Origin of the sequence: Pseudomonas sp. SK3(2021) (genome assembly GCF_016772375.1) — a bacterium.
GTDB classification, from domain to species: domain Bacteria; phylum Pseudomonadota; class Gammaproteobacteria; order Pseudomonadales; family Pseudomonadaceae; genus Aquipseudomonas; species Aquipseudomonas chlororaphis_I.
In genome coordinates this window covers 281,482-336,951 of the sequence record NZ_CP061943.1, presented here as the reverse complement: position 1 = coordinate 336,951, position 55,470 = coordinate 281,482, and the positions used below count along the sequence as shown (strand labels likewise).

The 55,470-nt window shown below is 63.2% G+C and carries 55 protein-coding genes (2 of these 55 cut by a window edge); 21 read left to right on the top strand and 34 right to left on the bottom strand.

Translation table 11 applies throughout. The features are described from left to right. Positions 1–221, top strand: the 3' portion of a protein-coding gene (locus IF690_RS01590) for an MlaD family protein (protein ID WP_202698577.1). The gene continues 718 nt to the left of window position 1, outside the view; only the last 221 of its 939 coding nucleotides appear in the window; the start codon falls outside the window, past its left edge; the stop codon is at positions 219–221. Further along, complete coding sequence (locus IF690_RS01585; protein ID WP_202698576.1) at positions 218–850, top strand: ABC-type transport auxiliary lipoprotein family protein; 633 nt, start codon at positions 218–220, stop codon at positions 848–850. The genes IF690_RS01590 and IF690_RS01585 overlap by 4 nt, the downstream gene beginning before the upstream one ends. A gap of 69 nt (positions 851–919) precedes the next feature. On the opposite strand, the gene IF690_RS01580 is transcribed toward IF690_RS01585, so the two are convergent. The 5 genes from IF690_RS01580 to IF690_RS01560 form a co-directional block, all read right to left on the bottom strand. Further along, complete coding sequence (locus IF690_RS01580; RefSeq protein WP_202698575.1) at positions 920–2,149, bottom strand: spore maturation protein; 1,230 nt, start codon at positions 2,147–2,149, stop codon at positions 920–922. Between the two features lie 206 nt (positions 2,150–2,355). Then, on the bottom strand, positions 2,356–3,687 hold the full coding sequence (gene gltP, locus IF690_RS01575) for a glutamate/aspartate:proton symporter GltP (RefSeq protein ID WP_023967611.1): 1,332 nt from the start codon (positions 3,685–3,687) through the stop codon (positions 2,356–2,358). A 676-nt stretch (positions 3,688–4,363) separates the two neighbouring features. Further along, complete coding sequence (locus IF690_RS01570; protein WP_202698574.1) at positions 4,364–4,828, bottom strand: inhibitor of vertebrate lysozyme family protein; 465 nt, start codon at positions 4,826–4,828, stop codon at positions 4,364–4,366. Positions 4,829–4,830: 2 nt separating this feature from the next. Then, on the bottom strand, positions 4,831–4,995 hold the full coding sequence (locus IF690_RS01565) for a DUF1328 domain-containing protein (protein ID WP_003177151.1): 165 nt from the start codon (positions 4,993–4,995) through the stop codon (positions 4,831–4,833). 71 nt (positions 4,996–5,066) lie between these two features. Next, positions 5,067–5,354, bottom strand: a complete 288-nt coding sequence (locus IF690_RS01560) for a hypothetical protein (protein ID WP_202698573.1) — start codon at positions 5,352–5,354, stop codon at positions 5,067–5,069. A gap of 449 nt (positions 5,355–5,803) precedes the next feature. On the opposite strand from IF690_RS01560, the gene algB reads away from it, so the two are divergent. Both algB and IF690_RS01550 read left to right on the top strand, forming a co-directional pair. Then, positions 5,804–7,150, top strand: coding sequence for a sigma-54-dependent response regulator transcription factor AlgB (gene algB / locus IF690_RS01555; protein WP_202698572.1), 1,347 nt, complete (start codon positions 5,804–5,806; stop codon positions 7,148–7,150). A gap of 10 nt (positions 7,151–7,160) precedes the next feature. Beyond that, positions 7,161–8,948 (top strand): KinB sensor domain-containing domain, encoded by a 1,788-nt coding sequence (locus tag IF690_RS01550; protein ID WP_202698571.1) that lies wholly within the window; start codon positions 7,161–7,163, stop codon positions 8,946–8,948. Between the two features lie 3 nt (positions 8,949–8,951). Here the strand turns inward: IF690_RS01550 and IF690_RS01545 are convergent, their stop codons facing one another. The 7 genes from IF690_RS01545 to IF690_RS01515 all read right to left on the bottom strand — a co-directional run bounded on the left by IF690_RS01545 (position 8,952) and on the right by IF690_RS01515 (position 16,328). Next, a complete protein-coding gene (locus IF690_RS01545) occupies positions 8,952–10,574 on the bottom strand; it encodes an EAL domain-containing protein (protein WP_202698570.1) in 1,623 nt (540 codons plus the stop codon). 72 nt (positions 10,575–10,646) lie between these two features. After that, a complete protein-coding gene (locus IF690_RS01540; RefSeq protein ID WP_202698569.1) occupies positions 10,647–11,426 on the bottom strand; it encodes an N-acetylmuramoyl-L-alanine amidase in 780 nt (259 codons plus the stop codon). A gap of 105 nt (positions 11,427–11,531) precedes the next feature. Then, positions 11,532–13,673: a GGDEF domain-containing protein gene (locus IF690_RS01535; protein WP_202698568.1), complete on the bottom strand. Its 2,142-nt coding sequence runs from the start codon at positions 13,671–13,673 to the stop codon at positions 11,532–11,534. Further along, positions 13,670–14,548 (bottom strand): endonuclease/exonuclease/phosphatase family protein, encoded by an 879-nt coding sequence (locus tag IF690_RS01530; RefSeq protein ID WP_202698567.1) that lies wholly within the window; start codon positions 14,546–14,548, stop codon positions 13,670–13,672. The genes IF690_RS01535 and IF690_RS01530 overlap by 4 nt, the downstream gene beginning before the upstream one ends. A 13-nt stretch (positions 14,549–14,561) precedes the next feature. After that, positions 14,562–15,191 carry a thiol:disulfide interchange protein DsbA/DsbL gene (locus tag IF690_RS01525; protein WP_009041530.1) on the bottom strand — a complete coding sequence of 210 codons (630 nt, stop codon included), beginning with the start codon at positions 15,189–15,191 and terminating at the stop codon, positions 14,562–14,564. 195 nt (positions 15,192–15,386) lie between these two features. Continuing rightward, positions 15,387–15,992, bottom strand: coding sequence for a c-type cytochrome (locus IF690_RS01520; protein WP_202698566.1), 606 nt, complete (start codon positions 15,990–15,992; stop codon positions 15,387–15,389). Between the two features lie 45 nt (positions 15,993–16,037). Continuing rightward, positions 16,038–16,328 carry a c-type cytochrome gene (locus tag IF690_RS01515; RefSeq protein WP_023967621.1) on the bottom strand — a complete coding sequence of 97 codons (291 nt, stop codon included), beginning with the start codon at positions 16,326–16,328 and terminating at the stop codon, positions 16,038–16,040. Between the two features lie 191 nt (positions 16,329–16,519). Between IF690_RS01515 and yihA the strand changes: the two genes are divergently transcribed. After that, positions 16,520–17,161 (top strand): ribosome biogenesis GTP-binding protein YihA/YsxC, encoded by a 642-nt coding sequence (gene yihA / locus IF690_RS01510; RefSeq protein ID WP_202698565.1) that lies wholly within the window; start codon positions 16,520–16,522, stop codon positions 17,159–17,161. A gap of 410 nt (positions 17,162–17,571) precedes the next feature. On the opposite strand, the gene polA is transcribed toward yihA, so the two are convergent. Then, a complete protein-coding gene (gene polA / locus IF690_RS01505) occupies positions 17,572–20,379 on the bottom strand; it encodes a DNA polymerase I (RefSeq protein ID WP_202698564.1) in 2,808 nt (935 codons plus the stop codon). Positions 20,380–20,453: 74 nt separating this feature from the next. Here polA and IF690_RS01500 point away from each other — a divergent pair, with 74 nt between their 5' ends. Together IF690_RS01500 and IF690_RS01495 are read left to right on the top strand one after the other, a co-directional pair. Further along, a complete protein-coding gene (locus IF690_RS01500) occupies positions 20,454–20,741 on the top strand; it encodes a DUF2782 domain-containing protein (protein ID WP_007924295.1) in 288 nt (95 codons plus the stop codon). 62 nt (positions 20,742–20,803) lie between these two features. Further along, entirely contained in the window at positions 20,804–21,754 is a 951-nt protein-coding gene (locus IF690_RS01495; RefSeq protein WP_202698563.1) for a homoserine kinase, read from the top strand. A 73-nt stretch (positions 21,755–21,827) separates the two neighbouring features. On the opposite strand, the gene IF690_RS01490 is transcribed toward IF690_RS01495, so the two are convergent. Next, positions 21,828–22,757, bottom strand: a complete 930-nt coding sequence (locus IF690_RS01490; RefSeq protein WP_202698562.1) for a zinc ABC transporter substrate-binding protein — start codon at positions 22,755–22,757, stop codon at positions 21,828–21,830. A 57-nt stretch (positions 22,758–22,814) separates the two neighbouring features. Here IF690_RS01490 and zur point away from each other — a divergent pair, with 57 nt between their 5' ends. From zur to IF690_RS01470, 4 genes are read left to right on the top strand one after another with little or no spacing between them, the layout of a single operon-like run. Further along, positions 22,815–23,297 carry a zinc uptake transcriptional repressor Zur gene (gene zur, locus IF690_RS01485; RefSeq protein ID WP_202698561.1) on the top strand — a complete coding sequence of 161 codons (483 nt, stop codon included), beginning with the start codon at positions 22,815–22,817 and terminating at the stop codon, positions 23,295–23,297. Further along, complete coding sequence (gene znuC / locus IF690_RS01480) at positions 23,297–24,082, top strand: zinc ABC transporter ATP-binding protein ZnuC (protein ID WP_009046275.1); 786 nt, start codon at positions 23,297–23,299, stop codon at positions 24,080–24,082. Before zur ends, znuC begins: the two co-directional genes overlap by 1 nt. Further along, positions 24,075–24,863, top strand: a complete 789-nt coding sequence (znuB, locus tag IF690_RS01475) for a zinc ABC transporter permease subunit ZnuB (RefSeq protein WP_023967627.1) — start codon at positions 24,075–24,077, stop codon at positions 24,861–24,863. Before znuC ends, znuB begins: the two co-directional genes overlap by 8 nt. Positions 24,864–24,900: 37 nt before the next feature. Then, positions 24,901–25,614 carry a PA5502 family lipoprotein gene (locus IF690_RS01470; RefSeq protein ID WP_202698560.1) on the top strand — a complete coding sequence of 238 codons (714 nt, stop codon included), beginning with the start codon at positions 24,901–24,903 and terminating at the stop codon, positions 25,612–25,614. Between the two features lie 126 nt (positions 25,615–25,740). Here IF690_RS01470 and katE read toward each other — a convergent pair whose 3' ends face one another. Further along, positions 25,741–27,933, bottom strand: a complete 2,193-nt coding sequence (gene katE, locus IF690_RS01465; protein ID WP_286673834.1) for a catalase HPII — start codon at positions 27,931–27,933, stop codon at positions 25,741–25,743. A 213-nt stretch (positions 27,934–28,146) separates the two neighbouring features. On the opposite strand from katE, the gene IF690_RS01460 reads away from it, so the two are divergent. Genes IF690_RS01460 through IF690_RS01450 form a run of 3 tightly spaced genes read left to right on the top strand, consistent with a single transcriptional unit; the run spans position 28,147 to position 30,657 of the window. Next, on the top strand, positions 28,147–29,154 hold the full coding sequence (locus IF690_RS01460; RefSeq protein ID WP_202698558.1) for a methionine ABC transporter ATP-binding protein: 1,008 nt from the start codon (positions 28,147–28,149) through the stop codon (positions 29,152–29,154). After that, a complete protein-coding gene (locus IF690_RS01455) occupies positions 29,154–29,828 on the top strand; it encodes a methionine ABC transporter permease (RefSeq protein WP_007924307.1) in 675 nt (224 codons plus the stop codon). Before IF690_RS01460 ends, IF690_RS01455 begins: the two co-directional genes overlap by 1 nt. A 55-nt stretch (positions 29,829–29,883) precedes the next feature. Further along, positions 29,884–30,657 (top strand): MetQ/NlpA family ABC transporter substrate-binding protein, encoded by a 774-nt coding sequence (locus tag IF690_RS01450; protein ID WP_202698557.1) that lies wholly within the window; start codon positions 29,884–29,886, stop codon positions 30,655–30,657. 192 nt (positions 30,658–30,849) lie between these two features. Here IF690_RS01450 and IF690_RS01445 read toward each other — a convergent pair whose 3' ends face one another. From IF690_RS01445 to IF690_RS01425, 5 genes are read right to left on the bottom strand one after another with little or no spacing between them, the layout of a single operon-like run. Beyond that, positions 30,850–31,485 (bottom strand): SCO family protein, encoded by a 636-nt coding sequence (locus IF690_RS01445; protein WP_202698556.1) that lies wholly within the window; start codon positions 31,483–31,485, stop codon positions 30,850–30,852. Next, entirely contained in the window at positions 31,482–32,381 is a 900-nt protein-coding gene (gene cyoE / locus IF690_RS01440; RefSeq protein ID WP_202698555.1) for a heme o synthase, read from the bottom strand. The genes IF690_RS01445 and cyoE overlap by 4 nt, the downstream gene beginning before the upstream one ends. Further along, positions 32,369–33,448, bottom strand: coding sequence for a COX15/CtaA family protein (locus tag IF690_RS01435; protein WP_202698554.1), 1,080 nt, complete (start codon positions 33,446–33,448; stop codon positions 32,369–32,371). The genes cyoE and IF690_RS01435 overlap by 13 nt, the downstream gene beginning before the upstream one ends. Before the next feature lie 10 nt (positions 33,449–33,458). Then, a complete protein-coding gene (locus IF690_RS01430; RefSeq protein ID WP_202698553.1) occupies positions 33,459–34,052 on the bottom strand; it encodes a PA_0111/PP_0108 family redox-active disulfide protein in 594 nt (197 codons plus the stop codon). Beyond that, positions 34,018–34,758 (bottom strand): SURF1 family protein, encoded by a 741-nt coding sequence (locus IF690_RS01425; protein WP_202698552.1) that lies wholly within the window; start codon positions 34,756–34,758, stop codon positions 34,018–34,020. The genes IF690_RS01430 and IF690_RS01425 overlap by 35 nt, the downstream gene beginning before the upstream one ends. Before the next feature lie 69 nt (positions 34,759–34,827). Here IF690_RS01425 and IF690_RS01420 point away from each other — a divergent pair, with 69 nt between their 5' ends. Continuing rightward, the gene (locus IF690_RS01420; RefSeq protein WP_016703917.1) at positions 34,828–35,031 is read left to right on the top strand and encodes a twin transmembrane helix small protein; all 204 of its coding nucleotides are present in this window, start codon (positions 34,828–34,830) and stop codon (positions 35,029–35,031) included. An 8-nt stretch (positions 35,032–35,039) separates the two neighbouring features. Here IF690_RS01420 and IF690_RS01415 read toward each other — a convergent pair whose 3' ends face one another. The 4 genes from IF690_RS01415 to coxB form a co-directional block, all read right to left on the bottom strand. Next, the gene (locus tag IF690_RS01415; RefSeq protein ID WP_202698551.1) at positions 35,040–35,927 is read right to left on the bottom strand and encodes a cytochrome c oxidase subunit 3; all 888 of its coding nucleotides are present in this window, start codon (positions 35,925–35,927) and stop codon (positions 35,040–35,042) included. A gap of 34 nt (positions 35,928–35,961) precedes the next feature. After that, complete coding sequence (locus tag IF690_RS01410; protein WP_202698550.1) at positions 35,962–36,516, bottom strand: cytochrome c oxidase assembly protein; 555 nt, start codon at positions 36,514–36,516, stop codon at positions 35,962–35,964. Between the two features lie 144 nt (positions 36,517–36,660). After that, entirely contained in the window at positions 36,661–38,262 is a 1,602-nt protein-coding gene (gene ctaD, locus IF690_RS01405) for a cytochrome c oxidase subunit I (protein ID WP_202698549.1), read from the bottom strand. Positions 38,263–38,344: 82 nt separating this feature from the next. Continuing rightward, entirely contained in the window at positions 38,345–39,472 is a 1,128-nt protein-coding gene (gene coxB, locus IF690_RS01400) for a cytochrome c oxidase subunit II (RefSeq protein WP_023967640.1), read from the bottom strand. Positions 39,473–39,844: 372 nt separating this feature from the next. Between coxB and IF690_RS01395 the strand changes: the two genes are divergently transcribed. After that, positions 39,845–40,495, top strand: a complete 651-nt coding sequence (locus IF690_RS01395) for a hypothetical protein (RefSeq protein WP_202698548.1) — start codon at positions 39,845–39,847, stop codon at positions 40,493–40,495. A 132-nt stretch (positions 40,496–40,627) separates the two neighbouring features. Here IF690_RS01395 and IF690_RS01390 read toward each other — a convergent pair whose 3' ends face one another. From IF690_RS01390 to IF690_RS01365, 6 genes are all read right to left on the bottom strand, one after another. Further along, positions 40,628–42,196 carry a SulP family inorganic anion transporter gene (locus IF690_RS01390; RefSeq protein WP_202698547.1) on the bottom strand — a complete coding sequence of 523 codons (1,569 nt, stop codon included), beginning with the start codon at positions 42,194–42,196 and terminating at the stop codon, positions 40,628–40,630. 90 nt (positions 42,197–42,286) lie between these two features. After that, on the bottom strand, positions 42,287–43,021 hold the full coding sequence (locus tag IF690_RS01385) for a carbonic anhydrase (protein ID WP_202698546.1): 735 nt from the start codon (positions 43,019–43,021) through the stop codon (positions 42,287–42,289). 244 nt (positions 43,022–43,265) lie between these two features. Further along, entirely contained in the window at positions 43,266–44,324 is a 1,059-nt protein-coding gene (locus tag IF690_RS01380; protein ID WP_202698545.1) for a PA0069 family radical SAM protein, read from the bottom strand. Between the two features lie 159 nt (positions 44,325–44,483). Then, a complete protein-coding gene (locus IF690_RS01375; RefSeq protein ID WP_202698544.1) occupies positions 44,484–45,809 on the bottom strand; it encodes a c-type cytochrome in 1,326 nt (441 codons plus the stop codon). Positions 45,810–45,821: 12 nt separating this feature from the next. Then, a complete protein-coding gene (locus tag IF690_RS01370; protein ID WP_202698543.1) occupies positions 45,822–47,606 on the bottom strand; it encodes a GMC family oxidoreductase in 1,785 nt (594 codons plus the stop codon). 2 nt (positions 47,607–47,608) lie between these two features. Then, complete coding sequence (locus IF690_RS01365) at positions 47,609–48,367, bottom strand: gluconate 2-dehydrogenase subunit 3 family protein (protein WP_202698542.1); 759 nt, start codon at positions 48,365–48,367, stop codon at positions 47,609–47,611. A gap of 302 nt (positions 48,368–48,669) precedes the next feature. Between IF690_RS01365 and IF690_RS01360 the strand changes: the two genes are divergently transcribed. Further along, a complete protein-coding gene (locus IF690_RS01360) occupies positions 48,670–49,326 on the top strand; it encodes a phosphatase domain-containing protein (RefSeq protein WP_202698541.1) in 657 nt (218 codons plus the stop codon). Positions 49,327–49,461: 135 nt separating this feature from the next. Here IF690_RS01360 and IF690_RS01355 read toward each other — a convergent pair whose 3' ends face one another. Further along, positions 49,462–49,749, bottom strand: a complete 288-nt coding sequence (locus IF690_RS01355; protein WP_023967647.1) for a YheV family putative zinc ribbon protein — start codon at positions 49,747–49,749, stop codon at positions 49,462–49,464. Continuing rightward, a complete protein-coding gene (gene prlC, locus IF690_RS01350) occupies positions 49,746–51,797 on the bottom strand; it encodes an oligopeptidase A (RefSeq protein WP_202698540.1) in 2,052 nt (683 codons plus the stop codon). The genes IF690_RS01355 and prlC overlap by 4 nt, the downstream gene beginning before the upstream one ends. Before the next feature lie 102 nt (positions 51,798–51,899). Here prlC and IF690_RS01345 point away from each other — a divergent pair, with 102 nt between their 5' ends. Further along, complete coding sequence (locus tag IF690_RS01345; protein WP_025806838.1) at positions 51,900–52,445, top strand: gamma carbonic anhydrase family protein; 546 nt, start codon at positions 51,900–51,902, stop codon at positions 52,443–52,445. Between the two features lie 28 nt (positions 52,446–52,473). Next, positions 52,474–53,124, top strand: coding sequence for an HAD family hydrolase (locus IF690_RS01340; protein WP_202698539.1), 651 nt, complete (start codon positions 52,474–52,476; stop codon positions 53,122–53,124). Between the two features lie 97 nt (positions 53,125–53,221). On the opposite strand, the gene IF690_RS01335 is transcribed toward IF690_RS01340, so the two are convergent. After that, positions 53,222–54,301: an aminopeptidase gene (locus IF690_RS01335; protein WP_202698538.1), complete on the bottom strand. Its 1,080-nt coding sequence runs from the start codon at positions 54,299–54,301 to the stop codon at positions 53,222–53,224. Positions 54,302–54,360: 59 nt separating this feature from the next. Between IF690_RS01335 and IF690_RS01330 the strand changes: the two genes are divergently transcribed. Together IF690_RS01330 and IF690_RS01325 are read left to right on the top strand one after the other, a co-directional pair. After that, positions 54,361–54,774 (top strand): PA0061/PA0062 family lipoprotein, encoded by a 414-nt coding sequence (locus IF690_RS01330; protein WP_202698537.1) that lies wholly within the window; start codon positions 54,361–54,363, stop codon positions 54,772–54,774. A 42-nt stretch (positions 54,775–54,816) separates the two neighbouring features. Continuing rightward, complete coding sequence (locus tag IF690_RS01325) at positions 54,817–55,236, top strand: PA0061/PA0062 family lipoprotein (RefSeq protein WP_202698536.1); 420 nt, start codon at positions 54,817–54,819, stop codon at positions 55,234–55,236. A 4-nt stretch (positions 55,237–55,240) separates the two neighbouring features. Here IF690_RS01325 and IF690_RS01320 read toward each other — a convergent pair whose 3' ends face one another. Further along, positions 55,241–55,470: the 3' portion of a DUF1161 domain-containing protein gene (locus IF690_RS01320; RefSeq protein ID WP_009041501.1), read on the bottom strand. The gene runs 10 nt beyond the window's last position; only the last 230 of its 240 coding nucleotides appear in the window; the start codon falls outside the window, past its right edge; it ends in the stop codon at positions 55,241–55,243.

Below are 55,470 nucleotides of genomic sequence, written 5' to 3'. Positions count from 1 at the left end.
CCATGCAATCGCTGGAACAGAGCAGCGCCACCATCAACAAACTGCTGACCGACAACCAGGACTCGCTGAACAACGGCATCCAGGGCCTCAATGGCCTGGCGCCGGCGGTGCGCGAGTTGCGCGACACCCTGAGCTCGTTGCGGGCCATTTCGCGTCGCCTGGAAGCCAACCCCAGCGGCTACCTGCTGGGCAGTGACAAGAACAAGGAGTTCACGCCATGAAGCGTGCCTATCGCCCATTCGGCCGGCTGGCCCTGGCCGCCGGCTTCGCCTTGAGCGGCGCCTGCTCGATCCTGCCCCAGGCCGACCCGGTGGATATCTATCGCCTGCCCACGGCCCAGGGCGCCACGGCCCAGCCTCAGGGCCACGCACAGCCCTGGTCCCTGCGCCTGACCAAACCCCAGGCGAGCGACGCCTTGAACAGCGCGAGAATCGCGGTGATCCCCCAGGGCGATGTGATCAGCAGCTACAAGGACGCGCGCTGGAGCGATCCGGCGCCGGTGCTGCTGCGCAATCGGCTGCTGGACGGATTCCTCGCCGACGGTCGGGTGCAACTGCTGGGCACCGACGACAGCGATGTACAGACCGACCTTGAACTGGGCGGCAACCTGCAGGCATTCCAGAGCGAATACCAGGGCAAGGCCGTGGCGGTGGTGATCCGCCTGGATGCGCGCCTGGTGCGCGGCTACGACCAGAAGATCCTGGCCAGCCGGCGCTTCGAAGTGCGCCAGCCGCTAAACGATACCAAGGTGCCGGCGGTGGTCGCCGGATTTGGCCAGGCGGGGGATGCCTTGAACCGGCAGGTGGTGGAGTGGACGGTGAAGCAGGGCAGCCAGCTGGTCAGGCGCTGACCGCCTCATCGCAGGCCAGCTCGCTCCTACGGAACGTTTATTGTTTTGTAGGAGCAAGCTGGCTCGCGATCAGCCGAAGAACCAGTAGCACACCGCAATCGCCGCCACTACGCCGGCCAGCTCGGCCAACAGGGCGCAACCGACGGCATGACGCGCCCGCTGGATGCCGACCGAACCGAAGTACACCGCCAGCACGTAGAAGGTGGTCTCGGTACTGCCCTGGATAGTCGCCGCGGCCAACGCCGGGAAACTGTCCACACCCTGAGTCTGCATGGTTTCGATCAGCATGGCCCGCGCGGCGCTGCCGGAGAGGGGTTTGACCAGGGCCGTCGGCAGGGCATCGACGAAACGCGTGTCCCAGCCGGCCCACTCCACCAGATGCCGAATGCCGTCCAGGCCGAAGTCCAGGGCGCCGGAGGCACGCAGCACGCCCACCGCGCAGAGCATGGCCACCAGATACGGCAGCAGGTTCTTGGCGACGTCGAAACCTTCCTTGGCGCCCTCGATGAAGGCCTCGTAGACCTTGACCTTGCGTAACGCGCCAATCACCAGGAACAGCATGATCAGGCCGAACAGGGTCAGGTTGCCCAGGATCGAGGACAGCGACGCCAGCGCGGTGGCCGACAGGGTCGCCAGCAGGGCCATGAAGCCGCCCAGGACCAGGGCGCCGGGGACCAGGTAGGCCAGCACCACCGGGTCCCACAGGCGCAGGCGCTGCACCAGCGCGACCGACAGCAGGCCAACCAGGGTCGAGGCACTGGTGGCCAGCAGGATAGGCAGGAACACCAGAGTCGGATCGGGGGCACCTTGCTGGGCGCGGTACATGAAGATGGTCACCGGCAGCAGGGTCAGGGACGAGGCATTCAGCACCAGGAACAGGATCTGCGCGTTGCTCGCCACGGTCCCGCTGGGATTGAGGTCCTGCAGGGCGCGCATGGCCTTGAGGCCGATCGGCGTGGCGGCGTTGTCCAGCCCCAGGCCGTTGGCCGCGAAGTTCAGGGTGATCAGGCCGATGGCCGGGTGCCCCGGCGGCACTTCCGGCATCAGGCGGGCGAACAGCGGGCCCAGGGCCTTGGCCAGCCAGTCGACGATCCCGGCCTTCTCGGCGATCCGCAAGAAGCCCAGCCACAGGGTCAGGGTGCCGAACAGCAGCACCATCACTTCCACCGACAGCTTGGCCATGGCGAAGATGCTTTCCACCATCGCCGAGAAGATCCCGGCGTTACCGCCGACCAGCCACTGCGCCAGCGCTGAAACGGCCGCCACGATGAAGAAGCCAAGCCACAGGCCATTGAGCATCAGTTATTCCCCCAGAAGATGCGGCGAATGATAGCGGGGCAGACAGAAACGACAAACCCCGGATTGACCGGGGTTTGTCGATGATGACAGAGCAGAACATTGCTAGCCGCTGCCACAAGCTGCGCCCGCCTGCGCAGGAGGCGCCGCGGTCCGGATCGCGAAGTTCCTGCGGAACTTATCGCAGCCTTCGGCAGCGGCTACAGGTATCAGCCTTTGGTGACTTCACCGGCCGGCAGCGGCTCCTTGCTGCGCCAGTGCGGCAGGGAGTTCCAGTAGCGCTGGCCCTTGGCGTCGTCGTACATGCCTTCCCAACGAGCGATGACCAGTACCGCCAGGGCGTTGCCGATCACGTTCAGGGCAGTACGGGCCATGTCCATGACGCGGTCGACACCGGCGATGAAGGCCAGGCCTTCCAGCGGAATGCCCACGCTGCCCAGGGTCGCCAGCAGGACCACGAAGGACACGCCCGGTACGCCAGCGATGCCTTTGGAGGTGACCATCAGGGTCAGCACCAGCAACAGTTGCTGGCTGATCGACAGGTCGATGCCGTACAGCTGGGCGATGAAGATCGCCGCGATGCTCTGGTACAGGGTCGAGCCATCGAGGTTGAACGAGTAACCGGTCGGCACCACGAAGCTGCAGATGGCTTTCGGCGCACCGTAGGCTTCCATCTTCTCGATTACCCGCGGCAGCACGGTTTCCGAGCTTGCGGTGGAGTAGGCCAGCACCAGCTCATCCTTGAAGATGCGCATCAGCTTGATCACCGAGAAGCCGAACAGGCGAGCGATCAGGCCCAGGACCACGAAGGCGAAGAAGGCGATGGCCACGTAAACCAGGATCACCAGCTTGGCCAGCGGCAGCAGGGAGGCGAAACCGAAGTTGGCCACGGTCACCGCGATCAGGGCGAATACGCCGATCGGGGCGTAGTTCATGATCATGTGGGTGACTTTGAACATGCTTTCCGAAACGCCCTGGAACATCTTCACCAGCGGCTCGCGCAGATCGGCCTGCAGGCTCGACAGACCGAGGCCGAACAGCACCGAGAAGAAGATGATCGGCAGCATCTCGCCGCGGGCCATGGCCGCGAAGATGTTCGATGGGATCAGGTTGAGGATGGTTTCGATGAACGCGTGTTCATGCTGTACCTCGGCGGCGGTCGCCTGGTACTTGGAAATATCCACGGTACCCAGGGTGCTCATGTCGATGCCGGCGCCCGGGTGGAACACGTTGGCCAGCACCAGGCCGACCAGGATCGCGATGGTGGTGACGATTTCGAAGTAGATGATGGTCTTCAGGCCGATACGCCCGAGTTTCTTCGCGTCGCCCACGCCGGCGATACCGACGATCAGCGAGGAGATCACGATCGGGATCACGATCATCTTGATCAAGCGGATAAAGATATCGCCCGCAGGTTGCAGGACGTTGCTGATCCACCAGGCTTTTTCGGCACTGAAATGGTTGAGCAGCGCACCAATTGCAATCCCCAGCACCAGACCGATGAGGATCTGCCAGGCGAGGCTTAGTTTTGCCTTCTTCATATCATTACCCTTACTTCAGTTGGACTCGGGCTGATGCGCGAACTGGAACGCTCAATGGCGGAAAAGTCTGTGCATCGGCCCCCGTATAAGGTCACCCCGAGCGAGCATTTACGGCTCTCTGCAGGCGAAAAAAGGCGCAACTATTCCGACGCAAGGGGGGCGCGTCTAATGCCGTAAACGCCTACCCTATGCCGAATCGGCATGAGTTTTTCTAAACGAAACGGGCGTCCCAACCGGTTCGAATGCGACATTTCGGCCCGTCCATCTACCGTGAAACGGCCATTTCAGGGGGCATTCAGCACTTTTGTGGGGGGTTCGGAATGACCTTCGAAAGAAGGGAAAGTTCTTACGATAGAACCAGAAATCTCATCTGGAAAAGCCAAAAGTTTCTCGATGTACGGTCACAAGGAAACACCGTGAAACGGTTAGGCCGGACATCTGGGAATGGTTGCCGCGAACACCCGCCTGAAAAAGCAGGCCACCGCTCTGCCACAACGGTTTGTGGCATTCAAACACGGCGCAAGTCGTCATGCCCGGGCGGCTTGCGAACTTGCGCCGCAGTTTTCCCTGACCCAGCCCTCGCGGAAGCACTCCCTGTATCCCGATCCGGTTTCGACCTGAACGTCCCGGCCCGCTGGGCGCTCGCGCTCCATGATCGACCCTTCGAACAGCCAACTCAGTACCAGTTCGGGTCTTTTTTCAGCTGCTCCTTGAGCAAACCCTGCATGCCCGCGTCCGGCTTGCCGAGAAAGCGGTATTCGGCATGACGGGTCGGCGACTTGTCCGCGGGCAGGCCCGCCGGCACTTCGACCAACATGGCGTAGGCGTCTTTCTTGTCAAAACTGAACGCCACGATCAGGCGCTGGCTGCGACAGGTATCGCGGGTTTCGCAAAGCGGACCGACCAGGTACTTGTCGCCGTCTTCTTCCAGCGCATTCATCTGCTGCGCATCACCGGACAGGTTCATCACCCATTCCGGCAGGCGCTCTTCCTTTTCGACGACTTCCTGCCAGGTTTCACGGTATTGCGGGTCACTGTTCAACAACTCGTTGACCCGGGTCTGACCGTCATTGGCCGCCATCGCCGTGGCCGCGCTGCCCAGCAACAGGGCGGCGGCCAATGTTTTCAAGGAAACGCTCATGTTCAACCTCGACCACGACGGCCAAAGAAGAAGGAAGCAATGAACATCACCAGGAAAACGACAAAGAGAATCTTGGCGATACCCGTGGCGGTGCCCGCGATACCACCGAAGCCCAATACCGCGGCGATGATGGCAATGATCAGGAATGTGATTGCCCAGCTCAACATGGTCATTCTCCTTACGCTTCTATTTAGAGGTACTGCCAGGCCGGCCCGCAGTTGCGTACCGGCTGTCCTGCCTAGAACACCCAGCGCTCCTGATAAGCCGTGTCGACGGCAGGCCGGGCCTGGTCGACGTCCATCAGAAGCAGCGGGGCGGAATCCGCAAACCGAGTGCTGACTGCACTGAAGTGGGTTTGAGTGGTGCGAGAAACCGGCAACCGCACAGCCTCTTGCTGCTGGCTCTGCTCCCAACGCGAAAACTGCTGACCGCCAATCAAGGTCACCAGCAATGCCAGGCTGGCGAGCAGCCCTTGCTGCAGATGCAGGGGCGAAACAGACAATGGGGCGAGACGTTGGCGTTTCATCCGGAAGCTCCTCCCATGCGGGTCATTGTTCTCAAGCGCCGGTTGCTGCGCCTGCGGCTTGTTCAGCCGAGCCTGATCAGGTTGTTGCAGCCTGCATGCCAGCTTTCATGATTGAAATAAATTCAATAAAAACAATGAGTTGATATCAATCAGGGTGGTATTCCATACGCCATCCTGCACGATGCCGCCCTGGATACCGTGCGAATTGCACGATTGGCCCGGTACTTTAGGGAGAAAACGCAGCTGAAAATGCATGGAATACCGTGGCGAAATCGGAAAAGGCCTGCGCGCAAAACCTAAAACCAATAAAAACCTATTATTTTCAATGAATTAGCAATACACCCCGGAGGTAGCTAATCTGCACGCTTGGGGATCGATCAGAATTAACCATGCAACTTGCCCGATTTTTCCGGGACTAAATAAGATCACTCACTTCAGGAGCCTCGGACATGGAATCAGCACCGGAAAATCAAGGCCGCATTCTTCTGGTAGATGATGAGTCCGCGATCCTTCGTACCTTCCGTTACTGCCTGGAAGACGAGGGCTACACCGTCGCCACGGCCAATAGCGCCGCTCAGGCCGAGGCCTTGCTGCAACGCCAGGTGTTCGACCTGTGCTTCCTCGACCTGCGCCTGGGCGAGGACAACGGCCTGGACGTACTGGCCCAGATGCGCATCCAGGCTCCCTGGATGCGGGTGGTGATAGTCACCGCCCATTCGGCCGTCGATACCGCGGTAGACGCGATCCAGGCCGGCGCCGCCGACTATCTGGTCAAGCCCTGCAGCCCCGACCAATTGCGCCTGGCGACCGCCAAGCAACTGGAAGTCCGCCAGCTCTCGGCGCGCCTGGAGGCCCTCGAGGGCGAAGTGCGCAAACCCAAGGACGGCCTGGACTCCCACAGCCCGGCGATGAAAGTGGTGCTGGAAACCGCCCGCCAGGTCGCCGGCACCGACGCCAACATCCTGATCCTCGGCGAATCCGGCACCGGCAAGGGCGAACTGGCCCGGGCCATTCACGGCTGGAGCAAGCGCGCCAGGAAATCCTGCGTCACCATCAACTGCCCGTCGCTGAACGCCGAGCTGATGGAGAGCGAATTGTTCGGTCACAGCCGTGGAGCCTTCACCGGCGCCAGCGAAAGCACCCTTGGCCGGGTCAACCAGGCCGATGGCGGCACGCTGTTCCTCGACGAAATCGGCGACTTCCCGCTGACCCTGCAACCCAAGTTGCTGCGGTTCATCCAGGACAAGGAATACGAACGGGTCGGCGACCCGGTGACCCGCCGCGCCGACGTGCGCATCCTCGCCGCGACCAACCTCAACCTCGAGGACATGGTGCGCGACGGGCGCTTCCGTGAAGACCTGCTGTACCGCCTGAACGTGATCACCCTGCACCTGCCGCCGCTGCGCGAACGCAGTGAAGACATCCTGACCCTGGCCGACCGCTTCCTCGCACGCTTCGTCAAGGAGTACGCCCGCCCCGCCCGTGGCTTCAGCGACGAGGCCCGCGAAGCGCTGCTCAACTACCGCTGGCCGGGCAATATCCGCGAACTGCGCAACGTGGTGGAACGCGCCAGCATCATCTGCCCCCAGGAGAAGGTGGAGATCAGCCACCTGGGCATGGCCGAGCAACCCACCAACAACACCCCGCGCATCGGCGCCGCCTTGAGCCTGGACGAGCTGGAGAAAGCCCATATCGGCGCCGTGCTGGCCACCAGCGATACCCTCGACCAGGCCGCCAAGACGCTCGGCATCGACGCCTCGACGCTGTACCGCAAACGCAAGCAGTACAACCTGTGAGCCGCGCCTCATGAAGCTAGCGATGAAACTGCGCACGAGACTGTTTCTGAGCATCTCGGCGCTGATCACCGTGGCGCTGCTCGGCCTGCTGCTCGGGCTGGTCAGCGTGATGCAGATGGCCAAGACCCAGGAAGCGCTGATCCGCAACAACTTCATTACCCTGGACCTGGGGCTCAAGCTGCGACAGACCCTGGGCGACCAGTTGATCATCATGCTCAACCACAACCCTGACCGGGCGGCGCTGGATGACTCCAGGCAGGAATACCTGGCTCTGCTCGACCAGGGCATCGAGCATGAACGGCAAAACAATGTGCGCAACGGCTTCACCCAGGCACGCGACGACTACCAGAGCTTCTTCGAAGCCTTCGAGCGCGCCGACGGGACCTCGGCAGGGGTCAATGGCAATACGGAACTGACCCAGCGCTTCAATGCCCTGCGCAATGGCTTGATCAGCGAGCACAAGCAGGCCCTGGACAACATCAATGAAATTGAACATCAGGCCCGCAATCGCGCCTTGATGATCGCTGGCCTGCTCGGCCTGGTCGGACTGGCCGTATTAGTCATCGGCTTCATCACCGCCCACGGCATCGCCCAGCGCTTTGGCGGCCCCATCGAAGCCCTGGCCAAGGCCGCCGACAATATCGGCCAGGGCAACTTCGACGTGACCCTGCCCCTGTCTTCGGCTGCCGAGATGAACTTGCTGACCCGGCGCTTCGGGATCATGGCCCAAGCCCTGCGCGAGCATCAGGCCACCAATGTCGACGAACTGCTCGCCGGCCAGCAGCGCCTGCAATCGGTGCTCGACAGCATCGACGACGGCTTGCTGATGATCGACCGCCAGGGCCACCTGGAACACCTCAACCCGGTGGCGCAACGTCAGCTGGGCTGGGACGAGGAACGCCTCGGACAAGGGTTGGGCAGCGCCTTGCAGCGACCGGAACTGGACGAACAGCTGCAACTGGTGCTGCGCGGCGGCACTCTGGAACGAGCACCGGAAGACCTCAGCATCGAGGTCGATGGCGAATCGCGCCTGCTGACGTACAGCCTGACGCCGGTCAGCCATCCCCAGGGGCATATCCTCGGCGCGGTGATGGTGCTGCACGATGTCACCGAGCAGCGGGCCTTCGAGCGCGTGCGCAGCGAGTTCGTATTGCGGGCCTCCCATGAATTGCGCACCCCGGTCACCGGCATGCACATGGCGTTCGGCCTGTTGCAGGAGCGCCTGCGCTTCCCTGAGGAATCCCGCGAAGCCGACCTGCTGAGCACCGTCAACGAAGAAATGCAGCGGCTGATGCAGCTGATCAACGACTTGCTGAACTTCTCGCGCTATCAGAACGGCCTGCAGAAACTCACCCTGGCGCCCTGCCCCCTGGAAGAACTGCTGGAGCAGGCGCGCAACCGCTTCGTCGGCGCGGCGACGGCACAGGGCATCGAGCTGCTGGTGGAAATCCAGGCGCCGCTGCCACGGTTGCACGCCGACCGCATGCAACTGGAGCGGGTGCTGGACAACCTGATCGACAATGCCCTGCGGCATACCGCCAAGGGCGGCTTGATCCGCTTGCAGGCGCGCCGGCATGGCGAGCGGGTAATCATCAGCGTCGAAGACAACGGTGAAGGCATCGCCTACGGCCAGCAGGGGCGGATTTTCGAGCCCTTTGTCCAGGTCGGACGCAAGAAAGGCGGGGCCGGCCTGGGCCTGGCACTGTGCAAGGAAATCGTGCAACTGCATGGCGGGCGCATGGGCGTCTATTCGCGCCCCGGGCAGGGAACCCAGTTCTATCTGGCCTTGCCTCTTTAGGGGCTAGACCTCGTCATCCAGGCGCCGTGGCCCCTGGCGGCGCCCGCGGGTAATCAGGTCGATGAACTGCACCGCGCTCAACGCATGGGCGAACAGCCAGCCCTGGCCAAAACGCACACCCTCGCTGCTCAGCAGCAACGCCTGATCCTCGAACTCGATGCCCTCGGCAATCACCTTGAGCTGCAGGGCATGGGCCATGCGAATGATGTGCGGGGCGACGCCGCTGCTGGCTGCGTCATGCCCCAGCGCATCGATGAATGCCTTGTCGATCTTCAGGTAATCCACCGGCAGGGTCTGCAGGTAGGCCAGGCTGCAATAACCCGTGCCGAAGTCGTCGATCAGCACCTGATGGCCGACGTCCCGCAAGGCTTGCAGGTTATGCCGGGCAACCACCACGTCGATCAGCCCGCGCTCGGTGACTTCGAAGGCGATCTGCCGCGCCGCCACCCGATGCAGCGCCAGCAGGCGCGCCATCACCTTGCCGATCCGCGGCACCATGACATCGCAGGCCGCCAGGTTGACCGAGATGTACAGCTGCGGGTTGGCCCGCAGCAGATGCCCCAACTGTTCGAGCAGGCGTTGCAGGACAAAATCGGTGATGGGGCGGATCTGCCCGGTGTTCTCCGCCATGGGAATGAACAGCTCCGGGCTGGTCAGGGTGCCGTCCGGATGGCGCCAGCGCAGCAGGGCCTCGGCACCGACACACTGGCGCGTTCGTAGATCGAAGATGGGTTGATACAACACCTGTAGCTCGCCACGGCGCAGCGCCCCTTGCAATTCGGCGCCCAGGGATTGGCGCTGCCCGGCCAGCTGGAAGGCCAGGCCGCCGATGAAGAGCGCCAGCACCAGGCTGCTGGGCAGCAGCCACCACCACCCCTCGAATATTTCGAGCTGCATGTTGGTACGGGGGGTGACGAGTACCAACTGATACTCCGGATTGCTGGTGGGCATCCGGTAGATCAACTGGCCCTGGGTCATCAGCAACGGGCTGCGCCCCGTGGGCGGCCACGGTTCGATCGGCGGCCAGTCCAGCGCTGGCCCCAGCACCGGGATGGCCCGCGAGCCATGGTCGAGAACCACCATCAGGCTGCTGTTGGCGGGCAGATCGACCATATCGGTCAGGTGCCCGCGAGACGTCGCCACCCGGAAGTTGCCGCGCCCGAGCATCAGCGCCGCGCGGTTTTCATTGGGTTCGGCGGAAGTGTTCAGCCAGTAGCTGTAGGTCGGACCACGGATATCCGGCGGCCGGACCACGGCCAGGTTGTCCTGGCGTGGCCAGTTGGTGCAGGCCTGGGCAGCATCGATGTAGGCCGCTGCATAAATGAAGCGATAACTGAAGCTGATCTGCTGCAGGGTCGCGACCATCTCGGGGCTGCATTCGCGCAGGGGCTGCGCCTCGAGTACGTCCAGGCCTTCGCGCAACTGGCCGAACAGTTGCTCCAGACGTTCGAGAAAGCGCTGGCCCTGGGCATTCATCTGCGCGCTTTCGCGCAGTTGCGCCTCGTGCATCGCAATGCCCAGGCTCGCCGCCAGCAGCAAGGCCGCACTCAACACAGCCGCACACGTCGCCAACAGCCAGGGGCGATAGAACCAACTGCGCAGAGGGTCGCGAGCGGCCGGCATCATTGGATATCCGAGGGTTACCAATGAGTTATAGCTACTGATTGAGAAAAAGCCCTGACCGTCGGGCGGGCGTCATTATTTTGTCTGGTTGAGAACCTGCAGGATCGCAGCGCTTTGCGCATCCGGCTGGCCGTCGAAACGCGACGGCCGGTAATGCATCTGGAACGCGGCCAGCACGTGACGGGTCGCCACATCCAGCTCGCCGGTCTGCGGCGTCTCATAACCAAGGCGCGCCAGGCCTTGCTGGAACCAGGCGATGCTCGGCAACTGTGCGGCAAAGAACGCCTGCTGTCGCGCCACCGCCTGGGCGTTCGGCCACCGGCCCAACCCGGCATCGGCCAGACGCTTCCAGGGGAACAGCGGGCCCGGGTCGAGCTTGCGCAGGGGGGCGATATCGCTGTGGCCGATGATGTGCTGTGGCGCGATGTTGTTGCGCTTGCTGATGTCCTTGAGCAGCACGATCAGGCTCTGGATCTGCGCTTCGCTGTAGGGATACCAGACACGCCCGGTGGGCAGGTCGCGAAAGCCCGGGTTGACGATCTCGATCCCGATGGAGCTGGAGTTCAGCCAGGTACGGCCTTGCCACTGGCTCTCGCCGGCGTGCCAGGCACGGTATTGCTCGTCCACCAGTTTGTAGATGGTCGCCGCCTTGTCGTCGCCGATCAGGTAGTGGCTGCTGACCTGGCCATGGGTCAGCAGTTGCAGGGAACGCTCCATCGAGGCCGAGGTGTAATGCACCACTACGAATTGCACCCGCTCATCGAAGTTGACCGAAGGGTGGCTGGTATCGAAACGCGGACCGCTGGCGCAACCGGCCAGCAACAGAAGGGACAAAGCGAGGACAAGAACTTTCATGGTGGAAGGCAGTACGCTGGAGAAAATAATGCAACAGTGTAACGTACTGCCTTTGCGGAAAACCGGCAAAAACACCGGTTTATACAAAATGGAACAAATTATGCGTCAACCCAGTTCCACCCGGTTGCGCCCCGCCTCCTTGGCCCGATAGAGCGCCTGATCGGCTCTTTTGAGCACCAGATCGCTGCGTTCTCCCGGCTTGAAGGCACTCATGCCGATGGACATGGTGATGGTCACGCGCTCGCCCTTGAAGTGGAACGGGCAGGCTTCGATGGCCGCCCGCAAGGTTTCCGCCAGGCGCGCCCCGACCGGCCATGTGGTATCGGGTATCAGCAGGACGAACTCTTCGCCGCCGAAACGGGCAATGAAATCGTTGCCGCGCAGGCGCTTGCGCAGCACGCCGGCGATGATCTTCAGCACCTTGTCGCCGGCCAGGTGACCGTAGTTGTCGTTGATGCGCTTGAAGTGGTCGAGGTCAAGCATCGCCAGCAACAAGGTGTTGCCGTGCTGCTGCCACTGCGCCACTTCATGCTCCAGGCGCTCGCTCCAGGCCGCCCGATTGGGCAGGCCGGTGAGGGGGTCGATCAACGCTTTCTGCCGCTGTTCTTCCAGGTGCTCGCGGTAGCCCTGGGCTTCCTGCTCCATGCTCGACACCCGCTCGGCCAGGCTCTGCAGGCGCGCAGCCACTTCCTTCTCGCGTTCGTCACGCTGCTTCTGGTGATGGTCCATGGTGCCAAGCAAGCCTTCCAGGTGGCTTTCCAGGACCTGCTTGAGATCGTCCAGATCCGCCGCTTCCTGAACGCTGCTTTGCAGGCCATCGACCTGCTCGCGAATCTGCGTGTCCATCTCCCGCGCCGCCGAGCTACTGTCAGCGTGGCCTTCGCTGGCGGCCTGCAGGTTGCTCTGGAAGGATTCCAGGCGCTCGTTGAGTCGCTTGAGATACGCCTCGAATTCATGTTGGCCGCTGTCGGTGATCGCCAGCATCAATACCGCCAGATCGTCGAGGATCGGCAGCAACTCGTACCAGTTCAGGCCATGCTGCAGGCGATCGCGCATGGACTCGGCTTGTGGCCGGTGGCGCTCGGGCAGGCTCAAGTCGTCCAGCAGGCCAAGCAGGGTATGTTCGATGTGCTTGGCCACCGAACTGTAGGAGGGCTCCGGTGAGTCGGGCAGGGCGTACAGCATATCCTGCTGCGGATCGACCGTCGCCAGCGCCTCGGCCATGGCCGCCGGCAACGGCAAGCGGTCAAGCAGCACAGGCGCCGTGGCCGCCTCGGCGGGTGTGACAACGATCAATTCGTCCGGGTTGGAAGGGCTGGCTTCGACAGCCAGAGGCTGCGCGGACGACGGCGCTCCGACGGGGCCAGACGCGACTGGCAGCTGTAACTCCTGCGAATCCGGCATCGGCGGTGACGGTTCGACGGCGGCGGTTTTCTCCGACTCCAGCACCGGCGGCACAAAGGCCTCGACCTGGACAGCCGTGGTTACCTCGGGCAGCGCTTGCGGCTGCGGTTCGGGCGGCGGGCTGACAGCAGCGACCTTCTCGACCACAGGCGGGGACACCGGCGCCAAGGCTTCGGTCGGCCGCGCGGGAGCGACCTCGACACGAGGCGGGGGCGCTTCAACCGCAGCTCTTTCAGCCGTTGCCAATGGCTGTACCGCAATCGGGCTCGCCACCACCGCTGGCGTCTCAGCCGCGGACAGTGCAGGCGCTTCATCAGCGTCACGACCACCAAACAGACGCTGCAGCAAACCTGGGCGGCTCGGTTCCGCGGGGCCCTCCAGCTGGCTCAGCGCCTTGCCTTGCAGGCCGCTCAGTTCGCCCAGCAACAGTGGAATTTCCCGGGCTTGCCCGACGCGACCATCCAGTTGCTTGGCGAAGTTTTTCAGCGGACGACTCACCTCGCGAGGCAACGGCAGCTTCTGCAACTGGTTGACCAGCGAAGTCAGCGCCGTGCTCATTTGCTCGATGCGGGTCTCGCGGCGCTGCTCGGAGTCCAGCACGGCTTTTTCCAGGCGCGGCAACAGGGCCGCCAAGGCCGCGTCCATATCGTCGGTGCGCACCACCTCGCGCATTTCCTTCATGCACTGGTCGACGGCGCGATCAGTCCCTTCGGCCGCCAGCGTGCTGCGCACCAAGCCACGGCGAAGCAGGTCGAGGCGGGCATTCCAGCGTCGCTCGAGTTTTTCCTGTTGTTCGATACTTTTGAGGTACTTCTCTTTCCAGCGCTGGGCGTCGTCGCTCATTCATGGGTTCCGCGAGGGGCAGGACTCAGCGCGGGCAATGCATCGGCCGTGAGCGAACCCGGCAGACGAATCTCTACCGCGACCGGCAGGTGATCGGAAATCGGTTGGGCCAGGACTTCGACCCGCTCCAGCGCCAGGCTGGGGCTGAGCAAAATATGATCAAGACAGCGTTGCGGGCGCCAGCTGGGGAACGTCGCTTCCAATTGCGGCGCCAGTAGACCGAGGTCGCGCAATGGCGAATGTTCCAGCAGATCGCTGGCATGGGTGTTCATGTCGCCCATCAGCACCTGGTGCTTGTAGCCGCCGATCATCTCGCGGATATAGGCCAGTTGCCGGGTGCGCGCACGGGCGCCCAGGGCCAGATGCATCATCACCACCACCAACGCCTCGGGACCATCGCCGAAGCGCAAGAGGATCGCACCACGCCCCTTGGGGCCTGGCAGCGGATGATCTTCGATCGCCCAGGGGCGCAGGCGGCTGAGCACGCCATTGCTGTGCTGGGCCAGGCGACCGAGGTTGCGATTGAGCTGTTGGTACCAGTAGGGGAAGGCGCCGAGCTGGGCCAGGTGCTCGACCTGATTGACGTAGCCCGAGCGCAGGCTGCCGCCATCGGCTTCCTGCAAGGCGACCAGATCGAAGTCGCCCAGCAGATCGCCGATCCGTTGCAGGTTGTCGGCGCGCCCGTTGTGCGGCAGCAGGTGCTGCCAGCCACGGGTCAGGTAATGCCGATAACGTTCGGTACTGATACCGACCTGGATATTGAAACTGAGCAGCCGCAGACGGCTGTCTGCCGGCAGGCCGGAGGACGCCACATGGTGCTCGTTGACCCGCGGATCATGCAGGCCAACGATGCGTTCCGTACCCCAACGTCGCATGGCCGGGGCTCGCTTACTTGGCCGCCCGCTCTTTGGCGATCAGCTGGTCGGCGACGCTCAGGGCACCTTCAGGCCCCCCCGCAGTACCCAGGTCGAAGCGGTACTTGCCGTTGACGACCATGGTCGGTACGCCGGAGATCTGATAGGCCTGGGCCTTCTTCTTCGCGTCCTCGACCTTGCCTTTGACGGCGAACGAGTTGTAGGTGCTCAGGAATTTGTCCTTGTCGACGCCCTCGCCGGCCAGGAACTCGGCCATTTCCTCTGGGGAAGCGAGTTTCTTGCCGCCATGGATGGCTTCGAATACGGCTTTGTGGACCTTGTGCTCGACACCCATGGCCTCCAGGGTGATGAACAGTTGGCCGTGAACGTTCCAGATGCCGCCGAACATCGCCGGGATGCGCACGAAGTTGACATCGGCCGGCAGTTTTTCAGCCCATGGGTTGATGGTCGGCTCGAAGGCGTAGCAGTGTGGGCAGCCATACCAGAACAGCTCGACCACTTCGATCTTGCCAGGCACCGCAACCGGAACGGCGCTGCTCAGCTCTACGTATTGTTTACCGGCTTCAAGGGGTTCGGCGGCTTGAGCGGTCATGCCAAACAGGCTGGCAGTGACGAGAGCGGCGCTGAGAATCAGATTACGCATGCTTTACTCCTGAACAAGTAAGGTCGCCTCGCGCGGCCTGTTCGCAGACAGGTCATGGCGAGGCTTGAGTTCGCTAGTGTAGCGGCAGACGCCATAAAAAAGGGTGGCCTGAGCCACCCTTTATGCTTTCACCGACAGATTAATCGATCATTAACGTTGCGCAAGATAGACCCTTTCGCAACATGATCGCCAGCCTCAGTGCAGGCCCTGGATGTAGCTGGATACGGCTTCGATGTCCTTGTTGCTCAGCTTGGCGGCGATGCTGCGCATGATCATGGTGTCGCCGTCGTTGGTGCGGTTGCCTTCGCGGAAGTCGGTCAACTGCTTGGCTACGTACTGAGCGTGCTGGCCACTCAGGTGTGGGAAGCCGGCAGCGGCGTTACCCGTGCCATTTGGCGAGTGGCAACCGGTGCAGGAAGGCATGCCTTGATCCAGCTTGCCACCACGGAACAACTCTTCACCGCGAGCCACGACTTTCGGGTCTGCCGCGCCGACGCTGCCTTTCTGGCTAGCGAAGTAGGCGGAGAGGTCGGCCAGGTCCTGGTCGCTCAGGTTGGTCAGCAGGCCGGTCATTTCCAGCACCTGGCGCTTGCCGGACTTGATGTCGTGCAACTGCTTGTTCAGGTAACGCTCACCCTGACCCGCCAGCTTTGGAAAGTTAGGCGCCATGCTGTTCCCATCCGGACCATGGCAAGCACCACATACGGCGGCTTTCGCCTGACCGGCAGCAGCGTCGCCTGCAGCATGGGCGACACCTGTGATGCCCAAGGTCAACAGCAGACTCACGAGTAATTTGTTCATCAGCTAATCCAACTACGGCTAAGGGTTAAGAGTTATGGACCGGGATCACTCGCTCATCCAAAGGATGATGGCTCGGTAATCCTCGGCACTGCAGTCCATGCACAAACCACGCGGCGGCATCGCCTTGAAACCCTGGGTCACGTGTTGCACCAGCGTCTCCATACCTTGCGCCAGCCTCGGCGCCCAAGCTTCCTGGTCCCCCTTGCGGGGAGCCGTCGGTAGTTGGCCGGAATGACAAGCCCCACAAACACGGTCGTACACAGCTTCCGGATCCTGTGTAGCCTGAGCGCTGTAAAGCGGTATCAGGACACCGGCAGCTAGCAGCCATTTCGTCATAAAACGACCTTTTCAGGGTTGAGAGCGTGCTGCGTTCTAATGCGCAATCAAGGTCTATCGCTCTCGTGAACTTCATCCTACGCTGGGACAAAGCGCACACAAAATCTGCGGCATTATATACTGGCGCTACTGAAACGGAAACGACACCGCTCGCCGCGTCCATTCTCGGCACCGCCCCTATCGGAAATCCCATGCAACTGAAAAATCCCATTCTTGGTCTGTGCCAACAGTCCACTTTCATGCTCAGCGCCGCCAAAGTCGATCAATGCCCCGACGACGAAGGCTTCGAAGTGGCCTTCGCCGGGCGTTCCAACGCCGGCAAATCCAGCGCCCTGAATACCCTGACCCATGCCAGCCTGGCACGCACCTCGAAAACCCCGGGTCGCACGCAGCTGTTGAACTTCTTCAAGCTAGACGACGATCGCCGTCTGGTCGACCTGCCGGGTTACGGTTACGCGAAAGTGCCGATCCCACTCAAGCAACACTGGCAGCGTCACCTGGAAGCCTACCTGGGCAGCCGCGAGAGCCTGAAAGGGTTGATTCTGATGATGGACATCCGCCATCCGATGACCGACTTCGACCTGCTGATGCTCGACTGGACCGTCGCCAGCGGCATGCCGATGCACATCCTGCTGACCAAGGCCGACAAACTGACCTACGGCGCGGCCAAGAACACCCTGCTCAAGGTGCAGTCGCAAATCCGTAAAGGCTGGGGCGATAACGTCACCATCCAACTGTTCTCGGCGCCAAAACGCATGGGCCTGGAAGAGGCCTACACTGTACTGGCGGGCTGGATGGAACTGGCGGACAAAGGCGCCGAAATCGAAGCCTGAAAGACATACGTAAAACTGCCTGTGGTGTGATCAGGCAAGGCAAAAACCGGCGGGAAAGCGGAGTTTAGGGGCCTAAATGAGCATTTCCCGCCAGTTTTTAACGCAGCATGATCGCGCCACAGGCAGTTTTAGGGCAAAAAAAACCCCGGACTTCGTATGGGGAGGGGAAGTTCGGGGTCCAAGTTCCGGACCGCTAGGGCGGGGTCCAGATATCTGCCAACACTTAACACAACATAGGAGCATCGAAGGGCTTCACCAGCCATTCAGTTACTCTGAGTGGGCTTTCACTGATTAAGTTCCGGGAGGTTTCAAAAACTATTGGCAATAGTCGATGAAATTTTCCGCACTAATAGCTCTTCGCCAGCCTTCACCGCGGCACTGTGCCGCGGCCAAAGTACTGCCTTCTCGCCTCAGTGCGCCTCATCCCAGTTGCTGCCCACTCCGACTTCGACCAGCAGCGGCACATCCAGGGTCGCGGCCTTGCTCATGTAGCCGCGAATCTCCTCGCTCACCTGGCCCACCAGGTCTTCGCGCACTTCCAGCACCAGTTCGTCGTGCACCTGCAGGATGACTTTGGCATCCAGGCCCGAGGCCATCAGCCAGTTATCCACCGCCACCATAGCCTTCTTGATGATGTCGGCCGCCGTGCCCTGCATCGGCGCGTTGATCGCCGTACGTTCGGCGCCGGCGCGTTCCTGCGGCTTGTTGGAGTTGATCTCCGGCAGGTACAGGCGACGGCCGAACAGGGTTTCCACATAACCCTGTTCCGCGGCCTGGGCGCGGGTGCGGTCCATGTATTCGCGCACGCCGGGGTAGCGGGCGAAGTAGGTGTCGATATAGGCCTTGGCGGTCTTGGTATCGACGCCGATGTCCTTGCCGAGTTTCTGCGCGCCCATGCCATAGATCAGGCCGAAGTTGATCGCCTTGGCACTGCGGCGCTGATCGGAACTGACGCCCCCGAGCTCGACCTTGAACACTTCGGCCGCGGTGGCCGTGTGCACGTCGAGGTTATTGCGGAAGGCATTCATCAACCCTTCGTCGCGGGACAGGTGCGCCATGATCCGCAGTTCAATCTGCGAATAGTCCGCCGCCAGCAGCTTGTAGCCAGGCGGCGCGATGAAGGCCTGGCGGATGCGCCGGCCTTCGGCGGTACGCACCGGGATGTTCTGCAGGTTCGGATCACTGGAAGACAAACGCCCGGTAGACGCGACCGCCTGATGGTAGGAGGTGTGGATCCGCCCGGTACGCGGGTTGATCTGCTCCGGCAGGCGGTCGGTGTAGGTGCTCTTGAGCTTGCTCATGGAGCGGTACTGCATCAGCACCTTGGGCAGCGGGTAGTCGTCCTCGGCCAGCTTGGCCAACACTTCTTCAGCAGTGGACGGCTGGCCTTTGGCGGTTTTCTTCAACACCGGCAGGCCGAGCTTGTCGTAGAGGATCACCCCCAGCTGCTTGGGCGAGCCGAGGTTGAATTCTTCGCCGGCGATCTCGAAGGCTTCCCGTTCCAGCGCCACCATCTTGTCGCCGAGTTCGATGCTCTGCACACGCAGCAGGTCGGCATCCACCAGCGCCCCCTGGCGCTCGATCCGCGCCAGCACCGGCACCACGGGCATTTCGATATCGCTGAGCACGCTGGCCAGGCTCGGGATCGCGGCCAGTTTTTCATGCAGGACCTGATGCAGGCGCAGGGTCACATCGGCGTCTTCCGCCGCATAAGGCCCGGCCTGCTCGAGGGCGATCTGATCGAACGTCAGCTGCTTGGCGCCCTTGCCGGCGATGTCCTGGAAACTCACGGTGGTATGGCCCAGGTATTTCTCCGCCAGGCTGTCCATGTCGTGCCGGGTGGCGGTGGAATTGAGCACATAGGACTCGAGCATGGTGTCGAAGGCGACCCCGCGCACCGTGATGCCGTTGGCCTGATCGCCGCCGATGGCGCAGTTGGCCAGGATGTTCATGTCGAACTTGGCGTGCTGGCCGACCTTGAGTTTGTTCGGGTCTTCAAGAATCGGCTTCAGGGCCCGCAGGACGGTGTCGCGGTCCAGCTGCTCCGGCACGCCGATATAGGAGTGGGTCAGCGGGATATAAGCCGCCTCATTGGCCTGCACGGCGAAGGACAGCCCCACCAGCTGCGCCTGCTGGGCGTCGATGCCGGTGGTTTCGGTATCGAAGGCGAACAGCTTGGCGTTCTTCAACTTCTCCAGCCAGACATCGAAACGTGCCTGATCGAGAATGGTTTCGTACTGCGCTTCAACGGCCACCGGCGCTTCGGCCTCAGTCTCGGCCTGGGTCAACAGGTCGGCCACTGGCTCGGGCGCCTCGGCGGCACTCAGTTCAAGGCGCTTGGTATCACGCTGCAGTTCGTCGAGCCAGCTCTTGAACTCCAGCAGGCTGTACAGCTCGAGCAGCTTGTCGCGATCCGGCTCACCCAAGTGCAGGTCGTCCAGGCCGATATCCAGCGGCACATCGACCTTGATGGTCGCCAACTGATAGGAGAGGAAAGCCATCTCCTTGTGCTCTGCGAGCTTGGCCGGCAGGGTCTTGGCCCCGCGAATCGGCAGGCTCGGGACGATATCGAGCTGGGCATACAGCTCGTTCAGGCCACCGTTGACCCCCACCAACAGGCCGGAAGCGGTCTTCGGGCCGATGCCCGGCACACCCGGAATGTTGTCGGAGGAGTCGCCCATCAGTGCCAGGTAGTCGATGATCTGCTCGGGAGCGACGCCGAATTTCTCCTTCACGCCCTCCACGTCCATGCTGCTACCGGACATGGTGTTGACCAGCGTAATGTGCCCGTCCACCAGCTGCGCCATGTCCTTGTCGCCAGTGGAGATCACCACCGGCCGGTCGGCCGCCGCGCTGCTGCGGGCCAGGGTGCCGATCACGTCGTCCGCCTCGACGCCCTCGACGCACAGCAGCGGAAAGCCCAGGGCGATCACGCTGGCGTGCAGCGGCTCGATCTGCACCCGCATGTCGTCGGGCATGCTCGGGCGATTGGCCTTGTACTGGGCGTACATGTCATCGCGGAAGGTCCCGCCCTTGGCGTCGAACACCACGGCGAACGGGCTGTCCGGGTACTGCTTGCGCAGACTCTTGAGCATGTTCAGCACGCCCTTGACCGCACCGGTCGGCATGCCTTTGGAAGTGGTCAGCGGGGGCAGCGCGTGGAAGGCGCGGTACAGGTAGGACGAACCGTCCACCAGGACGAGGGGGGCTTGGCTCATGAGCAGGATCAACCTTTTCGGCGGGTCCGGCGCTAGAATAGCGGGACCGTTGACGACAAAGGGACAAGGTTATCATGCGCACACTAAATCGCTTGCTGCTGGCCAGCCTGATTGCAATCGCGCCGATGGCCGTGATTGCGGCGGAGGATGCGCCATCGGCGGATCCGGAAGTGACCATTCGCACGGAAGGCGACAAGACCATCCAGGAGTACCGCCAGAACGGTTTCCTGTACGCCATCAAGGTCACACCGAAGGTTGGCAAACCCTACTTTCTGGTGCGCGCCGACGGTTCCGATGGCAACTTCATTCGTTCGGACCAGCCGGATATGCTGATTCCGGCGTGGAAAATTTTCGAGTGGTAAACCACTCCTAACTTCAACCGGCGCTGGCTCGACAGCGGCGCCCGTACTGGCAGTTTTTAACCATGTCTGTGTTTACTCCCCTGGCTCGGCCCGAGCTGGAAACCTTTCTCGCCCCTTACGGGCTCGGCCGCCTGCTTGACTTCCAGGGGATTGCCGCCGGTAGCGAAAACACCAACTTCTTCATCAGCCTGGAACAGGGCGAGTTCGTCCTGACCCTGGTCGAGCGCGGCCCGGTCCAGGAAATGCCGTTCTTCATCGAACTGCTGGACGTGCTGCACGACGCCGACCTGCCGGTGCCTTACGCCCTGCGCACCACCGACGGCGTGGCCCTGCGCGAGCTGGCCGGCAAGCCGGCGTTGCTGCAGCCGCGCCTGGCCGGCAAGCACATCAAGCAAGCCAATGCCCAGCATTGCGCCCAGGTCGGCGAGCTGCTCGCTCACCTGCACCTGGCGACCAAGGACAACATGATCAAGCGCAAGACCGATCGTGGCCTGGACTGGATGCAGGAAGAAGGCTCGCAGATGCTCTCGCATCTCGATCCGCAGGCCCGGGATCTGCTGCAGCGAGCGCTGGATGAAATCGCCGAGCAGAAGGTGAAGATCCTCGCGCTGCCTCGGGCCAATATCCACGCCGACCTGTTCCGCGACAACGCGATGTTCGAAGGCACGCACTTGACCGGGCTGATCGACTTCTACAACGCCTGCTCCGGGCCGATGCTGTATGACGTGGCGATTGCCCTGAACGACTGGTGTTCCGACGCCGACGGCCTGCTCGACGGCTCGCGCGCCCGGGCCCTGCTGGGCGCCTACGCGGCCCTGCGTCCGTTCACCACCGCCGAGGCCGAGCTGTGGCCAACCCTGTTGCGGGTGGCCTGCGTGCGCTTCTGGCTGTCGCGCCTGATCGCCGCCGAGTCCTTCGCCGGACAGGACGTGCTGATTCACGACCCGATGGAGTTCCAGCTGCGCCTGGCCCAGCGCCAGCAGGTCAATGCGCCATTGCCGTTCGCCATTTGAAAGCATCGCGGGCAAGACTGCCCCTACGATTTCTTGTAGGAGCGCGGCTTGCCCGCGATAGCGCCAGCAGTCTTTACAGCGATTCCAGGCAGCCCGCCAGATCGTTGCCCAGCTTCTCCAGCATCTGCTCGTACCCCTGCGCGGTGGCCGGCGTGTAGCCGCCCAATGCATCGAGCTCCGCCAGCTTCACCGGCAAGCCCGCCACCAGGGTTTCGGCCAGGCGTGGGCGCAATGGCGGCTCGCTGAAGACACAGGTCTTGCCGACTTCCTGCAAGCGCGTGCGCATCGCCGCCACGTGCTGCGCGCCCGGCTGCACCTCGGCCGCGACGCTGAACACGCCCGCATGCTTGAGGCCATAAGCGTCTTCGAAATAATCGAAAGCTTCATGGAAGACGAAATAAGGCTTGCCGGCGATCGGCGCCAGGCGGGCTTTCAAACGGGCATCCAGGGCATCCAGGCGTGCGTCGAAAGCCTTGGCGTTGCTCTGGTAACGCGCGGCGTTGGCCGGGTCCGCGGCGCTCAGGTCGGCCGCCATGCGGTCGGCGATGACCCGCGCGTTGACCGGTGACAGCCACAAGTGCGCATCGAGGCTGCCCGGACGGTGATCGTGATCATGTTCGTCGGCTTCTTCAACGTGCGAGTGATTATCTTCGGCGAAATGACGGAGTTTCAGGCCTGGCAGGTCCTGCACCGCCAGCGATGGCAACGTGCGCCCCTTGAGGACCCGCGGCAGGAAGCTTTCCATGTCCGGGCCGATCCAGTACAGCAACTCCACCGACTGCACCTTGCGCACGTCGGAGGGGCGCAGCGCATAGTTGTGCGGCGAGGCACCCGGCGGCAGCAGAACCTCGGGCACGGCGATGCCATCCTGGACGGCAGCGGCGATCAATTGCAGGGGTTTGATGCTGGCCAGGACCCGGACTTCGGCCTGGGCCGGGCTGATCACGAACAAACTGGCGATAAAAGCGACAAAAAGGGTAAAAAGTCGGGACACGATGACCACTCGAAGAGGCGAGAACGGGTAACATAATAACGTCTCTCACAATTATCGTCGCCGCTCATGCCTAAAACCCCCCTCGCCAGTCGCCCCCACGACCACTCTCACTGCGTGCACAGCGCGCTGTCCGAGGCCGATGCCCTGTGCGCGCGCCAGGGCCTGCGCCTGACCGCCCTGCGTCGGCGGGTGCTGGAACTGGTCTGGCAAAGCCACAAGCCGCTGGGTGCCTACGACATCCTCGCCGTGCTCAGCGAACAGGACGGTCGTCGCGCCGCGCCGCCAACCGTGTACCGCGCCCTGGATTTCCTCCTGGAAAACGGCCTGGTGCATCGCATCGCCTCGCTCAACGCCTTCGTCGGCTGCAACCACCCGGAACACGCGCACCAGGGTCAGTTCCTGATCTGCCGCGTCTGCCACGCCGCCATCGAGCTTGAACAGAAATCCATCAGCGACGCGATCATCAGCAGCGCCCACGATGTCGGCTTCGTCGTCGAAAGCCAGACCGTCGAAGTGGTCGGCCTCTGCTCGGGTTGCCAGGGGGCTTGATGAGCACTGCCTTGATCCGCCTCGATCAAGTCGCGGTGACCTTTGCCGGGCAGAGCGTGCTGGACAACATCCAGCTCAGTGTCGAGCCAGGGCAGATCGTCACCCTGATCGGCCCCAACGGCGCCGGCAAAACCACCCTGGTGCGCGCCGTGCTCGGCCTGCTCAAGCCCGACAGCGGTAGCGTCTGGCGCAAGCCGAAGCTGCGGGTCGGCTATATGCCGCAGAAGCTGCACGTCGATCCGACATTGCCGCTGTCGGTGCTGCGTTTCCTGCGCCTGGTGCCCGGCGTGGACCGCGCGACAGCCTTGGCCGCGCTGAACGAAGTCGGCGCCGAACAGGTGATCGACAGCCCGGTGCAGAGCATTTCCGGCGGCGAAATGCAGCGTGTGCTGCTGGCCCGCGCCCTGCTGCGCGAGCCGGAACTGCTGGTACTGGACGAGCCGGTACAAGGCGTGGACGTCGCCGGCCAGGCCGAGCTGTACAGCCTGATCACCCGTTTGCGCGATCGCCATGGCTGCGGCGTGCTGATGGTCTCCCACGATCTGCACCTGGTGATGAGCACCACCGACCAGGTGGTCTGCCTCAATCGCCACGTGTGCTGCTCCGGCCACCCGGAACAGGTCAGCGGCGACCCGGCCTTCGTCGAGCTGTTCGGCCAGAACGCGCCGAGCCTGGCGATCTACCACCACCATCACGACCACGCCCACGACCTGCACGGCTCGGTCGTCACCGGGGCCGCAGCCGGCCACGTTCATGTTCATGGAGATAGCTGCAAGCATGGCTGATTTTCTGTTCTACGCCCTGCTCGCAGGCCTGGCGCTGGCGCTGGTGGCAGGTCCCCTGGGATCGTTCGTGGTCTGGCGGCGCATGGCCTATTTCGGCGACACCCTGTCCCACGCCGCCTTGCTCGGCGTGGCCCTGGGCTTTCTGCTGGATGTCAGCCCGGCGGTAGCGGTGACCGTCGGCTGCCTGCTGCTGGCGGTGCTGCTGGTCACCCTGCAACAGCGCCAGCCGCTGGCTTCCGACACGCTGCTGGGGATTCTCGCCCCCAGTACGCTCTCGCTCGGGCTGGTGGTACTAAGCTTCATGCATGACGTGCGGATCGACCTGATGGCCTATCTGTTCGGCGATCTGCTGGCGATCAGCCCCGGCGACCTGGCGTGGATTCTCGGCGGCAGCGCCGCGGTCCTGCTGCTGTTGGTGGCCCTGTGGCGGCCGTTGCTGGCGATCACCGTGCACGAGGAGCTGGCCAGGGTCGAAGGCTTGCCGGTGGCGTCGTTGCGCCTGGCGCTGATGCTGTTGATCGCGGTGGTGATCGCGGTGGCGATGAAGATCGTCGGGGTGTTGCTGATCACTTCGCTGCTGATCATCCCGGCGGCTGCGGCTCAACGTCACGCCCGCTCCCCGGAGCAGATGGCGCTGGGCGCAAGCCTGCTGGGCATACTCGCGGTCTGTGGCGGGCTGGCGTTGTCCTGGTTCAAGGACACCCCCGCGGGGCCGTCGATTGTGGTCATGGCGGCCGCATTGTTTCTGCTGAGTTTTGTCCTGCCCCGCCGAGGGGTGTAGACTTGCTCGCTTTTTGCGCAATTAGAGAGTCGCAGGAATGAAGCCGTTCGCCTCCCGTTATCTGCTCCTTGTCGCATTTTCCCTGCTGCTGGGCGCCTGCCAGAGCACGCCGCCGGCTGAAGTGCCCGACGCCCGCGCCACGGCCATCGCACAGTTGCAGCAAAGTATCGCCAGTAGCGAACTGGCCACCGCCGAAGACCAGTTGAGCGCCTTGCAGGCCCAGTCGCCCAACGACCCGCAGCTCGAGCAACACCAGCGCCAGCTGGCCGAGGCCTACCTGCAGCGCAGCCAGATCGTGCTGCAAAAGGGTGATGTCAACGCCGCCGCCACGGCCCTGAGCCGCGCCCGCGCGCTGATGCCCAAGGCACCAGCCCTGACCGGTGGCGTCGATGGCGCCATCACCCAGGCCCGTAAAGCCGAGCTGGAAAAAGCCGAAGCCGCGCTCAAGGCCGCTGAAGCCCGGCCGCCAGCCAAACTGATCGACCCGGCCGCCGAGAGCACCACCATTGCGCTGAACCTCAGCGATATCAAGCAATTGCGTCGGCAACTCGATGGGATCGCCGCCGATGTGGTGAATTACCAGTGCGCCGTGAGCATCCAGGCGCCACGCACCGAAGATTACCCCTGGCTGAAGACCCTGCTGAGCAAGCGGGTGAAGAAGCTCGACAGCGAGTTCGACCTGCAGATCGAGCGGCAGATCCTGCGCCACGTCCCAGCACAGATGGTACTGAGCCCGCGCAAGCCCCAATAAGCCCGTCGCCCGCAAGCCCGCGTCTGTAGGAGCGGGCGGGCGATCCGACTTGCCCGCGATGAATGCCGACGCGGTGTCAGCCAGACTCTTTCGCACGCAAGCTGTACTACAGAAGCGTTAAAAGCCTCAGGCCGGGATCGCCTTGGCCTTCGGCTCCCGCTCCCAGACCCGGTGATGGGCAATCGCGCTAAAGAACGCCTTCAATGCCTTGGCATCTCCGCCGACGATCAACCCCGCATCCGCTTCCAGCTTGAGCACCTCCAGCAACTGCTGCGCCTCGCCCTGCAAGGCAATCGCCTTGAGGTGCTTGTAGGCTTCGAGCAGGTAATGCAAGGCCACGCCATCGCCGCTCAAGGCCTGTACCGACTTGGCGCCGCCCGGCACGAACACCGCGTCGAACGCCACTGACGGCAGCCCTTCCATGGATGCGTCCACCGGTAGGGTCTTGCCATCCGCGGTGGTCACGGGCGCCGAGGTCGGCCCCAGCAACTTGGCGTGGGCGCCTTCGGCTTGCAGGGCCTTTTTCAAGGAATCGATCGCCTTGCCGTCGACCCCGTTCGCCGCCAGGATCGCCACTTTTCGGGTCTTGATATCCCCCGACAGCAGGTTGGTCTGGCTCAGGGCCGGCGAGTGATCGGGGGTCAGTTCAGGCACCTCGACAGTGCCCGCCTTGGGCACCGGCAGCCCGAGGTTCTGCGCGACCCGCTTGGCCAGTTCGAGATCGATATTGGCCAGGATCTCGTTGACCTGGCGCGCACGGATCCACTCACGCTCGACCTTGCCCAGCTCGAAGCTGTAGGCGGCGATGATGTGCTCCTGCTCATGCGTGCTCATGCTCTTGAAGAACAGTCGCGCCTGGGAGAAGTGGTCGCTGAAGGACGGGCTGCGCTGGCGGATCTTGTGCGCGTCGATGCGCTCGTTGTAGCTCTCGAAACCACCGTCCTCGGCCGCGGGTGGCGTCTCTTTCGGCCAGCCGCCATCGATGGAGTTGGGCTCGTAGGACGCCCGGCCCTTGTCGATGGTGGTGCGATGCATGGCGTCGCGCTGGCCGTTGTGGAAGGGCGCCAGCGGGCGGTTGATCGGCAGCTCATGGAAGTTCGGCCCGCCGAGGCGGCTGATCTGCGTATCGGTGTAGGAAAACAGCCGGCCCTGCAGCAGCGGGTCATTGGAGAAGTCGATACCCGGCACGATATGCCCCGGGCAGAAGGCGACCTGCTCGGTCTCGGCGAAGAAGTTGTCCGGGTTGCGGTTGAGCACCATCTTGCCCAGGGGCGTGATCGGCACCAGTTCCTCGGGGATCAACTTGGTCGGGTCGAGGATGTCGAAATCGAACTTGTGCTCGTTTTCCTCGACTATCACCTGCACGCCCAGCTCCCATTCCGGGTAATCGCCGCTCTCGATCGACTCCCACAGGTCGCGGCGATGGAAATCGGTGTCCTTGCCCGCGAGCTTCTGCGCCTCGTCCCAGACCAGGGAACAGGTGCCCACTGTCGGCCGCCAGTGGAACTTGACGAAGCTGGAGGTGCCTTCGGCATTGATGAAGCGAAAGGTGTGCACGCCAAAGCCCTGCATGCTGCGCAGGCTTTTCGGAATCGCCCGGTCGGACATGGCCCAGATCACCATGTGCGCCGATTCCGGCTGCAACGACACGAAGTCCCAGAAGGTGTCGTGGGCCGAGCCGCCGGTGGGGATCTCGTTGTGCGGCTCGGGTTTGACCGCATGGACGAAGTCGGGAAACTTGATCGCGTCCTGGATGAAGAACACCGGCATGTTGTTGCCCACCAGATCGAAGTTGCCTTCGTCGGTGAAGAACTTCACGGCAAAACCACGCACGTCGCGCACCGTGTCGCCGGACCCGCGCGGCCCCTGCACCGTGGAGAAACGCACGAACACCGGGGTTTTCTTCCCCGGATCACGCAGGAAACCAGCCTTGGTCAGGGCCGAATGATTCTCGTAGGCCTGGAAGTAGCCATGGGCGCCCACGCCACGGGCATGGACGATACGCTCCGGGATCCGCTCATGGTCGAAGTGCGTGATCTTCTCCCGCATGATGAAGTCTTCCAGCAGCGAGGGCCCGCGGGCGCCGGCCTTCAGGGTGTTTTGGTTATCGGCGACCTTGACCCCCTGGTTGGTGCGCAGCGCCTGTTCCGTGGCGTCGGAGCGGAAGGTCTCCAGGCTGTGCAGCTTGCTGTTGGTATTGCCGCGATCCAGGGTATCGGTCCCGGCCAGCTGGCTTTTCGATGCGCTTGGCTTCTTGCTACTCATCAGGCAAAACTCCTCGTTGGCGAAGCCCCGGCGGGACGGGGCTCCATCGGTCAAAATCGCCAGGCACGGCACCTGGTTTTTTTCGAGTGGCTTAATCAGTGACTGATGAGGTTTGGCGCCGTTCCTTTTTTATGACCTTTGATCGCGTTATTGCCAAATCGAAGGATGAATACAAAATAAATGCTAAGAACCTCTATACGGACAGGCTAAAATGCGCGCCCGGCTAACCGCTGATCCTTTTCTAACGCGCCCCACAAGGTTCGCTACGTGATCGAGTTTCAAAACGTCCATAAAACCTACCGGGTCGCCGGTAAGGATATTCCCGCCCTGCATCCGACCAGCCTGAAGGTCGAGAATGGCCAGGTATTTGGCCTGATCGGCCATTCCGGCGCGGGTAAAAGTACCCTGCTGCGCCTGATCAACCGCCTGGAAAACCCCAGCGGCGGCAAGATCATCGTCGACGACGAGGAAGTCACCGCCCTGGACGCCAACGGCCTGCGCCGCTTCCGCCAGCAGGTCGGGATGATCTTCCAGCACTTCAACCTGCTGGCTTCCAAGACCGTGGCCGACAACGTCGCGCTGCCGCTGACCCTGGCCGGCGAGCTGTCGCGCAGCGCGATCGACCAGCGCGTGGCCGAGCTGCTGGCCCGCGTCGGTCTGTCCGATCACGCCAAGAAGTACCCTGCCCAGCTGTCCGGCGGGCAGAAGCAGCGCGTCGGCATCGCCCGCGCCCTGGCGACCAAGCCGAAGATCCTGCTGTGCGACGAGGCCACCAGCGCCCTGGACCCGCAGACCACTGCGTCGGTCCTGCAACTGCTGGCCGAGATCAACCGCGAACTGAACCTGACCATCGTGCTGATCACCCATGAGATGGACGTGATTCGTCGCGTCTGCGACCAGGTGGCGGTGATGGATGCCGGGGTGATCGTCGAGCAGGGTTCGGTGGCCCAGGTGTTCCTGCACCCCAAGCACCCGACCACCAAGCGCTTTGTCCAGGAAGACGAGCAGATCGACGAAAGCGAACAGCGCGACGACTTCGCCCACGTGCCGGGCCGCATCGTGCGCCTGACCTTCCAGGGCGACGCCACCTACGCGCCGCTGCTGGGCACCGTGGCCCGCGAAACCGGGGTGGACTACAGCATCCTCGCCGGCCGCATCGACCGCATCAAAGACGTCCCTTACGGGCAACTGACCCTGGCTATCACCGGCGGTGACATGGAGGCGGCCTTCGCCCACTTCACCGCGGCGGACGTCCACATGGAGGTGCTGCGCTAATGGAACTGCTGACAAGTTTCTTCGCCAATATCGACTGGTACGAAATCTGGCTGGCCACCGGCGACACCCTGCTGATGCTCGGTGGTTCGCTGCTGTTCACCGTGCTGCTGGGCCTGCCCCTGGGCGTGCTGCTGTTCCTCTGCAGCCCACGCCAGCTGCTGGAGCAGAAGAGCCTCTACGCCCTGCTGTCGCTGCTGGTGAACATCCTGCGCTCGCTGCCGTTCATCATCCTGCTGATCGTGATGATCCCGTTCACCGTGCTGATTACCGGCACCTCGCTGGGTGTGGCCGGGGCGATTCCGCCCCTGGTGGTCGGAGCCACGCCGTTCTTCGCCCGCCTGGTGGAAACCGCCCTGCGCGAAGTGGACCGCGGCATCATCGAGGCCACCCAGTCGATGGGCGCGACCACCCGGCAGATCATCACCAACGCCCTGCTGCCGGAAGCCCGTCCGGGTATTTTCGCGGCAATTACCGTGACAGCGATTACCCTTGTTTCCTACACCGCCATGGCGGGCGTGGTAGGCGCGGGCGGTCTCGGCGACCTGGCGATCCGCTTCGGTTACCAGCGCTTCCAGACCGATGTGATGGTGGTCACCGTGGTGCTGTTGCTGGTGCTGGTTCAAGTTCTGCAAACCGTCGGCGACAAGCTGGTGGTGCACTTTTCCCGAAAATAAGTCGGCCCTGGCCGGCAGGCGTCCGGCACCGGGCGCCTCACAAGGAGCTAGCTGGATGAAAAAACTACTTGTCGCTTTCGCCGCCGTTGCCGCGTTCTCCGCGCACGCCGCTGACACCCTGACCGTGGCCGCCACCCCGGTGCCCCACGCCGAGATCCTCGAATTCGTGAAGCCGGCGCTGGCCAAGGAAGGCGTGGACCTGAAGGTCAAGGTCTTCACCGACTACATCCAGCCGAACGTACAGGTCGCCGAAAAGCGCCTGGACGCCAACTTCTTCCAGCACCAGCCGTACCTGGATGAGTTCAACAAGGCCAAGGGCACCCACCTGGTAAGCGTCGCCGGCGTGCACCTGGAGCCGCTGGGCGCTTACTCCAACAAGTTCAAGAAGCTCGAAGAACTGCCAGGCGGCGCCAACGTGGTGATCCCCAACGACGCCACCAACGGCGGTCGTGCCTTGCTGCTGCTGGCCAAGGCTGGCCTGATCAAGCTCAAGGACTCCAACAACATCCTGTCCACGGTCAAGGACATCACCGAGAACAGCAAGGACCTGAAATTCCGTGAGCTGGAAGCCGCGACCATCCCGCGCGTGCTGACCCAGGTCGACCTGGCGCTGATCAACACCAACTACGCCCTGGAAGCCAAGCTGGACCCGTCCAAGGACGCCCTGGTGATCGAAGGCAAGGACTCGCCTTACGTGAACATCCTGGTGGCCCGTCCTGACGACAAGGATTCGGAGGCCATGAAGAAACTGGTTGCCGCCCTGCACAGCCCGCAGGTGAAGCAATTCATTCTCGAGAAGTACAAAGGCGCCGTGGTTCCGGCGTTCTGATCGGTTGCAGAAACACAAACGGGGCGCCTCAAGGCGCCCCGTTTCGTTTCTGCCGTTGCCTGCCGCGCGCTCTGTAGCCGCTGCCGCAGGCTGCGATCGGCTCCGCAGGAGACGTGCTCTTGAAGGCCTCGGAAGGCGCTCCGCGCCTTTTCGCAGCCTGCGGCAGCGGCTACAGGTTCCAGGTGTTACGGGTTACTTGCGCTGCACCATCACCGGCAACTGGGCCACCAGCTTCTGGTTGTTCAGCGGCGCGCGGATGAAGCCACGCTGGGTACCGTCCGGGCCGATCACCGCGAGGTTGCCGCTGTGGTCGACGGTGTAGTTGGGCTTGCTGGTGTCCGCTGGAATGAAGGGGATGCTCACCGCATTGGCGAGCTTCTGCACGTCCGCCACTGAGGTCGCGGTCAGGCCCTTGAAGTCCTTGTCGAAGTAGCCCAGGTACTGTTTCAGCTGCTGCGGCGTATCACGGTTCGGGTCGACACTGACCAGCACCACCTGCAGGTTGTCCACCGCCTCCTTGGGCAGCTCGCTCTTGATCTGGCGCAGTTGGGCGAGGGTGGTCGGGCAGATGTCCGGGCAGAAGGTGTAGCCGAAGAACAGCAGGCTCCACTTGCCCTTGAGCTCATTGAGCAGCACCGGCTGGCCTTCCTGGTCGGTCATTTTCACGTCCGGCAGGTTGCGACTCTGGGGCAGCAGGATGATCCCGGCGTCGATCAGCGCGGTCGGGTCCCCCTGGTTCTTGCCGGTCAGCACTTTGTTGACGGTGAGCCCCAGCACCAGGGCCACCAGCGCCACGAGAATAAAGACGGTTTTCTGAGTTCGAGTCATAGGTTCAACAATAGGTAGTGGTCTACGAGCAGCGCGATAAACAGCAGGAACAAGTAATAAATAGAGTACTTGAAGGTGTTGATCGCCGCGTGCGGCCGACTGCCACGGTACAGCACCCAGGCCCATTGCAGAAAGCGCGCGCCCAGGCCCAGGGCACAAATCAGGTAGAGCAGGCCGCTCATGTGGATCGCATAGGGCAGCAGGCTGACCGCCAGCAGGGCAAAGGTGTAGAGCAGGATATGCACCTTGGTGTAGTGCTCGCCGTGGGTCACCGGCAGCATCGGGATGTCGGCCTTGGCGTATTCCTCCTTGCGGTGAATGGCCAGGGCCCAGAAGTGCGGCGGGGTCCAGGCGAAGATGATCAGCACCAACAGCAGCGGTTCGGCCGTCACATGCCCGGTGGCCGCGACCCAGCCCAACAGCGGCGGCGCAGCCCCGGCCAGGCCGCCGATCACGATGTTCTGCGGAGTCGCCCGCTTGAGGAAACCGGTGTAGATCACCGCATAACCGAGCAACGATGCCAGGGTCAGCCAGGCGGTCAGGGGGTTGGTGAACGCCAGCAGCAAGGCTTGCCCGGCGATGGCCAGCAGCAGGGCGAAACCCAGTGCCGCCAGCGGCGATACCCGGCCTTCGGCCAGCGGCCGTTTATGGGTGCGCGCCATGATCGCGTCGATCCGCCGGTCCACCACATGGTTCACTGCCGCCGCCGCGCCGGCGCACAGGGCGATGCCCAGGTTGCCGAACACCAGCACCGTCCACGGCACCCCGGCGCGGGTAGCGAGGAACATGCCCACCAGCGAGGTAATGAGCATCAGCACCACCACCTTGGGCTTGGTCAGCTCCAGGTAGTCACGCCAGATCGCCTGGCTGTGACGCTCGCCGATCAGAGTCGCCATGGCATTTCTCCTTTAATGGTTATGGGCCCGGCGGCGTGTTTGCGCGGGCTCAGGCGCCAACCCAGCGGCAGGTGCGAACGGGTGCGGACCAGGCTGGTGCGGGCGTGATAGTTGACCAGCACCAGGGTCAGCAGCAGCGCCGCGCCGCCCGCGTTATGCGCCACGGCCACCGGCAGCGGCAGGTGGAACAGCACATTGCTGATGCCGAGGCCGATCTGCGCCGCCAGCGCCACCAGCACCAGCCCGGCGAGGCGGGTCATGCCCACATGCTTGAGTTGCCAGGCCAGGCCGAGCAACACCAGGGTCACCAGCAACGCGCCGATGCGATGGGTCAGGTGGATGGCGGTGCGGGCGTCGCCGTCGAGCTGCCCGCCCAGGTAGTTGGGGCCAATGTGCTGGGTCAGGTGAAAGCCGTTGGCGAAATCCGCCGCCGGCCACCACTGGCCGTGGCAGGTCGGCAGGTCGATGCAGGCCACCGCCGCGTAGTTGGAGCTGACCCAGCCGCCCAGGGCGATCTGCCCGATCACCAGCACCAGCCCGGCCGTGGCCCAGTACTGCAGGCGGCGCGGCACGATCAGCGCCGGCAGCACCCCGGACAGGCGCAGCGTCAGCAAAAACAGCAGGCTCAGGGTGGCGAAGCCGCCCAGCAGGTGCGCTGTGACCACCTGCGGCCACAGCTTGAGGGTCACCGTCCACATGCCGAACAAGGCCTGGGCGAACACCACCGACAGCAGGAACAGCGGCAACTTCAGCGGTTGCCCGGGATGATGCCGGTGGGTCCAGGAGCGTGCCGCCAGCAGCACGATCAGCAAGCCCAGGGTCCCGGCGAAATAACGGTGGATCATCTCGTTCCAGCCCTTGTGGGCTTCCACCGGGGTGTCGGGAAAATGCAGCTCGGCATGGGCCAGCTGGGCTTCGCTTTTCGGCACGCCGATGAAGCCGTAGCAACCCGGCCAGTCCGGGCAGCCGAGGCCGGCGTGGGTCAGCCGGGTGTAGGCGCCGAGCAGCACCACGATCAGTGCCAGCAAGGTGGCAAACAAGGCGAGGCGAAATCCAGGTTTGGCCATGACGATGCCCTTATCCGATGTTCGACAGTTTCAGCAGATGGCGCAGGTCGTTGAGCAGGTCCTTGCCTTTGACCCGGGCGTCGTAGCGCAGGACCAGGTTGCCGTGCGGGTCGACTATCCACAGCAGCGGCTCGCCCTGGTCGCCGGCGCCCTGGGTGAAGGTCGGCAGGTCCAGCGGGTAGCGTTGCAGTTGCGGGTATTCGCGCTGCAGCCTGGCCTGGTAATCGGCGGCCAGCGGCTGGGCAGCGGCCAGGGCGTGGCTGGCCCGGGAAGCATCGCGGCCCAGGGAAATCTGGATCTGCCGCGCCAGGTACACCAGTTGCTGGCAATCCACCGCGCAGTCCCTGGGCGCGGTGACCAGGATCTGCCAGCGCTTCTCGTCGGCCTGGACCCCGATGTCGGCGCGGCTCTGGCCGTTGCCGATCAGCTCACCGTGGTAGCTGCGGCTTTCCGGCACCCAGAACTGCAACTTGTACATGCCGGTGGCGAGGATCATCGGACCGATCACCATCGCCACGATCAGCAGCAGTTGCCAGCGTCCACGGCGCCGATTGTGCGGCGCCTGGGCCTCAGAAATGTTGGGTGGATTCATGGCCGCTCCCATGGTGTTTCTCCCTTGCGTTATGCCATCCGAGATAGAGGTACAAAGCGCACAGGGCCAGCGCCATGGCGAACCACTGCACGGCGTAGCCCAGATGTTTTTCCGGCCCCATGGCCACCACCGGCCATTCGGTCATGTAGCCGCCCGGGCCATCCTCCTGGCGCAGCTCGTAGGCAAAACCGCTGCGCCCCAGCTCGCTCCAGAGCCTGGCTGGATCGACCGTCGTCACCAGCCGCGGCCACTGGGCATTGCGCGGATCGGCATGCAGTTGAAAGGTCGCGCCGGGAGCGACATAGACCCAGGCGTCGAGGCTCAGGGACTGTTCCGGGGTGTTGAATGCAGGTGGCGTGCGCCGGTCCGGCCAGGGCAGCCAGCCACGATTGAGCAGCAGCCATTGGCCGCTGGCCTGGTCGAGAAAGGGTTGCAGCAACTCGACCCCGACCTTGCCCTCATGCATGCGGTTATCCAGCAGCAGGCTGTGGGCCGCATCGAGGCGACCGTGTAAGTGCACCCGGCGGAACGCCGGATCAGGGGCAGCCTGCAGCTCATCCACGGTCAAAGGCTCGGCCACGCGCCGTTCGGCGTAGCTGGCCAGCAGCTCGCGCTTGTGTTCGCCCCGGCCCAGTTGCCAGAACCCGAGCACCACCAGCACCGGCAGCAACGCCAGCACCACCAGGGTCGGCAGCACGCCCGGGCGAAAGCCGTTCATGGCAGCGCCCGAAAGTGGCGAGATCGACTGGCTATACTCAAGCGCATCGCGTTTCCCCTGGAGCCCACCATGCTTAAAGCGGCAATCGTCCTGTTGCTGATCGCCACGCTCATCAGCCTGTTCAGCGGCCTGTTCTTTCTGGTCAAGGACGACAGCAGCTCCCATCGCCTGGTCAGGTCGCTGACCGTGCGTGTGTGCCTGGCCGCGCTCACCGTTGGCTTGATCGCCTGGGGCTTCTTCAGCGGCCAGCTGGTGTCGCACGCGCCCTGGTAACGCCGCGCTCAGAGCACGTAGACAAAGACAAACAAGCCGATCCACACCACATCGACAAAGTGCCAATACCAACTGGCCGCCTCGAAACCGAACTGATGCTCGGCGTCGAAGTGCCCCTTCATGATGCGCATCAGCATCACGAACAGGATCAGCGTGCCGATGGTCACGTGGGCACCGTGGAAGCCGGTGAGCATGAAGAAGGTGGCGCCGTAGATGCCCGACCCCAGGGTCAGCCCCAGCTCGTGGTAGGCGTGCAGGTACTCCTCGGCCTGGAAGCCGAGAAACGCGCAGCCCAGCAGCACGGTGATCGCCAGCCAGATTTTCAGCACGCCGCGGTGGCCGTTCTTCAGGGCGTGGTGGGCGATGGTCACGGTGACGCTGGAACTCACCAGCAGCACCGTGTTGAGCAGCGGCAGGCCCCAGGGGCTGATGACTTCCTTGGGCGGCGGGAACAGCTTGGAATCGGGGTTGTTGAGCAATGGCCAGGCGAACTCGAAGTTCGGCCAGAGCATGTGCGCGATGCCCTTGCTGCCTTCGCCGCCCAGGGCCGGCCCGGCGATTTGACGCACGTAGAACAGCGCGCCAAAGAAGGCGATGAAGAACATCACCTCGGAAAAGATGAACCAGCTCATGCCCCAGCGGAACGAGCGATCCAGCTGGGCGCTGTACAGGCCGGCGCGACTTTCCTTGATCACCGCGCCGAACCAGCCGAACAGCATGTAGGCCAGCAACAGGCTACCGACGAAGAAAATCAGCGGGCCATGGGATTCCGGGCGCGCGGCCTTGAGGTCGTTGAACCAGGTGGCCAGGCCGAACACGGTAACGAACATGCCCACGGTGGCGATGATCGGCCACTTGCTCTGGGCGGGAACGTAATAATGCTCATGAGTTGCCATTTATTGTTCTCCTTATCGGGCACGCTTGAACGTCTTAACCACCGGTGTGGGTGCTCACGGCCACCGGTGGATGACGCGCGGTGATATCGAACAGCGTGTAAGCCAGCGTCAGGTGCTTCACATCCTTGGGCATGTCGCGGTCAACGATGAAACGTACCGGCATCTCGATCTGCTGACCGGGCTGCAGCACTTGCTGGGTGAAACAGAAGCATTCGGTCTTGTGGAAATACATCGCGGCGCTGCTCGGCGAAATGCTCGGGATCGCCTGGGCGCTCATCGGGCGGTCGCTGGGGTTGCGGGCGACGAAGATCATCTCGTTCACCGCGCCTGGATGAACCACGATGTCGTCGGCCTTGGGATAGAAGTCCCAGACCATGTCGATCGCGTTGGTCGACAGGAACTGCACCCGCACCTGGCGCGAGACATCCACCTGCTGCTCGCCGGAATACTGCCCGCCGGTCTTGCCGTTGATGCCCAGCGCCTTGCACATCACGTCGTAGATCGGCACCAGGGCAAAACCGAAGACGAACATCGCCGCCACCACCAGCAACAGGCGGGTGATCAGCTTCTTCATCGAGATCTCAGCCATGAGCGTGCTCCCCTGTAGGAGCGAGCTTGCTCGCGAAAAAATCACCAACGATGACGCGATGTGGCTGATGGAGCGCCACTTCGTGGCTATCGCGAGCAAGCTCGCTCCTGCAGGAGGAGATCGGTGAGCATCGCAGCAGGCTGTTCATTTCACTTCCGGTGGCGTGGTGAAGGTGTGGTACGGCGCCGGCGACGGCACGCTCCACTCCAGCCCTTCGGCACCGTCCCAGGGCTTGGACGGCGCGGGTTGGCCGCCACGGATGCACTTGATGACGATGAACAGGAAGAAGATCTGCGTGGCGCCGAAGGTGAACGCGCCGATGGACGACACCATGTTGAAATCGGCGAACTGCAGGTTGTAGTCCGGGATTCGCCGTGGCATCCCCGCCAGGCCAACGAAGTGCATCGGGAAGAACGCCATGTTCATGCCGATGAAGGACAACCAGAAATGCAGCTTGCCCAGGGTTTCGTCGTACATGTGCCCGGTCCACTTCGGCAGCCAGTAATAGGCCGAGGCGAAGATGCCGAAGATCGCGCCCGGCACCAGCACATAGTGGAAGTGGGCGACCACGAAGTAGGTGTCCTGGTACTGGAAGTCCGCCGGGGCGATGGCCAGCATCAGCCCGGAGAAACCGCCAATGGTGAACAGGATCACGAAGGCCACGGCAAACAGCATCGGCGTCTCGAAGGTCAGCGAGCCTTGCCACATGGTGCTGGCCCAGTTGAAGACCTTGACCCCGGTCGGCACCGCGATAAGCATCGTCGCGTACATGAAGAACAGCTCGCCCACCAGCGGGATGCCGACCACGAACATGTGGTGCGCCCAGACGATGAACGACAGGAAGGCGATACTCGCCGTGGCGTAGACCATCGAGGTGTAGCCGAACAACGGCTTGCGCGAGAAGGCCGGGATGATCGCGCTGACGGCGCCGAAGGCCGGCAGGATCATGATGTACACCTCGGGGTGGCCGAAGAACCAGAACACGTGCTGGAACAGCACCGGATCACCGCCACCGGCGGCACTGAAGAAGCTGGTGCCGAAGTGGATATCCATCAGCATCATGGTCACGCAGCCGGCCAGCACCGGCATCACCGCGATCAGCAGGAACGCGGTGATCAGCCAGGTCCAGACGAACAGCGGCATCTTCATCAGGGTCATGCCGGGAGCGCGCAGGTTGAGGATGGTGGCGATCACGTTGATCGCGCCCATGATCGAGCTGATGCCCATCAGGTGGATGGCGAAAATGAAGAAGGTCACGCTTTCCGGCGCGTAAGTGGTGGACAGCGGGGCGTAGAAGGTCCAGCCGAAGTTGGGGCCGCCACCGGGCATGAACAGGGTCGAGACCAGCAGCAGGAACGCCGCCGGCAGCAACCAGAAACTGAAGTTGTTCATCCGCGGCAGGGCCATGTCCGGCGCGCCGACCATCAGCGGGATCATCCAGTTGGCCAGGCCGACGAAGGCCGGCATCACCGCGCCGAAGACCATCACCAGGCCGTGCATGGTGGTCATCTGGTTGAAGAATTCCGGCTGCACGATCTGCAGGCCGGGCTGGAACAGCTCGGCGCGGATCACCATGGCGAACGAGCCGCCGAGCAGGAACATGGAGAAGGCAAACCACAGGTACAGGGTGCCGATGTCCTTGTGGTTGGTGGTCAGCACCCAGCGCATCAGGCCCTTGGCCGGGCCGTGGGTGTGGTCATGATCGCCAACGACTGCATGACCGTGCTCATCGCTCACAGCGTTCATGGCCTGTCTCCTGTAAACGGTTGGGCTGGACGATCGAGGGCAGCACGCCCCGACCGGTTCCGGGAACACGCAATGGACCGGGTCATTTGCTTTCCGCCTGTTTCAGAGCCAGGACATCCTTGGGCGTCACCATGTCGCCCTTGTTGTTGCCCCAGGCGTTACGTTCGTAGGTGACCACCGCTGCCAGGTCGACTTCCGACAGCTGCTTGCCGAAGGCCGCCATGGCGGTGCCGGGCTTGCCGTGGAAGACGATGTTCAGGTGATCCGCCACCGGCCCGGTGGCGATCTTCGAGCCCTTGAGCGCCGGGAACATCGGCGGCAGGCCCTGGCCCTCGGCCTGGTGACAGGCCACGCAGGTGGTGTGGTAGACCTTGTCGCCACGGGCCACCAGCTCTTCGAGGGTCCATTCCTTGCTGGTCAGTTCCTTGAGCTTGAGAGCCTCGGCCTTGCGTTCGCCCAGCCAGGTGTCGTAGTCGGCCTGGGTCTTGACGTCGACCACGATCGGCATGAAGCCATGGTCCTTGCCGCACAGCTCGGCGCACTGGCCGCGATACAGGCCGGGCTTGTCGACCCGGGTCCAGGCTTCGTTGACGAAACCGGGGATCGCATCGCGCTTGACCGCGAAGGCCGGTACCCACCAGGAATGGATGACGTCGGCGGAGGTCACCAGAAAGCGCACCTTGGCGCCGATCGGCAGCACCAGCGGCTGATCGACTTCCAGCAGGTAATGCTCGCCCTTGGCGCTCTGGTTATGAATCTGTTCGGCGGGGGTGCTCAGGTTGCTGAAGAACTCGACGTCCTGGCCCAGGTATTTGTAGTGCCACTTCCACTGATAGCCGGTGATCTGGATGTCCACATCCGGTTCGCTGGCGTCGTACATCTTGATCAGGGTCGCGGTGGCGGGAACGGCCATGGCCACCAGGATCAGCAGCGGCACCACTGTCCAGAGGATTTCCACCGTCGTGCTTTCGTGAAACTTGGCGGCCACCTGGCCGGTGGAGCGGCGGTGCACGATCATCGACCAGAACATGGCGCCAAAGACAATGACGCCGATCACCACACAGATCCAGAAGATGGTCATGTGCAGGTCGAATACCGCGTGACTTATATCAGTCGCTCCAGGCGCCATATTCACGGTCCAGGCGCCATGCGCCTGGCTGAATACCGACCACAACAGGAGGCCCATCCAGACTTGTGGATGTCGCATCATTGCGGGTTCCCCTTATCGTTCTTGTTATCCCGCCGGCTTTCACCTGCGGCCAAGGGATCGGCTGCCCAGACTACGAACTTAAACCGCCGAGCCTTCGCTGCACATGCAGTCGGGCGTCATCAGCTAACTTCATACAGACCCGAGTATAGACAGCGACTTCGACCTCGCAACGCGGTGCCGTAAATCCACTGAAACAGTTTGCCGCGGCCTTATAGGCCACGGTTGGAAAGGGATAGGGGATGAATGATGGCGAAGCGATATAACCTAGACGACTAACCATGAAATAATTATGAGAAATACGTCTTAAGCGATTTCGTGAGCAGGCTAACTTATGTCTTCCCTAATTAATTGCCCTTGTTTCCTGGAGTATTCATGAACACCGCCGCATTGCGCGAGCAGATCCAACGAGCCCATCAACACGAGTCCAGCACCGGGCAGTTGCGCCGCCAGCTGGAAACCCAATTGCCACACCTGCACCCCGCCATCCTGCTCCCCGAACTGGATGCCCAGGGGGTGATGACCCGTTTTGTCGCCGCTTATATCGATCAGGTTCCAGACCTGCTGGACGCCGCCAACGAAGTCGCGCGCGAAGCCGGTATCGAGTCGCAGATCAAGCCGGTGTTGAAGATCGCCGAGCAGTTCTTCCTCCAGCCGCCCGCCATCATGGCCGGCCACGAAGGCCTGGACAGCCTGCTGGACGAAGCCTATCTGGCCCATCGCCTGGTGGAAGAGGTCAACGACCTGTACATCACCCACTTCGGCCAGCCGCTGATCCCGCTGGATACCACGGTGGCCAACCTGATCGCCCACCAGTTGATCGGCGAAACCTTCGCCAACCAGCTGGACGAAGCGGTGCACCATGCGGTCGACGCGATGCTCGACGAAGAGAGCTTCGCCCTGGAGTCGGTCGAGGCCTATCGTGAGAAGCTCGGCAGCCCCGACACCGACGCCGCCTGGAAACGCTGGCCGTGCCTGTCGCGCCAACTGGGCGTGGAGCTGGAACTCGACCAGCCGGCTGCCTGAAGATTGCAGGTGGCGGCCCTGTAACCGCTGCCGCAGGCTGCGATCGACCGGCACGGTCGCAGCGACATCACCGACGCCGAAGGCCCTTCGGACCTTATCGCAGCCGTCGGCGGCGGCTACAGGGCTCCAAACTTACGCCCGGCTCAGGCCTTTGACCTCCATCTTCGAGGCCGGACTCACGCCCACGTTGGTATGCAAGCGCCCCTCCAGCCGGCGCTTCAACCCGCGCGACTCGATCACCAGCTTCGAGCCCTTGGCCGCATTGGCCCGCTCCCACTCCTCGAGCAGTTCCAGGCAGGCATGGTCGATGTAGCCCAGGTTATTGAGCGGCACATGCACCGTGGTACCCGGTGGGATGCTGCCCAGCGCCTGGGTCAGGGCCGGTACCTTGAGGAAGGTTGCGGCGCCCACCAGGCGCAACTCCATTTCGCCTTTGACCGGCAGGTCCACCAGGCTGATCTTCAGCCGCGAAGCGCCCCAGGCCAGCTTCACCAGGGTCAGGCCGAAACCGATCAGCACACCGGTCAGCAGGTCGGTGAAGACAATCGCCAGCGCGGTCACGCCGTAGGTCAGCATCGGCATCGGCCCATAACGGCCCAGCTTGCGGAACGACTTGAGGTCCACCAGCTTGAACCCGGTGTACACCAGCACGCCCGCCAGGCTGGCCACCGGAATGCTTTGCAGCACGCTGGACAGCAACAGCACGAACGCCAGCAGCCACAGCCCATGGAAGATCGCCGACAGCCGCGTGGTCGCGCCCGCCTGGACGTTGGCCGAACTGCGCACGATCACCCCGGTCATCGGCAGGGCGCCGAGCAACCCGCAGAGCATGTTGCCGATACCTTGCGCCGACAGTTCACGGTCGAAATCCGAGCGCGTACCGTTGTGCATGCGATCCACCGCGGCGGCGGACAGCAGGGTTTCGGCACTGGCGATGAAGGCCACGGCAAAAGCCGCGACCAGCAGCGTCGGGTCCGCCAGGTTGAGCAGGTCGGCCGGACGCAGCCAGTCGATCGCCTCGGCGAGGTTTTCCGGCACTTCGACCCGCTTGACCTGCAGCGCCAGGACCAGGCTGGCAAAGGTCGCCAGGCCAACCCCCAGCAGGGCGCCAGGAATAAAGCGCAGCGAGTGCGGGCGCAGTTTTTCCCACAGGAACATCACCGCGATGGTCGACAGGCCAAGCAACCCGGCCTGCCAGCCAAAGCCGCCACCCAGGCTGGGCAAGGCTTGGGTCACCGCCTCGGGGAAACCCGCGAGGTTATCCAGGCCGGACGCCTGGGGCTGGGCGTCGAGCATCACGTGCACCTGGGAGAGCACGATCAACACCCCGATCCCGGCGAGCATGCCGTAGACCACCGCCGGCGCCGTGACCCGGAACCAGCAGCCCAGGCGCAGGCGCCCGGCCACCAGCTGGAGGAAACCCGCCAGCAGCAGGATCGGCCCGAGCATGGCGATACCGTGCTGGCGCACCAGCTCGAACACCAGGACCGCCAAGCCCGCGGCCGGACCGCTGACCTGCAAGGGCGAGCCCGCCAGCCAGCCCACCACCAGGCCCCCGATGATCCCGGTGATCAGACCCTTGGCCGGCGGCATGCCGGAAGCGATGGCGATACCCATGCACAAGGGCAGGGCCACCAGGAACACCACCACGGAAGCGAGCAGCTCCCGTGGCAAGACAGCTTTCAGTTGTGCTGCACGCATGATGATTCTCCCGAAGCGTTCTTCAGGCGTGGCAAAGCCTGACCGCGCAGACGGCAGTCATGGCTCAACCCCACTGGGATTTAGGAGGATTTAGAAGCGCGCTTTAGGCGTCGCAACCGGGATCGGATGGCGTCCGTCCAACGGCAGGAAACACCCTTGATCCGCGTCGTAGGCTTTGATTTCGCTGGTTTCGATGTTGTACACCCAGCCATGGATGAACAACTGGCCATTGGCCATGCGCGAAGCCACCGAAGGGTGGGTGCGCAAATGCTGCAACTGGGCGATGACGTTCTCTTCGGTCAGCACATGCATGCTGGCGTTCTCGTCGGCGCAGTCGCAGTTCTCCTGGACCATGGTCTTGGCCACTTCGGCGTGGCGCAGCCAAGCTTTGACCGTCGGCATCTTTTCCAGGCTCTGCGGGTTGAGCACCGCGCGCATGGCGCCGCAATCGGAATGGCCACAAACGATGATGTGGTGCACACCCAGCGCCATGACCGCGTATTCGATGGCCGTGGACACGCCGCCGTTCATCTGCCCGTAAGGCGGTACCACGTTACCGACGTTGCGGGTCACGAACAGGTCGCCCGGGGCGCTCTGGGTAATCAGTTCGGGGACGATGCGCGAATCGGCGCAGGCAATGAACATCGCCCGCGGCCGCTGGGCCGTGGCGAGTTTCTTGAACAGTTCTTCCTGCTGTGGGAAGACCTCGTGATGAAAATGCAAAAAGCCGTCAACGATTATCTGCAGCGCTGCATCGGCGCTTTCGGCGGCCTCTGTGGACGCTGAAGCCGACGCAGCCAACGGCTGTTTATCCTTGTCACTCATGATTCATCCCCTTTTGACGGATTAGGTGAATTTTCCAGTTTTATCCGGCACGACGCCAGCAATTGATCAAAAAGCAACCAACTCGCTGAAAGCGACCCATCGGTCACTCGGTGAACAAGGTAGCCTTCCAAACTTAACTCAAACTGAACGGAGCGCTCTAAAACGCCACTATTGGTGATGCAAAAAGGTGACCAGCCTATAGAGCCAGGTGCACCGGCACTACTCCACCATAGGCCAATACCTTCTATAGCAACGACATCTGCCCACCCGGCGGACAGAAGGCCGTGCAATCGAGGTTGTAGCCTTCGCGTCGATCGAGCCCCAGGCGTTTGCTGGCCTTGGCGAAACGCTGCGCCAGCAGGGTCGCGAAGGGGCCTTCGCCGCGCATCCGTGCACCAAAACGGCTGTCGTACAGTTCGCCGCCGCGACACTGGCGGATCAGGCTCAGGACATGGGCCGCCCGCTGCGGGTAATGGGCGTTGAGCCATTCCTCGAACAGCGGCGCCACTTCCAGGGGCAGGCGCAGCATCATGTAGGCCGCGCTTTGCGCGCCCGCAGCATGGGCTTCGGCGAGCAGGCTTTCCAGCTCGCTGTCGTTGATCATCGGAATCATCGGCGAACACAGCACCCCCACGGGAATCCCCGCCTCGCGCATCACCCGGATCGCCCGCAACCGCGCCTTGGGCGCCGCCGCCCGGGGTTCGAGGATGCGCTTGAGCTCGTCGTCCAGGGTGGTCAGGCTGATCATCACCGCCACCAGCCGCTGCTCGGCCAGTTCGACCAACAGGTCGAGATCGCGCAGGATCAGCGAGCCCTTGGTGACGATGGTCACCGGGTGCCGGTAGCGCAGCAGCACCTCCAGGGTCCGGCGGGTCAACTGGTGCTCGCGTTCGATGGGCTGGTAGGGGTCGGTGTTGGAACCCAGGTTGATCGGCGCGCATTTGTAGCCGGGCTTGGACAGCTGCTGTTCCAACATCGCCGCGGCATTGGTCTTGGCGATCAGCCTGGTCTCGAAATCCAGCCCCGGCGACAAGTCCCAGTAGGCATGGCTGGGCCGCGCATAACAGTAGATGCAGCCATGCTCGCAACCGCGATAGGGATTGATGGAGCGGTCGAAGGGCAGGTCCGGCGAGCTGTTGCGAGTGATGATGGATTTCGCCGTCTCGAGACGCACCTCGGTGCCCTGGGTCAGCGGGGCTTCCTGGTACCAGCCGTCGTCGAAGGCCACCGAGCGCCGGGACGCAAAACGGTTGTGCGGGTTGGTCGCGGTGCCACGGCCGCGCGCGGGCAGGGGACTGAACATGGGAGGCGCTCCGATACTGTATTCATATACAGTATCGGAGGTTCGAATTTCTGCAAAGCACCGTCGGGCGGAGCGCGCCTTAGGCGCTGATCGCGAGCAAGCTCGCTCAGAGAACACACGCATCCCTGCAGGAGCGAGCTTGCTCGCGAAAAAGGCCGGTCAGCCGCCGCTGCGCTTCGTCATCTGACCCAGATCGTCGTTCGAGGTGCTTTGCAGGTCGCCCTTGCGCATCTGCGCCACATCCGCGGCGTTCACCTCGGAGCCCTGGTTGCCCCAGCTGGTGCGGATGAAGTTGACCACATCGGCCACCTCCTGGTCCGACAGGCGCCAGGCGAAGGCCGGCATGGTGAAGGTCGATGGCGCGGCGTGGGTCGCCGGCAAGGTGCCGCCCTTGAGCACGATATGGATCAGCGACGTGGCATCCATGCTTTGCAGCACCGGGTTGCCCGCCAGCGCCGGGAACACCCGGGTATAACCGTGGCCGTCGGTACGGTGGCACGCCGCACAGTTGTCGATGTACACCGACGCCCCCGGCTTGCTGTCGTCACCTTTCCACAACGCCTCGGCCACCGCCTTGTCGTACTGGTGCGGCTGGTCGTTGGCATCCACCGCCGGCAGCGACTTGAGGTAACGGGCAATGGCCGTCAGGTCATCCGTGGACATGTACTGCATGCTGTGCACCACCACGTCGCTCATGCCGCCGAACACCGCGCCACGGTCGCTGCGGCCGGTCTTGAGGAACTGCACCAGCTGCTCTTCGCTCCAGCTGCCAAGGCCGTCCTTGTGGTCGCCGCGCAGGCTCTTGGCAATCCAGCCTTCCAGCGGCGCGCTGCCGGCCAGGAAGTGCTTGCCTTCGCTGGCGCTCAGGGCTTTCTCCTGCATGGTCAGGGCGCGCGGCGTGTGGCAGGCGCCACAGTGGCCAAGGCCTTCCACCAGGTAAGCACCGCGGCTGACTACCGGGTCTTCGCCTGCCTTGGCCTGGTCGTTGCCTTGCAGGCCCGCCACGCTCGGCGCGAACATCCAGCGCCAGCCCGCCAGCGGCCAGCGCATGCTCAGCGGCCAGGGGATGTCGCTGTCACGGTTCTCCTGGACCACCGGCGCCACGCCTTGCATGAAGTAGGCATACAGCGCCTGCATGTCGGCATCGCTGACCCGCGCATAGGACGGGTAGGGCATGGCCGGGTACAGGCTGCTGCCGCTCTTCGCCACGCCATGGCGCACGGCCTTGTCGAAGTCCTCGAAGCTGTACTCGCCGATGCCGGTCTTGTCCGGGGTGATATTGGTGGAATAGATCGTGCCGATCGGGGTTTCCATCGGCAGGCCGCCGGCGAACGGCTTGCCGTCCTTGGCGGTGTGGCAGGCCACGCAGTCACCGGCGCGGGCCAGGTATTCGCCCTGTTTGATCAAGGCTTGCCGATCGGTTTCGGCGGCGCAGAGGGAAGCGCTGCCGAGCAGAGCCAGGGTCGCGATAACGAGGGTTTTCATGGTCATCGCTCCTTATGCCTGGACCAGCGGGCCGGGATTCTTCAGGTACTGCTCGCGGATCGCGCGGGCCGACCAGTAGGTCAACGCGGCCACCAGGCCGGTCGGGTTGTAGCCCAGGCCCTGGGGGAAGGCCGAAGCGCCCGGGACGAACACGTTGTGCACGTCCCAGCTCTGCAGGTAACGGTTCAAGGCACTGGTCTTCGGGTCCGTGCCCATGATCGCGCCACCGTTGAGGTGGGTGGTCTGGTAGGACGCGGTGTTGAAGTGCTCACCGACCTTCTTGCCCAGCACCGCGATGGCCTTGGGGTTCATCGCCTCGGCGATCTTGCCCATCTTCTCGACCATGAAGCGGTTCATCTTGATGTCGTTTTCCTGCCAGTCGAAGGTCATGCGCAGCAGCGGCAGGCCGTAGGCGTCGCGGTACACCGGATCGAGGTCGAGGTAGTTGCCGCGGTAGGACTGGTGGGCGCCGTGGGCGTCCATCGACACCTGGTGGGTGTAATAGTCGGCGGTGGCCTTCTTCCAGGCGCTGCCCCAGGCCGGGGTGCCCGGCGGGTTGGAGGTTCCGGCGATCGGCCGGCTGCCAGCCTGGTTGACCCAGAACGGCGAGCCACCGACGAAACCGTGGGGGCCGTGGTCGAAGTTGTCGGCGTTGAAGTCGTCCACCGCCACGCCATTGCCGCCGGCGCCGATGAAGTTGTTGGTGTGCACATCCTTGTCGAAGTAGGCCTTGATGGTGGCCATGTTCTGGTAGGCGAAGTTCTTGCCCACCACGCCTTCGCCGGTGATCGGGTCGTACGGCTTGCCGATGCCGGACAACAGCATCAGGCGCACGTTATGGAATTGGAAGGCGCCGAGGATCACCAGGTCCGCCGGCTGCTCGATCTCGCGCCCCTGGCCGTCGACGTAGGTAACGCCGGTCGCGCGGGTCCTGGTGCTGTCGAGGTTGACCTTGAGTACGTGGGAATTGGGCCGCAGCTCGAAATTCGGCAGCGGCTTGAGGGCCGGCAGGATGTTCACGTTCGGCGAAGCCTTGGAGTACATATAGCAGACGTAGCCGCTGCAGAACCCGCAGAAGTTGCACGGTCCCATTTGCGCGCCATAGGGGTTGGTGTACGGCCCCGAGGTGTTGGCCGACGGCAGGTTGTACGGCTTGTAGCCGACTTCGCCGGCGGCTTTCTGGAACAGCTGGGCGGAGTAGGTGTTCTTCTGCGACTCCAGCGGGAAATGGTCCGAACGGTCCGGCGCGTAAGGGTTGCCGCCCTTGCCTTCGCCGACCAGCTGGCCTTTCACGGTCCAGGCCTGACCCGAGGTGCCGAAGACTTTTTCCGCGTAGTCGAAGAACGGCTCCAGCTCTTCATAGGTGACCCCAAAGTCCTGGATGGTCATGTCCTTGGGGATGAAGTTCTTGCCGTAGCGCTCTTCGTAGTGACTGCGCATGCGCAGCTCGATCGGGTCGGCGCGAAAATGCACGCCGGACCAGTGCAGGCCGGCGCCACCGACGCCATTGCCCGGCAGGAACGCGCCCAGCTGGCGGTTCGGCAGGGCCACGTCGTTGACGCTGTGGCGAATGGTCACCGTCTCCCGGGAGATGTCCTGGAAGAGTTTCTTGCGCACGCTGTAGGTGAGTTCGTCGATCACCTGCGGGTAGTTGCCGTCCGGGTAGGTGTCCTGCATCGGCCCGCGCTCCAGCGCCAGCACGTTGAGCCCGGCCTCGGTCAGCTCCTTGGCCATGATCGCGCCGGTCCAGCCAAACCCGACGATCACCGCGTCGACCTTCTTCATTACCGTTGCCATGCTCAAGCCCTCTCGCCGCGAATCGACACTGCCGGGAAAGGGTATTGCTCGTTGCGTTCCACCCAGTCCATGAAATCGGCGCGCGCGCCGGGGAAGCCGATCAACGTCCAGCCGACCATGCCTTTATTGCCGCCGTGGATCGGGTCGCAGAAGAACCCTTCCTTGGTGTTTTGCAGCAAAAGGTTGAAGAAAATCTTCGGCGGAACGCTGTCGAATTGAGGTTTTCCCGCTTCGAGTTGCTTGAGCAAATCGTCTCGGGTAGCGCTGTCTTGCGCGGCAAATGTTTTACCGTTGAAGGCTTTCGACCAAGCGTCCGTCGCGGCGATGCCCAGGCGGTAGATCTCCTTGGGTACCAGCTTGCTCTGCCAGCCCATCTCCGGTGCGGCGTCGGCGTTGAACGGGCCTTGCATGTACCACAGGGCGCCAGCGGCGTAGGGGGTGTTCATCTGCCGGTCGATGTATTCCGGCACACCCGCTTCCAGGGCACCCGGGCCTTGTTCGTCGGCCGGGATCAGGCGCTCCACCGCGGCCTGGACAAAGGCCCATTCTTCGGCAGTGAAATAGCTTGGCTGGTAAACGCCAGCATCGGTGCCGGGCGGGGTTCGGGCCGGCTCGACTGGCGTGGCGGGCTTGGCCGCTTCGGGGGCGGCCATCAGCATCGAGCTGCCCAGGCCAGTACTGGCGACCGTGACCACCGGGATCAACGTCAGGGATTTGCGTAGAAACTCACGCCGCGGGTTGTCTTGATCGTGATCAGACATGGGTGCACCTCACACTAGGCATTCACGGGTTGGGCAGCCGCGTCATGGCGTGGCTTGTCGTTCTGGCGGCGCTACGGGTCGACCCCGACGCCGGGAAAAGCACAGTTCAGCAAATTTTGGTTACAAATGGTAGCAGGCTAAGCATTCGAATAAATCGTTTGCGTTGCAAAAAAGTCGCGATTACCGAGAAAAACCTCTATCGCAGCGGCTTCACGTTTCTTTGACGAACACCTCACAGGGCGTTGACCGGCCCGCATGGAAGCTAGGCTCCCTCCACCCCATTTCCGGTCACGGCCTTCTGCATGCACAATTTTCGTATCCTTCCCACCCTCTGCCTATCTCTCCTGACGCTGCTTGCCTGGCCCCAGGCGCAGGCCGCCGAGACGGGCGCGACCCGCCCGGCCCAGTGGGCCCAACCCGTGGAAGCCCACTACAACCTGTTCCAGATGTCACCGACGCTCTACCGCAGCGCCTTGCCAGACCGCGGCGCCGTGCCTTTGCTGGAAAAACTCAAGGTGGGCACGGTGATCAACTTCCTGCCGGAGTCCGACGCCAGTTGGCTGCAAGCCCCGGCAATCAAGCAGGTGCAATTGCCTTACCGGACCAATCACGTGGACGACGCCGACGTGCTGGCGGCCTTGCGCGCGATCCAGAGCGCCGAAAGCGACGGCCCGGTGCTGATGCACTGCAAGCACGGCTCGGACCGCACCGGCCTGATGTCGGCGATGTATCGAGTGGTGGTTCAGGGTTGGAGCAAGGAGGAGGCGCTGAATGAAATGACCGGAGGCGGGTTTGGTGACAGTTCCCACTTCAAGGACGGCATTCGCTACATGATGCAGGCCGATGTCGACAAGTTGCGCACCGCCCTGGCCAATGGCGATTGCAGCACCAGCGTGTTCGCCACCTGTTCGGTAAAGAGTTGGTTCGAGACGGTGAGCGTCAGCAAGCCGGCCAATTGACCGGCTGCGTGGGGCTGCAGAATTACGCTTCGACCGCATCCCGGTAGGAGCCAAGCTTGCTGGCGATCAAAGCACCGCGGTGTATCTGATACACCGCTATCGCGGGCAAGCTGCGCTCCTACAGGGGATTTGCAGTTACTTGGGCTCGTCGGTCTTTTTCTTCAACTTGGGGTTGGGGAAAAACTGCACCGACTGGACCTTGGCATCCGGCACCTTGAGGGCCGTGGTGTTGACCCGCGTACCCAGCTCCCTGGGCACCGACAGGCCCTGTTCATTCAGGGTGTCGGAATACCCGCAGGCCACGCACTCGCGATGGGGAACGTCGTCTTCGCTCCACATCATCAACTTGTCCTGCTCGCTGCACGCCGGGCAGACCGCCCCGGCGATAAAGCGTTTTTTCGTCTTCACTGGCCCCTCGCTCATGCCGCTGCGTCCTCGGTCAGGCCGCTGTGGCGCAAGAGTGCGTCAATCGACGGCGCGCGTCCGCGGAAGTCGACGAACAGCACCATCGGCTCCTGGGAGCCGCCGCGGGCCAGGATCGCTTCGCGGAACGCGCGACCGGTCTCGGCATTCAGCACACCTTCTTCCTCGAACTTCGAGAAGGCATCGGCCGACAGCACTTCGGCCCACTTGTAGCTGTAGTAACCCGCCGCGTAACCACCGGCGAAGATATGGGCGAAGCTGTTGGGGAAGCGGTTGTAGGCCGGTGGACGCATCACCGAGACCTCGTCGCGCACGCCTTCGAGCACTTGCAGCACGGCACGGCCGTCGCCATGGGTGGCATGCAGTTCGAAGTCGAACAGCGAGAACTCCAGCTGGCGCACCATCATCAGGCCGGATTGGAAGTTCTTCGCCGCGAGCATTTTTTCCAGCAGGTCCTGGGGCAGCGGCTCGCCGGTTTCATAGTGACCGGAGATCAGCGCCAGGCCTTCCGGCTCCCAGCACCAGTTCTCCATGAACTGGCTCGGCAGCTCCACCGCATCCCAGGCCACGCCGTTGATACCGGAAACGCCGGAGTACTCGACGCGAGTCAGCAGGTGGTGCAGGCCATGGCCGAATTCGTGGAACAGGGTGGTGACTTCATCGTGGGTCAGCAGGGCAGGCTTGCCGCTGTCGGCCGGGGTGAAGTTGCACACCAGGTTGGCCACCGGGCTCTGCAGCACGCCTTCGACAGTGCGGCGACGATCGCGGGCGCCGTCCATCCAGGCACCGCCACGCTTGTTGGCGCGGGCATACAGGTCGAAGAAGAAGCGGCCCACGTGCTGGCCGTTCTCCTTGATCTCGAACAGGCGCACGTCCGGGTGCCAGGTGTCGAAGCCTTTCAGTTCGGCGATCTCGATGCCGTACAGCCGCTGGACGATGGCGAACAGGCCGCCCAGCACCTTGTCGATCGGGAAGTAGGCGCGCAGGGTTTCCTGGGCCACGCTGTAGCGCTGCTCGCGCAGCTTCTCGCCGTAGAAACCGCTGTCCCAGCTTTGCAGGTCCGGGCAGCCCTGTTCGGCGGCATAGGCCTTGAGCTGTTGCAGGTCCTGGGTGGCGAACGGCTTGCTGCGCTTGGCCAGGTCACGCAGGAAACTCAACACCTGGTCGCTGGACTCGGCCATCTTGGTGGCCAGGCTCAGCTCGGCGAAGTTGGCGTAGCCCAGCAGTTGGGCCAGCTCCTGGCGCAGGTCGAGGATTTCTTCCATGACCGGGCCGTTGTCGTTCTGACCGGCGTTCGGGCCCTGGTCCGAGGCGCGGGTGCAGTAGGCGGCGTAGACTTCTTCGCGCAGCGCGCGGTCTTCGGCGTAGGTCATCACCGCGTAGTAGCTGGGGAATTCCAGGGTGATCAGCCAGCCTTGCAGATCCTTGGCCTGGGCCGCGGCGGCCATCTGCGCCTTGGCCGACGCGGTCAAGCCGGCCAGGGCCGCTTCGTCGGTGATGTGCTTGGTCCAGGCCTGGGTGGCGTCGAGCAGCTGGTTGGAGAAGCGGCTGCCCAGCTCGGAAAGCTTGCTCTGTACTTCGGCGTAACGCTTCTGCTGCTCGGGCGGCAGGTCGATACCCGACAGGCGGAAGTCACGCAGGGAGTGTTCCAGGATGGTTTTCTGCGCCACGTCGAAACCGGCGGCTTCCGGGCTGCCCGCCAGGGCTTCGAAAGCCTGGAACAGCTCACGGTTCTGCCCCAGCTCGGTGGCGTAGGCGCTCAGGTCCGGCAGGCAGGATTCGTAGGCTTCGCGCAGTTCGGCGCTGTTGCACACGGCATTGAGGTGGCTGACCGGGCTCCAGGCCGCGCCCAGGCGGTCGTTGAGTTCGTCCATGGCCAGAACCAGGCCGGCCCAGGTCGGTTGGGAGCCCTGGTCCTTGAGGATTTCAGCGATGGCGGCACGGTTGTCAGCCAGGATCTGTTTGATGGCCGGCTGCACGTGCTCGGCGCGGATCGCCGAAAACGGCGGCAGGTCGTAGGGCTGCAGAAGAGGGTTGTTCACACTCACGGTGGGCACCTTGGCTGGAAGAAACGTGGCCCCATCTTAATTACAATCGACGCCCACCGCAGCTATCGACCCCATTAATAAATGTCAGAGCAGGTATCCAACTTGGCCATTCGCAGCTATCAGAATCACACGCCCATCCTTGGCCCGCGGGCCTTCGTCGACAGCTCGGCGGTAGTGATCGGTGACGTCGAAATCGGCGCCGACAGCTCGGTCTGGCCACTCACGGTGATCCGCGGCGACATGCATCGCATCCGCATCGGCGCCCGCACCAGCGTGCAGGACGGCAGCGTGCTGCACATCACCCACGCCGGCCCCTTCAACCCGGACGGCTTCCCGCTGCTGATCGGCGACGACGTGACCATCGCCCACAAGGTGATGCTGCACGGTTGCAGCGTCGGCAGCCGGGTGCTGATCGGCATGGGCAGCATCGTCATGGACGGCGCGGTGGTGGAAGACGACGTGATCGTCGGCGCCGGTAGCCTGGTGCCGCCGGGCAAACGCCTGGAAAGCGGCTTCCTCTATGTCGGCAGCCCGGTGAAACAGGCCCGCCCGCTGACCGACAAGGAACGCGCCTTCTTCACCTACAGCGCCGCCAACTACGTGAAGCTCAAGGACCTGCACCTGGCCGAAGGCTACGACCAGGCTTGAGCCCCCGCCCCACTGCCCAGGAGTCCCCATGCATTACCAAACCGTTCTGTTCGACCTCGATGGCACCCTGACCGATCCGCGCGAAGGCATCACCCGCTCGATCCAGTTCGCCCTCGGCAAGCTGGGCATCGACGAACCCGACCTGCGCAAGCTGGAACACTTCATCGGCCCGCCGCTGTTGCAGGCGTTCATGCAGTTCTACGGGTTCGACGAAGCCAGGGCCTGGGAGGCGGTGAATTTCTACCGCGAGCGTTTCAAGGTCACCGGCCTGTATGAGAACCGCGTGTTCGACGGCGTCACGCCCCTGCTGGAAACCCTCGGAGGGCAGGGCCGCCAGCTGTACATCGCGACATCCAAGCCGTGGGTGTTCGCCCGCGAGATCGCCCGGCACTTCGATTTCGCCCGGCACTTCAAGGTGATCTACGGCAGCGAACTGGACGGCACCCGCACCGACAAGGTCGAGCTGATTCGCCACCTGGTCAGCGAGGAAGGCCTGGACCCGAGCGATACCCTGATGATCGGCGACCGCAAGCACGACCTGATCGGCGCCCGTCGTAACGGGCTGGATGCGGCAGCGGTGGGTTATGGCTTCGGCAGCCACGAAGAACTGAGCGCCGAGGCGCCGGCCTATCACTTCCAGACCCTGGACGAGCTGCACCAGGCGTTCTTGCAGCGCTAGGCCTATAGCTATCGCGGGCAAGCCTCGTTCCTACGCAGGAATGCGTGCTTCTGTAGGAGAGGCCGGTCGACGCTCGATTGCTCGCGATAGCGTCCTTTCAAACACCGTCCATCAAGACCTTCAACGCCACCTTGCGCTCCTCGACCGGCAACCCACCAAGCTTTTCCACGGCCTGGTAAAACGCCGGCCAATCGCCGTTCACCTGTTTGAACAAGGCGGCAAATGCCGGCACCCACTGGTCGTACAGGCCGAAAGGCAGCAGCCTGGCATTGTTCAACGGGGTGTTGATCCAGACGTCGTAGCGCGAGTCCCCGTGCCATTGGCGGTCCTTCAGCTGGCGGTAATCCCGGCGCAACCGTTCGAATTCGGCGGCCTTGCGCTGGCGCATCTGCTCGGCTGGCAACGGCAGGGCATACAAGCGTTCCAGGCGCTGGCGGGTATCGAGGATCAGTTGGATGAACTGGTCCTTCTGCTTGACCTGGGCATCGTTGGCCGGCGCCAGGCCCCGGGCCGCGCGCCATTGCCGGGTGCCTTCCTGCTCGACGAAGGTGGCGAAGGACTCGTTGAACTCGGTGTCGTCCTTCACATAGAAGCGCTGATGGGCCAGTTCGTGGAAGATCAGGGTCGCCAGGCGCTCGTCGCCCCAATGCAGCATCGAACTGAGGATCGGGTCGTTGAACCAACCCAGGGTCGAATAGGCCTCCACCCCACCGATGGCCACATCCATGCCCCGCTGTTTCTGCAAGGCCGCCTCGCCCCGGGCCGCGCCCTGGCTGTAGTAGCCGCGATAGGCCACGCAGCCGGCAATCGGGAAGCAGTGGGTCTTGGGGCTCAGGGAAAACTCAGGGGTGCTGAAGACATTCCACACCACGTAGGGCCGGCCAATGTCGGCGTAGAGGCGGTAGCTCTGATTGTCCGGCAGGTGCAGGTGCTGGCTGGCGAAGCGCCGGGCCTTCTGCGACTGGGCCAGATGGGCGCGCAATAACGGGTCGCGAGCCGGGTCGGCGATGATCTGCTCGACCGGCGTGCGGGCCTGCAGCAGACGCCATTGGCCACTGGCCAGCTGGCCGTAGTAACCCACGCCGGAACAACCGTTGAGTAACAAAAGCAGCAAGCCCGGAAACAAAAAGCGCAAAAGATGATCAAGTAACCCATGGCTTGAACGCGGCCTAATCAAATCGAATCATCCTTCGAGAGTCTGCCCCCAAGACTATCTCGCCTGCCTGGAGTTTCGCTATGCGCGTGTTGCTGCTGACCACCGGACTGTTGACCTTGAGCGGCTGTGCCGGATTGCCTGCCCCCGATCCGACGCAAGCCTGGATCGACCTCGACACCCACCAGGACAGCACGCTGCAGGCGCTGGAGGTCGACGAAAAGGCTTGGGTGGACCGTCGATATTTCGAGGTCCGGCCCGGCAACCATGAGCTGAAGGTGCGCTACCAGTTTGCCGTGGAGCCCACCAATATCGGCCCGGACAGCAACCCCCTGTGGCGCGACTGCCAGCTGAACCTGAAGTACAAGGACTTCAACGCCGGCCAGCGCTACCAGTTGCAGACCGGCAATATCGGCTTCCGGCCCTGGGCCAAGCTCTATGACCAGCAGCGCAACCTGGTGGGTACCGGCCAACCGGCGGGCTGCCAGCGCACCTGATCGGCGCTATGCTTGAGGCCTTTCCCCGGACGGCCCGACCTCATGCGCCAACCCTTGCTGCTACTTGCCCTGACCGGCCTCGTTGCCTGCTCCAGCCCTCTGCCGGCGGTGGACCCGCAACAGGCCTGGATCGATTTCGCCACCCCGACGCCGGGCGGCAAGCTGCTGATGGCCGAGCGCCTGGACAACCAGCGCCTGACCGACGGCCGCTATTTCCAGGTCACCCCGGGCAGCCACGAGTTGATGGTGCGTTTCGATTTCGAGGTGTTCAGCGGGCGCCTCGGCATGATGAACGATCCGGCCGAGCGCCTGTGCTACCTGAGCGTGCGCTACGACCATTTCGAAGCCGGCCAGCGTTACCTGCTGGAAGCCCGCTCGCTGGGTTACTCTCCCAGTGCCCGGCTGTACAACGCCAAGCGTGAGCTGCTGGCCGAAGACCATAGGGTCAACTGCGTGATCTGAACGATCAGCTGTCGTTTCGCTGATAGATGATCGCCTTGGTGCCGTTTTCGCAGGTACCGACCACCATGGCCACGTCATGCTTTTCGGCTTCCTCCTTGCTGACAATCTCCAGGGTGTAGGAAGGCACGGCGTTGGCCTGGATCTTGATTTCAATCTCTTTCTTGAGTTCTTCGCAATCCTTTGGAGCCGCCAGGGCCGAGGTGGCCAGCGCGCAACAAACAACTGCCAGGGCAA

What these genes read in the sequence shown, in the direction of transcription:
- IF690_RS01585 (WP_202698576.1), top strand. Translation starts at nt 218, where the DNA reads ATGAAGCGTGCCTATCGCCCATTCGGCCGGCTGGCCCTGGCCGCCGGC.
- IF690_RS01580 (WP_202698575.1), bottom strand. Translation starts at nt 2,149, where the DNA reads ATGCTCAATGGCCTGTGGCTTGGCTTCTTCATCGTGGCGGCCGTTTCA.
- gltP (WP_023967611.1), bottom strand. Translation starts at nt 3,687, where the DNA reads ATGAAGAAGGCAAAACTAAGCCTCGCCTGGCAGATCCTCATCGGTCTG.
- IF690_RS01570 (WP_202698574.1), bottom strand. Translation starts at nt 4,828, where the DNA reads ATGAGCGTTTCCTTGAAAACATTGGCCGCCGCCCTGTTGCTGGGCAGC.
- IF690_RS01565 (WP_003177151.1), bottom strand. Translation starts at nt 4,995, where the DNA reads ATGTTGAGCTGGGCAATCACATTCCTGATCATTGCCATCATCGCCGCG.
- IF690_RS01560 (WP_202698573.1), bottom strand. Translation starts at nt 5,354, where the DNA reads ATGAAACGCCAACGTCTCGCCCCATTGTCTGTTTCGCCCCTGCATCTG.
- algB (WP_202698572.1), top strand. Translation starts at nt 5,804, where the DNA reads ATGGAATCAGCACCGGAAAATCAAGGCCGCATTCTTCTGGTAGATGAT.
- IF690_RS01550 (WP_202698571.1), top strand. Translation starts at nt 7,161, where the DNA reads ATGAAGCTAGCGATGAAACTGCGCACGAGACTGTTTCTGAGCATCTCG.
- IF690_RS01545 (WP_202698570.1), bottom strand. Translation starts at nt 10,574, where the DNA reads ATGATGCCGGCCGCTCGCGACCCTCTGCGCAGTTGGTTCTATCGCCCC.
- IF690_RS01540 (WP_202698569.1), bottom strand. Translation starts at nt 11,426, where the DNA reads ATGAAAGTTCTTGTCCTCGCTTTGTCCCTTCTGTTGCTGGCCGGTTGC.
- IF690_RS01535 (WP_202698568.1), bottom strand. Translation starts at nt 13,673, where the DNA reads ATGAGCGACGACGCCCAGCGCTGGAAAGAGAAGTACCTCAAAAGTATC.
- IF690_RS01530 (WP_202698567.1), bottom strand. Translation starts at nt 14,548, where the DNA reads ATGCGACGTTGGGGTACGGAACGCATCGTTGGCCTGCATGATCCGCGG.
- IF690_RS01525 (WP_009041530.1), bottom strand. Translation starts at nt 15,191, where the DNA reads ATGCGTAATCTGATTCTCAGCGCCGCTCTCGTCACTGCCAGCCTGTTT.
- IF690_RS01520 (WP_202698566.1), bottom strand. Translation starts at nt 15,992, where the DNA reads ATGAACAAATTACTCGTGAGTCTGCTGTTGACCTTGGGCATCACAGGT.
- IF690_RS01515 (WP_023967621.1), bottom strand. Translation starts at nt 16,328, where the DNA reads ATGACGAAATGGCTGCTAGCTGCCGGTGTCCTGATACCGCTTTACAGC.
- yihA (WP_202698565.1), top strand. Translation starts at nt 16,520, where the DNA reads ATGCAACTGAAAAATCCCATTCTTGGTCTGTGCCAACAGTCCACTTTC.
- polA (WP_202698564.1), bottom strand. Translation starts at nt 20,379, where the DNA reads ATGAGCCAAGCCCCCCTCGTCCTGGTGGACGGTTCGTCCTACCTGTAC.
- IF690_RS01500 (WP_007924295.1), top strand. Translation starts at nt 20,454, where the DNA reads ATGCGCACACTAAATCGCTTGCTGCTGGCCAGCCTGATTGCAATCGCG.
- IF690_RS01495 (WP_202698563.1), top strand. Translation starts at nt 20,804, where the DNA reads ATGTCTGTGTTTACTCCCCTGGCTCGGCCCGAGCTGGAAACCTTTCTC.
- zur (WP_202698561.1), top strand. Translation starts at nt 22,815, where the DNA reads ATGCCTAAAACCCCCCTCGCCAGTCGCCCCCACGACCACTCTCACTGC.
- znuC (WP_009046275.1), top strand. Translation starts at nt 23,297, where the DNA reads ATGAGCACTGCCTTGATCCGCCTCGATCAAGTCGCGGTGACCTTTGCC.
- znuB (WP_023967627.1), top strand. Translation starts at nt 24,075, where the DNA reads ATGGCTGATTTTCTGTTCTACGCCCTGCTCGCAGGCCTGGCGCTGGCG.
- IF690_RS01470 (WP_202698560.1), top strand. Translation starts at nt 24,901, where the DNA reads ATGAAGCCGTTCGCCTCCCGTTATCTGCTCCTTGTCGCATTTTCCCTG.
- IF690_RS01455 (WP_007924307.1), top strand. Translation starts at nt 29,154, where the DNA reads ATGGAACTGCTGACAAGTTTCTTCGCCAATATCGACTGGTACGAAATC.
- IF690_RS01450 (WP_202698557.1), top strand. Translation starts at nt 29,884, where the DNA reads ATGAAAAAACTACTTGTCGCTTTCGCCGCCGTTGCCGCGTTCTCCGCG.
- IF690_RS01445 (WP_202698556.1), bottom strand. Translation starts at nt 31,485, where the DNA reads ATGACTCGAACTCAGAAAACCGTCTTTATTCTCGTGGCGCTGGTGGCC.
- cyoE (WP_202698555.1), bottom strand. Translation starts at nt 32,381, where the DNA reads ATGGCGACTCTGATCGGCGAGCGTCACAGCCAGGCGATCTGGCGTGAC.
- IF690_RS01435 (WP_202698554.1), bottom strand. Translation starts at nt 33,448, where the DNA reads ATGGCCAAACCTGGATTTCGCCTCGCCTTGTTTGCCACCTTGCTGGCA.
- IF690_RS01430 (WP_202698553.1), bottom strand. Translation starts at nt 34,052, where the DNA reads ATGGGAGCGGCCATGAATCCACCCAACATTTCTGAGGCCCAGGCGCCG.
- IF690_RS01425 (WP_202698552.1), bottom strand. Translation starts at nt 34,758, where the DNA reads ATGAACGGCTTTCGCCCGGGCGTGCTGCCGACCCTGGTGGTGCTGGCG.
- IF690_RS01420 (WP_016703917.1), top strand. Translation starts at nt 34,828, where the DNA reads ATGCTTAAAGCGGCAATCGTCCTGTTGCTGATCGCCACGCTCATCAGC.
- IF690_RS01415 (WP_202698551.1), bottom strand. Translation starts at nt 35,927, where the DNA reads ATGGCAACTCATGAGCATTATTACGTTCCCGCCCAGAGCAAGTGGCCG.
- IF690_RS01410 (WP_202698550.1), bottom strand. Translation starts at nt 36,516, where the DNA reads ATGGCTGAGATCTCGATGAAGAAGCTGATCACCCGCCTGTTGCTGGTG.
- ctaD (WP_202698549.1), bottom strand. Translation starts at nt 38,262, where the DNA reads ATGAACGCTGTGAGCGATGAGCACGGTCATGCAGTCGTTGGCGATCAT.
- coxB (WP_023967640.1), bottom strand. Translation starts at nt 39,472, where the DNA reads ATGATGCGACATCCACAAGTCTGGATGGGCCTCCTGTTGTGGTCGGTA.
- IF690_RS01395 (WP_202698548.1), top strand. Translation starts at nt 39,845, where the DNA reads ATGAACACCGCCGCATTGCGCGAGCAGATCCAACGAGCCCATCAACAC.
- IF690_RS01390 (WP_202698547.1), bottom strand. Translation starts at nt 42,196, where the DNA reads ATGCGTGCAGCACAACTGAAAGCTGTCTTGCCACGGGAGCTGCTCGCT.
- IF690_RS01385 (WP_202698546.1), bottom strand. Translation starts at nt 43,021, where the DNA reads ATGAGTGACAAGGATAAACAGCCGTTGGCTGCGTCGGCTTCAGCGTCC.
- IF690_RS01380 (WP_202698545.1), bottom strand. Translation starts at nt 44,324, where the DNA reads ATGTTCAGTCCCCTGCCCGCGCGCGGCCGTGGCACCGCGACCAACCCG.
- IF690_RS01375 (WP_202698544.1), bottom strand. Translation starts at nt 45,809, where the DNA reads ATGAAAACCCTCGTTATCGCGACCCTGGCTCTGCTCGGCAGCGCTTCC.
- IF690_RS01370 (WP_202698543.1), bottom strand. Translation starts at nt 47,606, where the DNA reads ATGGCAACGGTAATGAAGAAGGTCGACGCGGTGATCGTCGGGTTTGGC.
- IF690_RS01365 (WP_202698542.1), bottom strand. Translation starts at nt 48,367, where the DNA reads ATGTCTGATCACGATCAAGACAACCCGCGGCGTGAGTTTCTACGCAAA.
- IF690_RS01360 (WP_202698541.1), top strand. Translation starts at nt 48,670, where the DNA reads ATGCACAATTTTCGTATCCTTCCCACCCTCTGCCTATCTCTCCTGACG.
- IF690_RS01355 (WP_023967647.1), bottom strand. Translation starts at nt 49,749, where the DNA reads ATGAGCGAGGGGCCAGTGAAGACGAAAAAACGCTTTATCGCCGGGGCG.
- IF690_RS01340 (WP_202698539.1), top strand. Translation starts at nt 52,474, where the DNA reads ATGCATTACCAAACCGTTCTGTTCGACCTCGATGGCACCCTGACCGAT.
- IF690_RS01330 (WP_202698537.1), top strand. Translation starts at nt 54,361, where the DNA reads ATGCGCGTGTTGCTGCTGACCACCGGACTGTTGACCTTGAGCGGCTGT.
- IF690_RS01325 (WP_202698536.1), top strand. Translation starts at nt 54,817, where the DNA reads ATGCGCCAACCCTTGCTGCTACTTGCCCTGACCGGCCTCGTTGCCTGC.